Genomic DNA, 57,671 nt, shown 5'->3' with positions numbered 1-57,671 from the left:
CGCCGGTGCAGGTCTGGCACGGCCTCGGATGCGAGTATATGGAGGGGTTCGAAGCAACCGACGAGGCGTGCTCCTCCTACCTCACAAGGTGGGAGGTGTCTGCCCCCGTGGCCCGGCCCGCCGCCGGTGTGACGGCCTGTGAGCCGCCTGCGGCGCAAACCGCGTGGACCGAGCTGGCCCAGGCGGACGGGTTCGTCAATGTGCACGACCGCTATCCCGAAGCCGATGGCGTCGTTTATCTCCGAACCCGCGTGCGGGCCGGGAAGACGGCGGCGTGGAATCTCCTGCTTGGCCACGATGGCGGAGTGCGGCTCTTCCTCGACGGCCGGCCCATCCATGCGGATCCCGAGCAGAAAAACCCGGCCATCCCGACACGCTCCCGGATCCCGGTGCAGCTTGCGGCGGGCGAGCACGAACTCATGGCAGCCTTCGACCTCAACAGCGGCCGGGGGTGGGGGATCTACCTGCGCTTCGCAGCGCCGGCGGGAACGACCAAGCCCGGTGAAGTTCCGCAATTTCCCATCTGGTGAGACCGGACAGGACTCTTCCATGACGCGTTTACAGCAACTTTCACAGCCGGTGGCCATCGCGATGTGGGATTTCAGCTGGCTGCTGCGCCATCATCGCACGGGTGAATTCGAGGATTGGGATCGGGTGCTGGCCGGCCTCTGCGAACGCGGCTACAACGCCGTCCGGATCGATGCCTTCCCGCATCTTACGGCGGAACCGGTTGTCGGCACGCCAGCGCCGGAGGAGTATCTCTGCCGCAAGGAATTCCGGGGCGCCGATACCTGGGGAAACCGCTACTCAACGCGCATCCACCCGCGCGCGGCGCTGCTCGAGTTCCTAGGTCGCTGCCGCGCCCACGGCGTCGCTGTGGGACTGTCAACATGGTGGCTGGGGCACGGCATCGAGCGGCAGGATCCCCTGGCCGGGCCGGATGATTTCGTGCGCGCCTGGGACGAGTCGCTGCAGGTGATCGAGCGCCACGGCCTGATGGATGTGCTGCTTTATGTGGACATCCTCAACGAGTATCCCCGCTGGCATGGCTGGAACTGGTTTCATGAGCAGGTCCGGCAACGGGATCAGGCGGCGCAGAAGCCGGCCGATCCCGATCAGGCGCACATCTGGCAGGCGACCCAGACGACCGACAGTTCGGCGCGGCGGTTCTACCGCGACTTCGCCTCGGAGGTTCTGGAGCGGCTGAACGCCCGCTGGCCCGGCCTCGGGTTCTTCGCGTCGCTGAGCTACGACACGCAGCCCGAGGCGGAGCTCGATCTCGCGAAGTTCGGTGCGCTCGACTACCACGTCTGGATGACACACTGTCCCGGCTTCGGCGAAACCACCGGCTATTTCGACAGGATTCACCCGTTGGCCGAAGATTCGCATTTCGAGGAGTTCGTCGCCCGGCGCAACGCCTACTGGGCGGAGCACCGGGACGAGATGATCCGCTGGATGGACGGCCAGATCGGCGCCATCGCCGAGGCCGGGCGCCGGCATGGCATCCCCTGCGGGAATACCGAAGGCTGGGGGGAGATCAACCTGATCGACCACCCGTTCCTGGACTGGGACTGGGTCAAGGAATGCGGCAGCATCTGCGTGGACCTGGCCCTCAAGCACGGATACCGCTTCATCTGCACTTCGAACTTCACGCACCCGCAGTTCCCCGGTGTCTGGAATGATGTTGCGTGGCACCGCGAACTGACCAACCGCATTCGTGACGAGAGAGTGAACATCCAATGAACATCCATCCTCGTCTGCTGCCCCAGCCCCGATCCCTGACATCACGCGACGGCATCTTCCCTCTGCCCGCCGCCGGCGTGATCGGCATCGGTGACGCGAGCCTTTATCCGATCGCGACGGAACTGCAGTCCCTGTTCCCGGGGTTCGCCGTAAATGTGAGTTACCCGGGCAGTCACGACACCGTCTCCGTGGCCCTGCGCGATGGTCTGCATCGCGATGGCTACCGGCTCGGCATCACCCCTGCCGGCATCCGCATCGAGGCCGGCGCGGTCAGCGGCGCGTTTTACGCTGTCCAGACCCTGCGCCAGCTCGTGGAACAGGCGGTGGAGGGCGCGCTGCCCTGCTTGGAGATCGAGGACTGGCCGGACTTCGAGGACCGCGGCGTTTACTATGATGTGACCCGTGGCCGCGTGCCGAAACCGGACCAGCTTCTGCAACTGGCCGACCAGCTCAGCCGCTGCAAGATCAACCAGCTCCAGCTCTATATCGAGCACACCTTCGCGTTCCGGGGCCACCCGGAGATCGGCAAGGAGGCCTCGCCGCTGACGGCCGGGGATATCCTGAAACTCGACGCCCATTGCCGGGCGCGGCACATCGAGTTGGTGCCGTCGCTGGCCTCCTTCGGCCATCTCGCCACCGTGCTGCGGCACCCGCAATACCACCACATCGCCGAGGACCTGGGCGTGGGCAAATACATCGATCCGGACGCGTCGCCGGGCTTCGCGCTGCACGCCTGGACGCTTTCGCCGGCCAACCCGGAGAGCTATGCTTTTCTGGACAGTCTCTTTGCCGAGTTCCTGCCGCTCTTCACCAGCCAACGCTTCAACGCCTGCTGCGATGAAGTCTACGACCTCGGCTGGGGCCAGTCCTATGAACTCTGCAAACAGCGCGGCAAGGGGCGGGTCTATCTCGACCACATCGCGAAGGTCGCCGAGTTGGCTCGGAAATACGGCAAGCGGATGATGTTCTGGGGCGACATCATCCGGCATCACCCGGAGCTGGTTCCCGACATCCCCAAGGACCTGACCGTGCTCGATTGGGCCTACGGTCACAACCACAAGTTCGAGACCATCGCCGACTTCCAACGCGCCGGGCTGGAGTTCTACGCCTGCCCGGGCACCAACTCCTGGAACGCGCTCTTCCCCCGGCTTCCCGAGGCCTGCGCCAACATCGCCGGGTTCGCGGCCGCCGGCAGGAAGCATGGCGCCCGTGGGCTGCTCAACACCGACTGGGGCGACGGCGGCCATTACAACTTCATGGAATACTCCTGGCATGGCTATTTGTTCGGCGCCGAGCAGGCGTGGAACACCGGCGCCGATCAGGAGAGCTTCACCCGCCGCTTCGTGTCGCGGTTCATCGGCCGGGACGACGCCGACCTTGCATCGGCGCTGGACGAACTGGGCGAGATCTCATTCCGCTCCCTCGCCCATGGCAACAACAGCATCTGGCAGACGATATTCTTCGCCCTGCCGGACGATCCGGCCTTTTCCGAGGCCCAATCGACGGGCGGTATCATGGTCCGCGACGGCAAGATCGTCACGGGGTCCTTCCGGATCGATGCCGAAATGGGGCGTTCGGTCCTGCCCCGCGTGGAACACATCCGGGCCGTCTTTGCCGACCGCTGTGGCGCCCCCGGCGTTGACCCGCTCGGTGTGCTTCCTTACTGGCTCTTCGCCGCCGACACCATGGTTCTGGCGGCGCGCAAACTCGCCGCCTTCGGGCTGGGCGGGCAGGCCGACAAGGCGGAGCGCACCGCCATCACCAAGGCGATGCGCGATCTGCGCCGTCGCTTCGAGCGCCTGTGGCGGGCTCGCAACCGCCCCTCGGAAATCGGCGTCACCCTGGCGCGCTACGACCATGCCATCCGCGGCGTTTCCGTGCGCGCGGCCCTGATCGAGACGGGGCCGAACCGGGTGCGCCTCACGGTCACCAATTCCGGGGCGCGCCCGGCCTCGGGAGCCGTCACGCTGCGCGTCACCCCGGCGGAGTCCGTCCGGATAACCGGTGGCGCGGAGTTGAATTTTGCCCGTTTGCGGCCGGGATCCTCGCGGAGCGCGGAGTTCACCCTCGAGGTCAGCGGCCAACCGGCCATGGTCACGGTGAAGGCCTCCGGCTCCGGGGACGAGATCCACGGCGCTTCACTGACCCTCTACAGCGATCGTGACTGGACGATTCCCGCGCTGTCCGCCTGCCCGCCCGATCTTGCGGCGCTGCCCGCCATGCTGGCCGGTGCCGGGCCCCGCACGGCCCGGCTGGCCGACGGGCCGGTGGCGGAAGCGCGCGTGGCGCCGGCCGGCGACAAGCTGGCGGTGGTCGTCACCGTCCACGATGTCTCCGTGCGGCGGGGTGATCCGGTCTGGCGCGGTTCCTGTTTTGAGCTTTTCGGTTGTGCCGGAGCCGGCAAGGCGATCGGCCAGGTCTTCCTGGCGCCGCCGACCGCGGAAGCGCCCGCCGCCGCCTTCAAGCTGATGGATGGAGCGATCGTGCCGGCCCCGGAGATTGCCGTGGCGGGAGTCGCCACCGGGCCGGAAGGCTACACGCTGGCCGCCCTCGTGCCGCTGGCGCTCCTGGAGATTCCCATTGGGGCGAAGGAATTCCGGTTGGAAGGGGTGGCCACGGCGCAAACGGCGGGCCGGAGCGAGCATCGCCGCGCATCGCTCTTTTACGCCACGGACAACGCCTGCAGCGACAGCGCGGGATTCGGGATCATTCATGTCAGACCCTCCGGATCAGGAAGTATTTTATGAAGAGTAATCATCCGCATTTCACGCCGCCCTCGGCAGCCATTGAGCAACGGATCACCGGCATTCTCGCCAAGTTGACGCTGGAGGAGAAGATCGACCTACTGGGCGGCAAGGTGTGCGCCGCCCAAGAAGGCGGGACCCATGGCAACGAGAGGGCCGGAATCCCTGCGTTGCGCTTTGCCGACGCCTCGGTCGGAATTCACTGGTGGACCGACCGTTCGACGACCTATCCGGCCACCATCGCCCTGGCGGCGACCTGGGATCGCGACCTGGCCTACCGGGCCGGGGCGGCGCTCGGCCGCGACGCGCGGGCCCGCGGCGTCCATGTCGTGCTCGGACCCGGCGTGAACATTTACCGGTCGGCCCTCTGCGGCCGCAACTTTGAATACCTGGGAGAGGATCCCTGCCTGGCTTCAGCCGGCGGATGCGCCTTCATCCGGGGTCTGCAGGACCAGGGGGTGGCGGCCACGGTGAAGCATCTCGCCGTCAATTTCCAAGAGTATGACCGGCATCACACCAGCTCCGATGTGGACGAGCGCACGCTGCGCGAGGTCTATCTGCCCGCCTTTCAGGCGGCCGTCGAGGACGCAGGATCGGCCACGGTGATGGCCTCCTATAACCTCATCAACGGAGTCCATGCCTCGGAGCATGACTGGCTGATCCGGCAACTGCTCAAGGGTGAATGGGGTTTCGATGGGTTGTTGATGAGCGACTGGATCTCCACCTACAGCGCCGTCAATTCCGCCAATGCCGGGCTGGACCTGGAGATGCCGACGGCGCTCTGGCTGACGCGCGAACACCTCCTCCCCGCTGTGAGCAACGGGCTGGTGGATGTCCCGGTCATTGATGACAAGATCCGCCGGTTGTTGCGCCTGATGATCTGTTTCGGCTGGATGGATCACCCTCAGCAGGACGACTCGATTCCGCTGGAAGATCCGGCGACGGCGGCGGTCTCTTTGGAAATCGCAAGGCGCGGCTGTGTGCTGCTGAAAAACGAGGGCGGCCACCTTCCGCTCGAACCGGGCAAGGCGGGCAAGATCCTGCTGGTCGGCCCCCACGCCGCCCTCACGCCCGTCGGCGGCGGGGGCTCCGCCCTCAACAACTCCTGGCGCCGGATCAGCATCCTCGACGGCATGCGCCAAATCTACGGCGAGGAGAATGTCGCCCATGTCACGGGGATTCAGCCCGACGACAGCGCCGCGGCTTTCAAATCCTCGCGCTTCCTGACCCCGGAAGGCGAACCCGGCCTGAAGGCCGAGTATTTCAACGGCTTGAGCTGGCTGGGAGAGCCTGTGCTCACCCGGATCGAACCGCGGTTGGAGCAGCGCTGGGGCACCGGGCCGATAGCCGATGATATCGATGCCGGCGCCTTCACGGTGCGCTGGACAGGGATCGTCCGTCCGGAGCGGACCGGGCCGCATGTCTTCTACCAGTGGTTCGACGGTTTCTTCCGGGTCAGCGTCGACGGGCAGGCGCTCTTCGACATCATGGACGGGGCAAACATCAATCCGGCCAAGGTCATCCTCCACCTCGAGGCGGGACGCGATTATCCGATCGAAGTCCTCTACCGCCGGATGCGGCAGGGCAACGGTGCGGCGGTGGGCTGGGCGTTCCACTCGGGCGAGGTCTTCCGTGCGGAGGCGCTGAGTCTGGCGCGCGAGGCCGGGCATGTCATTTTCTGCGGCGGCTTTTCCGAGATCACCGAGGGGGAAAGCTTCGACCGGCCGTTTGCCATGCCGGAGGATCATGAATCGCTCCTGCTGGACCTGGTGGACCTGCGGAAGGATGTGACCGTCGTGCTGACGGCGGGTGGCAATGTGGATATGCGGCGCTGGATCGAGCGGGTTCCGGCGATCCTGCATGCCTGGTATCCGGGGCAGGAAGGCGGCACCGCCGTGGCGGAGATCCTGGCCGGACTGGTGAACCCCTCCGGGCGGCTTCCCGCCACCTTCGAGCGGGTGCCCGAGGATCGCTCCTCCTTCGGCTGTTACCACGATGCGGACGGCGACAAGCGCGTCTTGCTGAGCGATGGCGTCTTTACCGGTTACCGCCACCATGATCGCACGGGCGTGGCGCCGCTTTTCCCGTTCGGCTTCGGGCTCAGTTACACCACCTTTGCCTACGAAAACCTGGTGCTCCCGGAGCAGGTGACCGACGGCCAACCCTTGACCGTGCGCTTCGATGTGGTGAACACCGGGGGGCGCGCCGGCATCGAGACCGCGCAGCTTTATCTCGGCGATGTGGCGGCCTCCGTGCCCCGGCCGCTGAAGGAGTTGAAGGGGTTTGCAACCGTGTCCCTGGAACCGGGCGAACGCCGGACGCTGGAGATCGTCCTGACCAAGCGCGATCTTCAATTTTTCTGCCCCAGTCGCCGCACCTGGGTGGCCGAACCGGGCGAGTTCACCGTCCAGGTCGGGGCCTCGGCCGCGGATATTCGGCTGACGGGACGGTTTCAATACCTGGAACTAGAAAGAGGAACCAAGTAGAACGAAGAAACCGAACATGCGACCCAATTTCGTCATCATCATGTGTGACCAGCAGCTCCGGTATCTCGACCGCGTCCAGGATTCCCTCCGCGGCGATTGCTGGGCGGGGCGCCCTTGGCGGACCAACCCGCCGATCCACTTCACCATCGCTTGAACACGCCGAAACACAGCCGGACCTGCCGATCATGACACAGGGAGCAGTCATGGAGAAAGCCATCCGGCGCGGTCCGGCCGGGACCCCGGCGGCAAGGCCGTTTCACATCATGACGAAGCCGATCGGGCCGATCTGCAATCTCGATTGCGAATACTGCTTCTACCTCGAGAAGGAAAAACTTTTCCCCTCCAACGAGAATTTCAAGATGGGGGACGATGTCCTGGAGGCTTACATCTCCGGGTATATCGCCTCGCAGAACACGCCGGAGGTGACCTTCGCCTGGCAGGGCGGGGAGCCGACGCTGCTCGGGCTCGATTATTTCCGCCGCATCGTGGGGCTGCAAAAAAAGCACGGGGGCGGAAGGGTCATCCGCAACGCGATCCAGACCAACGGAACCCTTCTCGACGACGACTGGTGCGCCTTTCTGAAGACCGAGGGTTTTCTGGTCGGCCTGAGCGTGGACGGCCCGGCGCACCTGCACGATGTCTACCGTGTGGACAAGAAAAAGCGGCCCACATTCAAGCTCGTCATGAACGGCCTGCGCCTTTTGAAAAAACACGGTGTGGAATTCAACACGCTCACCGTGGTCAACGCCAGCAACTCGAAGCATCCGCTGGAGGTGTACCGTTTCCTCAAGGAGATCGGCAGCGGGTTCATCCAGTTCATCCCGCTGGTCGAGCGGAAGGCGGATGCGCTGGCGTCCGAGGCGGGACTCGATCTGGGCGCGCCGACGGACGGCGCCGTGGCCGGGTCGCCGGTCACTTCGTGGAGCGTTCCATCCCGCCGTTACGGCGAGTTCCTCTGCGCGATCTTCGACGAATGGGTGCGCCGCGATGTGGGAAAGGTCTTCGTGCAGATCTTCGATGTGACGCTCGGGAACTGGGTCGGGGCGGGATCGGGCCTGTGCGTTTTTTCCGAGAAATGCGGATCCGCGCTCGCCTTGGAGCACAACGGCGACCTCTACTCGTGCGACCATTATGTTTACCCGCAATACAGGCTCGGCAACCTGCTCAACCGCTCCCTCGGGGAGATGGTGAATTCGCCGCAGCAGATCAAATTCGGCAACGACAAATCCGACACCCTTCCGCGCTATTGCCGCGAGTGCGAAGTGCGCTTCGCGTGTCACGGCGAGTGTCCGAAACACCGCTTCATCAGCACCCCGGACGGCGAGCCCGGGCTCAACTACCTCTGCGCCTCCTATAAACTGTTCTTCAACCATGTCGCCCCGCACATGAACACCATGGGGGAGTTGCTCCGGAGGCGCCGACCACCGGCCCAAATCATGGAAATCCTCGCACGATACGACTCGTCAAAGGCCGCCGATCGCGCGTAAATGAACCTTCAACCTGAACTCGGAAAGCACACCATGAACACAAAACCCCTGAAACTGAAATCCCGCCTGCTTGGGCTTGCCTTGACCCTGCTGGCGGGGGTCGCAACGCTGGGCGCGGCGGAACCGGCCGCCAAGCCGTCGGCACCCGATGTGAAGATCGATTTCACCGACAAGGGGGAACTCTCCATCACACTCGATGGCCAGGTGATCAGCCAGCCCACCAAGACGCTCGAACCTACCGTTCGCTTCCGCGATCCGGAAGCCAAGCTGTCGATCTGGGGGGCTGATGACAAGACCTACCCGGTGGACAAGGCCGATCTCAAACCGCAGAGCACCTCGTATGACGCGGCCAAGCGTCAATTGACCCAGACATTCGCCTGGGGTGAGGTCGTCCGGACCTATCAAGTGGTTCCCGAAGGGGTGAATATCGAGGTGACGGTGCGGAACAACTCGTCCAAGACACTCGCCCAATTCGATCAACGGCTCTTCACCCTGAAGATGCCGGGAAACACCGGTCCGGCGACCACCACCGAAGCGCTCTATTTCGGGCAGGCTGCACCCGCTGCAAAAGGTGACACGCTGAGCGGCCCGGTCGCACTTCCTCTGGTGGGGGAGGCGGGTTACTCCGATGGTCGCGGCAAGGACTCGCGGGCCGTTGTGGCGACGACTCCCGAGACCAAGAAGCATCTGAAGCTCAACTGGGAGACCGACACATGGGTCGAACCGTGGAACCGAAAGGAAAGGGCCAAAAAGAAACTTACCGGCTACGCGGTGAATGATCCGGTGGCCATGGACCTGGCGCTCCGCCAACTGGAAGAGGAGCGCGCCGAAAAGGGTGAGACCTGGTGGCTGACCCTGAGCGTCGGCGGCGACCGCCAGCTCTATCACGACCGCTACGCCTCGCGCCCGATCGCCCCCGGCGGCAGCGACACCTACACGGTCTGGCTGCGCTTCGGCAATGCCAGCGATCCGATGGCCCCGGCCAAGGAGGCGCTCCAAGGCTATGCCAAGGCGCACCCGATGCTCTTCAAGTGGGATGACCGCCGCCCGATCATTCCGACGATGATCGGGGACAAATTCCCGTACCATGAACCGGAGGGGCCGGAGTTGAAGAAGCCGGCGGTCGGCCCCCGCGCGGAAGAGGTGCGCAAACTGATGCTTGATCATGCCGACCAGTTGATCGCCCAGATGAAGAAGGTCAACGCCCAGGGCGTGATCGTCTGGAACATCGAGGGGAACGGACCTTCTTACCTTCAGTATGTCGGCGATCCGCACATGGTCGAATACATGTGCCCCGAGGCGGACGCGGTCGCGGACGAGTTTTTCAAAAAGATCCGCGATGCCGGGTTCAAGGTGGGCGTCTGCCTGCGGCCCTCGGTGATCGCGGTGAAGGAGCAAAAGAACGCTGAGTTTGCTGACAAGCACGATCTCAAGAACCCATTTGTGTTTTTCCACGATTACCCGCATCCCAAGCGACCCCCGGCGGACATCCTGGCCGAGAAAGTGGAATACGCGAAGAAGCGTTGGGGTTGCACCCTGTTCTATGTGGATACCAACGACGGGGCGGGATTCTGGCCCAATACCGACGAGGAAAAGGCCGCCTGGCCGAAGGAAAAAGATGGCAAGCTGAAGTGGTATCACGAACTGCTCAACGAGGATGTCTGGGCCGAGGTGCTCAGGCGGCATCCCGATGTGCTCTTCACCATCGAGCATACGCCGCTCATCCAATACACGGTCAGTGCCCCGTATGATGAATGGCAAACTCCCCGTGACGGCACTCCGCCGGTGGTCCGTGCCACCTGGCCGGATGCCTTCAAGTGTCTGGTCATCAAGGAGCCGAAAGACCACTGGAAAGTGGCGGCGAGGGTCGAGAAGGGCGATGTGCTCGCAGGCCAGGGTGAATCTTTGGAACTCCTGAGCATGCTGGGCGACCTCCTGAAAGCCGGGCCGCCCAAGGAACTCGCCGGCATGACGCCAGAGCAGGTGCTTGCGGTCGCCACCGATCCCGCGGCTGCGGAACCGATGCGTTTCTTCGCCGCGAAGCAGTTGTGCGCGGGCGAACCGGACGCCGCCGTCATCGAGAAGCTGCTGAAAGGCAAAGACCCTCTCGTGCAACTGCTCGCCATGGAGTCGCTCAAGACCCGCGATCAGATCAAGGCGCAACTTCCCATTCTGACAAAGCTTAAGGGCGGCCAGTATGGATTCTTCGGCGGACCGCTCCGTGATGCGGTCAAGCGGGGCGGCCCGGAGGTTCTTGGCGATCTGGTCGACTTCGCCCGCAGCACCCCGGCGTCTTTTACAGGCATTATGGAAATGTTATCCGTGACGCCCGGCAACGCCGCCACTCAGCAGTTGGTGACCCTGATGACCGACACCACCCTCCCGGATCCTCAGCGTCTCAAAGCCGCAGGGGTCTTGGGCTGGCGCAAGGATGCGACCAAGGAGCAAAAGGACGCGGCCCTGGCGTATCTCCTGCCAAAGCTCAACGAAGCGAAAGGCCGCTCCGGCGTGGCTGAGATCATTCAACAGCGTTATTCCTACCCGCATGGACTCTGGCACAATGATCCGCGCGTCCTCGAGGCAGCCAAGGCCGCGCTTGCCGCCGAGCAGGCTCAGCCGGAGCCTGACAAGGCACTCATCGCCGTGCTCGAAAAGATCATCAAAGGCCAGCATTAGGCCGCCGATCGGGTGTAAATGATCCTTCAGCCTGAACTCGGAAAGCACACCATGGACACAAAACCCCTGAAACTGAAATCCCGCCTGCTTGGGCTTGCCCTGACCCTGCTGGCGGGGGTCGCAACGCTGGTCGCGGCGGAACCGGCCGCCAAGCCGACGGCACCCGATGTGAAGATCGATTTCACCGACAAGGGGGAACTCTCCATCACACTCGACGGCCAGGTGATCAGCCAGCCCACCAAGTCGCTCGACCCTACCGTTCGCTTCCGCGATCCGGAAGCCAAGCTGTCGATCTGGGGGGCTGATGACAAGACCTACCCGGTGGACAAGGCCGATCTCAAACTGCAGAGCACCTCGTATGATGCGGCCAAGCGGCAATTGACCCAGACATTCGCCTGGGGTGAGGTCGTCCGGACCTATCAAGTGGTTCCCGAAGGGGTGAATATCGAGGTGACGGTGCGGAATACCTCACCCAAGACACTCGCCCAATTCGATCAACGGCTCTTCACCCTGAAGATGCCGGGCAACACCGGTCCGGCGACCACCACCGAAGCGGTCTTTTTTGGTCAGGCTGCACCCGCTGCAAAAGGCGACACGCTGAGCGGCCCGGTCGCCCTGCCACTGGTGGGGCAGGCAGGTTACTCCGATGGTCGCGGCAAGGACTCGCGGGCCGTTGTGGCGACGACTCCCGAGACCAAGCGGCAACTGAAACTGAGCTGGGAGACCGACACATGGGTCGAGCCTTGGAACCGCAAGGATGCGGCCAAAAAGAAACTTACCGGCTACGCGGTGAATGATCCGGTGGCCATGGATCTGGCGCTCCGCCAACTCGAAGAGGAGCGCGCCGAAAAGGGTGAGACCTGGTGGCTGACCCTGAGCGTCGGCGGCGACCGCCTGCTCTATCACGACCGCTATGCCTCGCGCCCGATCGCTCCAGGCGGAAGCGACACCTACACGGTCTGGCTGCGCTTCGGCAATGCCAGCGATCCGCTCGCCCCGGCCAAGGAGGCGCTCCAAGGCTACGCCAAGGCTCACCCGATGCTCTTCAAGTGGGATGATCGGCGGCCGATCGTCGCCACCATGATTGGAGACAAATTCCCGTTCCATGAACCGGAGGGTCTGGAGTTGAAGAAGCCAGCGGTCGGCCCACGCGCCGAGGAGATTCGCAAACTGATGCTTGATCACGCCGACCGGTTGATCGCCCAGATGAAGAAGATCAACGCCCAGGGGATGATCGTCTGGAACATCGAGGGTGATGTGCCGCCTTACCTCAAGTATGCGGGCGACCCGCACATGGTCGAATCCATGTGCCCCGAGGCGGATGCTGTCGCGGACGAGTTTTTCAAGAAATTTCGCGACGCCGGGTTCAAGGTGGGCGTCTGCCTGCGGCCCTCGGTGATCGCGGTCAAGGAGGAAAAGGACGCCGCTTTTTCCGATCAGCAGAATCTGAAGAGCAAATTTTCGTATTTCCACGATTACCCGCATCCCAAGCGACCCCCGGCGGACATCCTCAGCGAGAAGGTGGAATACGCGAAGAAACGGTGGGGTTGCAACCTGTTCTATGTGGACACCAACGACGGGGCGGGGTTCTGGCCCAAGACCGATGAGGAGAAGGCCGCCTGGCCGAAGAATGCCGACGGCACTCCGAAGTGGTATCACGCGCTGCTCAACGAGGATGTGTGGGCCGAGGTGCTCAGGCGGCATCCCGATGTGCTGTTCACGATCGAACACACGCCGCTGATCCAATACACGGTCAACGCTCCCTTCGACGGTCTGAGCGGACCGCTTGACGGCACACCACCGGTGGTCAAGGCGACCTGGCCCGATGCCTTCAAATGCCTCACCACGATTGGCGGCGGAGCGCTCAAGGATTTCTGGCGCTGGGTGGAACAGGCAAGGAATGGCGACATCATACTATGCGGGGGCGGGGAGGAGTTCATTGAAAGGGCTGTCGCCGTGAGCACGATGCTGCAAGCCGGGCCGCCGAAGGAACTCGACGGCATGACGCCGGAGCAGTTGCTTGCGGTCGCCCTCGATCCCGCAGCCGCGGAACCGATGCGCTTCTTCGCCGCCAAACAGGTGTGCGAGGGCAAGCCTGATGCCGCCTCGATCGACAAGCTGTTGGCGGCCAAGGGCAATCTTGTGCCGATGCTCGCTCTCGACTCCCTGACCACGCCGGAGAGTGTCGCGGCGCATGTGGGTCAGTTCACCCGCCTGCCGAAGTATGTTCCACAATATGGCCCATGGACGGCTCCTGTGAGCGGTGCCATGCGCCGTGGCGGTCCGGCCGCCGTGAGCGCGCTGGTCGAGCATATCAAGAAGACTCCTGCCGACGCCCGTGTGGGAATCGACATCCTGTTCGACACTCCGGGAAAAAATGCCGACGAGGCGCTGCTTGCGATCATGAACGACGCAACACTTCCGGATGAGCAACGCTTCCAGGCCGCCGGTCTTCTCGGGTGGCGCACAAATGCCGGGGTGCCGGCCAAGGATGCGGTGCTGGCGTATCTCCTCCCGTTGCTGAACGATGCCAAGATGCGCCGGGGTGCGGCAACCGCTCTTCACCCGAGATATGTCTACCAGCACGGCCTCTGGTGGAAGGAGCCGCGCGTCCTTGAGGCCGCCAAGGCCGCGCTGGCCGCCGAGCAGGCGCAGCCGGAGCCTGACAAGGCATTCATTGCCGTGCTCGAAAAGATCGTCAAAGGCCAGCCATAGGGCTTGGCTAAAACTTCAATCAGGATGCGAAAGAAAAACACCAGTGTTCAGAAACCGCAAGCGGCAGGCCGGTCGGTACCGGACACGCTGCCGGCCGATTTTCTGGTTCTGGCCTGGATCGGGCCGGGCGGCGACCAGATCACGCCGAAGACCATGGGGGATCTGGCCGCAGGCGGTTTCAACGCCTCGCTCTCGGAACTTTCGCCCGGCAGGATGCTCGGGCAACTCGACATCGCGCAGGCCGCCGGAGTGCGGATCATCATGGGCTGCCCCGGCATGCGGGTCGGGGAGGGCGAGGTCACCGACGATTGGAAGGCGCGGATGAAGGCGGTCATCGAAGAGGTGCGGCACCATCCCGCGCTGCTGGGCTATTACATCTCGGACGAACCGAAGATCAACCTGATGGAGGATATCGCCAAGGCCTTCGCTTTTTTCCGCGAGCATGATCCGGAACATCTCTGCTACTGCAACCACTGGACCACCAACATGAGCTGGTCCGGTTACTGCAGTTACGAGGAGATGTGGGATCACTTCGGGGAGACCTGCGCCCCGGAATTCGTCAGCTCGGATTACTACCCCTTCAGCATTGTCTCCGAGGAGGAGTGGTTGGCCAACCGCGACAGCAATCCCTACTACTATCCCCGCCACAAGGCCCGCCTTGCGGTTCAGTTCTTCGAGATGCTCGATGTGCTGCGCCAGTATTCCCGAAGCTGGCAGGTGCCTCTCTGGATGTGCAACTACGGCACTTACCAGTATTCGCGGGAGACACGCGACGGCGAAATGCTCTTTCAGGTGATGGTGAACCTGGCTTACGGCGCGCGCGGCATCCAATACTTCACCTACTCCTACAACAACATGATGATCGATCCGCCGGATTGGACGCCCAATGAGAATTGGCAGGCCGCCCGCCGGATCAACCGCGTGTTGCAGGCCTGGGGGCCTACCTTGATGACGCTGCGCAGCATCGGGGTCTACCACTATCCGCCCAACCTCACCGGCACACGGTCGCTTGACCAGTGCATCCTCGGCAATCCCAGCGATCTCTTTGCCCGTGGCGACGCCGTCGTGGTGGGTCAGTTTGTGGACGACAGCGGTTGGGAATACGCCCTCATCGTCAACCGCACCCCTTTCGAGCCCTCGCACACCGCATTCCACTTCGGCACGGACAGTGCGGTGGAGGAGTTGAGTCCTGACTCGGGGCAGTGGGTCAATCCCAATCCCTACGGCCGATTCGATCCGCGAAAGATGCCCCTGGACTTCCAGCCCGGCCAGGGCCGCCTCTTCCGCTACAAACGCGAAATCCGTATCACCTGAAAACAGGAAGTTATCGACACGAAATAATCATCACTGCAAGATCCGTAGCCGTTGCCGACGCGCGGCATCGATTGTCTCACGGAATCCGAATCCAAAACCCAAAAAATCACAGCATAAAACATGAAAGCCGTCGTTGTTCAAAAAGCCGGGGAAATTGCCGTTCTCGATCTGCCCGAACCCCCGATGGGTGATTACGAAGCCCGCTGCGAGATCCTTTGCGGATCAGTCTGCGCGGGCACGGACACCCATCTCGTCCAGGGTCATCCCCCTTTCTGTTATTGGTTGAGCATGCCTTTCATCCTGGGACACGAGAGTGTCGGACGCGTCGTGGAAACGGGAGCCAAGGTTCGCCATCTCAAGGCGGGGGATGTGATCACCCGCGTCGGATGCCCGGCAACCGGCGGGGTGACAAACGGGTGGGGTGGTTTTGCCGAGATGGGAATTGCCACGGATTGGCGCGCCATGAAGGAGGACGGACTGGACGGATGGCAGGATAAAACGGTCCAGCAAGTCCTTCCGGAGGATGTGTCCCCGGCGGTCGGGACGCTTTTCATCACATGGCGCGAGACGCTGAGCTATCTGACACGCATGGGAGTTCGCAAGGAGAGCTCCGTTCTCATCCTCGGATCCGGCGGGAACGGACTCGCGTTCGCCTCGCACGCCATCAATCTCGGCGCCACACGGGTCGCCATGCTTGGGGCCGCCAACCGTGAATCCGATGCCAAACTCGCCGGTGTCACCCACTATGTCGACTACCGCGCGGAAAACCCCTGGGCGCAGGTCATGGAGGCATCGCCCGAAGGCTTCGATTTCGTCATCGATGCCCTTGGCAAGGCCGATCTGGTCTCTTCCGGTCAGGGTTGTCTCAAGGAGGGAGGCACCATCGGGATCTACGGCTTGGATGAGGCCGGTAAAATCCATCTCACTCCCGGCAAGACATTCACCTTCTACGGGGGTGGATACGATGAGGCGGAAGCCCATGAGGCCGTGCTCGCCCATTTCCGCGCCGGGCGCCTGAAACCCGAAGTCTGGACCGATGCCAGCAAGACATTTTCATTGGATAACATCGCCGAGGCCTTCACCGCGCTGGCCAACCGCGAACTCATCAAGCCACTCGTCAAGATCGCCAAAGCCTAGCGCAGGGTGGGGGGCTTTCGCGACGAGAGCCTCCAATCCATCCGGTAATCGGGCACGATTCTCGATTCATGAGCCGATCCAAACCGAACATCCTCTTCATCCTTTCCGACCAGCACCGGCGGGATGCCGCCGGCTGTTACGGGCATCCCGTCGTGAAGACTCCGAACCTCGACCGGCTTGCGGCCTCGGGGACGCGGTTCACGCGCACCTACGCCGAGGCGCCTATCTGCGGGCCCTCCCGGTCGGCGCTCATCACCGGCCGGCATGTGCACAACTGCGGGGCATACACCCACAGGCACATGGGCGAGGACATGGGGCTGCCGACCATGGCGAGCATCTTCCGCGAGGCAGGCTATGTCACCGGCGCCTTCGGCAAGGTCCATGCCGCCGGCGAATCCGATACCAACGACATCGGCTTCGACGAGCGTGCCCTAGAGATCTACACGCCGATGCAGAGCGACTACCAGCGCACCGTCGGGCTGGAGAAGTTTTGGGAGTATTGCAGCTACCTACCGCATTATAAGCCGCACCCCGATGCCAAGGAGCGGAATGGTTACAATCCGAAAAATGAACCGATCCAGCTGGAGGAGGAGTTCATTCTCGACCGGCTTACCGCCGAGCGCTCGATCGAGTTTTTGAAGCAGCACAGGGAAGAGCCCTTTTTTCTTTGGGTCGGATTGGAAAAACCGCACAACGAGATGTATGCGCCCAAGCGCTTCCACGACATGTATGATCCGGCCCGCATCGAGTTGCCCGGCAATCTCTACAACAGCCGCGACCGCCTGCCGGACACCATCTACGACAATCCGATCTTCCCGATCAACACGCCGGGCACCTACACCGACGACGAGATCCGCAATTGCATGGCAGCCTACTTTGCCAATGTGAGCTACATGGACGAGCAGCTCGGCCGCATTCTGGACGCGCTGAAGGAGCAGGGACTCGACGAAAACACCATCGTCGTCTATGCCAGCGACCACGGCGAGAACCTCTTCAGTCACCAAATGGTGCAGAAGCAGTGCTTCTTTGAAACCGCTGTGGGAGTGCCCATGATCTGCCGCATTACCGGCGTCACGGAACCCGGAAGCATTCGCCATCAACTCACCACCCTCCTCGATCTCCTGCCAACATTCTGCGACGCCTGCGGCATTGAGGCACCGGCCGGGCTGGACGGCAAATCCCTTCTTCCCGTCCTTCGTGCCAATTCACCGCTACGCGATGCGGTTTTCAGCGAGTTTTACGAATTTGGCACCGCCGAGCGCATGGTGCGTTGCGACCGATGGAAATATGTTCACAGTGAGGGCGATCTCCATCAGCTCTACGATCTGGAAAATGACCCCGACGAAAATGTCAACCTCATCGACCATCCGGACTATCAGGCCATCTGCGCGGAACTCGACGCGCTGGTGTGCCGCGACTGGGCCAAGCCCGATATGACCGGTATTCCGAAGCCGCGCGGCGACACACGCATCGGCCAAAAATCCCATCGACCCCCCGAGGTTCGCTGATAAAATAAAAAACAACTGAAAAATGAACAAAATCCACAGAACATCGACACTCCTCGCCAGCCTTGCGGCGGTTGTTTTCACGGCAAACTTTGCCCACGCGCAAGATGCGCCCTTGCCGGACTTCGTCAAAAAAGTGCAATTCCAAAACTGCGGTGGGCTCGAGCCCAACCAGGATGGCAAGGGCGTGCGCCTCTACCGCGTCCCGAAATCCGTAAGGGATCACCTCACAGAGGGCAAAAATCCTGACGGCGAAGGGCAGACCGGTGCCGATCTCATGATGAAAGCCCGGCACTGCGAAATCCGCTTTGTCGTGAAAGATGGGGAAAAAAAAGAAAATGTGAAGTTGTATTTCCAATCCCCGAAGCCAGTGGCTGTCACCATCTACTGGGGGGATATTTTCTCCTCCGGTGGGATGGATACCGGCACTGGAAAGCCGCTTGGGCTGTCGGGCCATGGTCTGCTCTATCAGCACATGGGAGACATTCCGAGACTTCGCTTTGCCAATAATGTCTGCCGGGTGATCGTGGATGGAGCAGATGTGAACCTCCTCGGGATTGACGGGGATGTGCGCCCCCCGACGCCGGAGGAACTGGCCCCCGTGATGATGACCTATGGAACCTCGATCACATCGGGTAAAGTGGCAACCCGGGCGGATTTGCAGTGGAATTCCCTCACCGCAAGAGCCTTGGGGTATGATCTGGTGAACCTGGGATCGAGTGGCACGGCCTTTTGCGAAAAAGAAATGGCCGATTACATCGCGGCGCAACCCTGGGATCTCTGCACGCTGGAAATCTCGGTGAATATGGTTGCCGGTTTCACGGTGGAGGAGTTTCGCAAGCGCGCTACCTACATGATCGACACTCTGGCCAAGAGCCATCCGAAGGCCCCCATCTTTTGCATCAGCATCTTTCCCTGGAGCGCAGGGGATTTATCGAAAAGCGGAAAGCAGGCCGAGAACACCAAAGCGTTCCGCGAGGCTCTCAAGGAAATCTGCGAGTCCAGTGGTCACAAAAATGTCCACTATGTCCACGGGCCCGACCTGCTGAGCTTCACAGGACTTGCTAACGACCTGCTGCATCCTTCAGACCAAGGCATGATCGAAATCTCTCAAAAGCTCACTCCCAAGATCCAGGAGGTCCTGAAGTCCTCACCAAGCCCCGCCAAGTAATGCCATGAAAGGAACAAAGATCTCAGCGTTCATGCAATTGTTCCCGGTAGCGGAATCTGCGGCCGGAATACAGACAATGAACACGGGAGGAGGGGATCTCTGATGTCAATGAACATTCAAAAGAGCCCCTTCCGCACCATCGAGCACCGCGTCGATCTCTGTGTCGTCGGCGGCGGGATGACCGGCCTGTGCGCCGCCGTGGCGGCGGCGCGCCGAGGGGCGTCGGTTGTCCTTATGCAGGATCGGCCCGCGCTCGGCGGGAATGCCTCCAGCGAGATCGGTGTCCACATTATCGGCGCGGACCGCATCGGGAGTGTGCCGTATGCACGAGAGACCGGGATCCTGGAGGAGCTGCGCCTGAAAAACCTGGTGCGCAATCCGCAGGCCAATCTCTCGATGTGGGATCTGGTCGTGTATGACACCGTGCGGCACACACCGGGTCTCGAGTTGCTGCTGAATTGCTCGTGTCTCGACGCGACGATGGACGGACCGGTCCTGCGGACGGTGACCGGTTGGCAACTCTCCACGCAGACCTGGCATGTGGTGCATGCGAAGATTTTTGCGGATTGCTCCGGCGACGCGATCCTGGCGCCGCTGACGGGAGCGGAACATCGCATGGGCCGCGAGGCCGCCGCCGAGTATGACGAGTCCTTCGCCCCGGATGCGTCGGACCCGCGCACCATGGGCATGAGCTACATTTTTTACACGCGCGAACACGACAAGCCGATGCCCTTCGTTCCGTTCGACTGGGCACGGAAGTTCAAGAGCTGCGACGACCTGCCCTGGGGGCAGGGGGATCACGCCCGCTGGGCGGTCAGCCCCTGGTGGGCCGAGATGGGCGGGGAGCACCACGCCATTCACGACAGCGAACTGCTCCGTGACGAATTGTTCAAGTTCAACCTGGGTCTCTGGGATCACATCAAGAATGGCAGCTGCGTTCACCGCGAGCGCGCCCAAAACTGGGCGATTGAGAAAGTCCAGTTCGTGCCCGGTCGCCGCGAAAGCCGCCGTTATGTCGGTGCGCATGTGCTCAGCCAGCGCGAAGTCGAGGCCGGCGGCCTGTTTCCGGATGTCGTTTGCCACGGCGGCTGGACGCTGGATGACCACCACCCGGCGGGTGCGGATTCGTTTTCCAAGCACCAACAGCCGCCGACGATCCACCATCCGGCGCCCTCCCCGTACGGCATCCCTTACCGCGCGCTCTATTCAAAGAACATCGAGAACCTCATGTTTGCCGGACGCGTTGCCAGTTGCACGCATGTGGCGATGAGCAGCACGCGTGTCATGGGCACCTGCAGCGTCATGGGCCAGGCTCTCGGCACCGCGGCGGCCCTCGCCTGTCGCCACGGCCTGATGCCGCACGGCGTCTCGGATCGCATCGGCGAGTTGCAGCAGCAGTTGCTGGCCGACGATGTCTACCTGCCCGGGGTCATGCTTGATGTGGGCGAGACAACCCGGCGCGCCCGTCTGGAAGCCAGCCAGGGCGACCCGGAACCGATACGCGACGGCTTCCAACGCCCCGTCTCCTCCGACCCGTTCATCTGGATGCACAAGCCGGCTTTCAGCAAGGTAGACGATGCCGAACTCGCCGCGTATGATCCGCACAGTTGGCGCGCCGCCCCCGGCGACCATGCGGCATACCACTTCGACAAGCCCGCACTCGTGGAGCAGGTCACGTTGATTCTCGACAGCAATCTGGAACGCAGCGTCGCGCTCAAAGCGCCCGGCGTTCAGGAGGCGTTCCCGGAAAATCTCCCGAAACAGTTCCGCGTCGAGGTTCGACAGGGATCCGCTTGGGAGCCGGTCGCCGTCATCACCGGCAACACGCAGCGCCAGGTGCGCGTGCCGGTCAATCAAACAACCGACGGAGTCCGGTTTGTGCTCGAAGAGACGCACGGCGGCGACTCCAGCCAAATCTACGGAATCATTCCCCGCTAGTTCACATCATCAAAATAACCCCATGAAAAAAACAAAATGCATCTTCATCGCAGCGCTCATGGCGTTCGCCCCGTTGGTCCTGGCACAGGAATCCGATAAGGAACCTGCCGCTGAAACCTCCACGGAACCCGCTGCTGAAACTTCGGCTGAACCCGCCGCCAAATCCGCTGGTGAACCTGCCAAGAAACCCGCTGCGGGATTCGCCAGCGAAACCGCCGCGGAATCCAAGCAGGTCTCAAGCGATCCGGTGGAGTTGAAAACCATCGATCCCACCAAGTCGGGCTTCACTTCCATCGGCAGCATGAAAACCCGTTCCTCCTCCGAAATCGGCTCCTCCATGTGGTCGATCGGCGGGGAGACCCTGGATCGGGATTTTGCCGTTTACGACAACTACAAATCCTATTTGGGAAAGCTGGGAGCGAAGGGGATTCGCTTGCAGGGTGGTTGGGCAAAATGCGAAACACAACCCGGAGTCTACTCTTGGGAGTGGCTGGATAAAGTCGTGGATGACTCCTTGAAACAGGGCGTCCAGCCTTGGATTGAAACATCCTACGGCAATCCCATCTACCCCGGAGGCGGAACCACGGGGCTTGGCGGCTCCTTGCCAACCAGTCCGGAGGCTCTCGCGGCTTGGGACAACTGGGTCCGTGCGCTCGCTCAGCGTTACAAAGACCGCGTTAAGGAGTGGGAGATCTGGAACGAGCCGGACCTGAATGCCCTGCATCCGACCATCGGCTCGCCCGTCACGGCCGAGGACTATGCCAAATTGTTCATACGCACGGCGGAAATCATCAGGCAGGAGCAACCGGGGGCCAAAATCTACGGGCTCGCCATGGCGGGGGAAGACACTTTTGCCACGGAGTTTTTGATCTGGCTCAAGGTCTTGGGAAAAACCGATCTGCTAGATGCCGTGACCGTGCATGGATACCCCGCGAATCCAGACGATTTCAACATCGGGAGGATCCAGAAATTGCTGAAAACGCACGCTCCCAAAGTCGCTGTCCGTCAGGGCGAGACGGGGGCGCCCAGTTCGAAGACCATTGCGGCTTTGAGCCAGTATCAGTGGAATGAAAACAAGCAGGCCAAATGGGATCTCCGCCGGATGCTTCAGCACAATGGACGAAATATTCCGTTCAATCTTTTCACCATCGTTGACTTGAAATACGCCCAGTCCGACCTGAAAGGAATGAATCGAAAGGGCCTGCTTTTCGCGAATGAGGATATGACGGTTGCGCGCCCCAAGCTCTCCTACCTTGCGGCACAGAATGTCTTTTCGCTTTTTGACGATTCGTTCAAACCAGCCAAAAGTGTGAAAACTCCTTCGCCCGAGGTGAGTCTCTTCTCCTATCAAAAAAAGGATTCCAATAACGCGGTTGTCACGGCTTGGATAAGCAACGCCGCTCCCACCGACTCGGCTGAACCGACTCCCAAGGACATCACTGTTCCCGGAGTTGTCTTCACCGATCCCGTCTATGTGGATTTGATTTCCGGAAAGGTTTACCGCTTCCCCAAAGATCAGTGGAGTTCGGACAAGAAGAACACCACTTTTACAAAACTGCCTTTGTGGGATTGCCCGATCGCAATTGCCGAGGCGTCCCTGATTCCATTGAAATAAAAACGACAAAAAAAACATGAGCATACCGTACCGACAAATCCACCTCGACTTTCACACTTCCGAAGCCATTCCGGGCATAGGGACCGCGTGGGACAAAAAACACTGGCAGGAGACGCTCAAGCGCGGCCATGTGAACAGCATCAATATCTTCGCCGTCTGCCACCATGGCTGGAGCTATTACGACACCAAGATCGGCAAGCGCCATCCCCACCTGGCGGACGGCTTCGACCTCACCCGCGCCCAACTCGATGCCTGCACCGAGGTGGGCATAAAAACCCAGGTCTATCTCACGGTCGGCGTCAACAACCGCGTGGCGCGCGAGCATTCCAACTGGCGGGCGATCAATTCGAGCGGCACCTATTTCGGTTGGAGCCAACGGCCCGCAGATGCCGGGTTTCATCAACTCTGCTTCAACACGCCCTATCTGGACTTTGTCTGCGATCAGGTGCGTGAAATCGCCCGATTGTTTCCTGAAACCGACGGGCTCTGGCTGGACATCATCCACAAACTGCCCTGTTACTGCCCCTACTGCATGGAGAGCATGGTGAAGCACGGGCTGGACCCGCTCGTGGAGGCGGATGCCAACAAGCACGCCGATATCGTCCTGCAGAACTACTACACGCGCACGCTCGCCGCGCTGCGCGAGGTGAGCCCGACAATGCTCATGACCCAGAACAGCGGCAATGTGACCCGTGGCGACCGCCGTTTTCTCAAACATGTCACGCACCTGGAATTGGAAAGCCTGCCGACATGGGGCTGGGGCTACGACCATTTCCCGATGGGTGCCAAATACGCCCAGGCCACCGGCATGGAATTCCTCGGAATGTCCGGAAAGTTCCATACGACCTGGGGGGAGTTCGGCGGCTTCAAGCATCCGAACGCCCTGCGCTACGAGTGCGCCGCGATGATGGCTTACGGTGCCAAATGCTCCATCGGCGACCAACTTCACCCCGACGGTCTGCTCGATGAGTCCACCTACGACCTCATTGGCGCGGCCTATGCCGAGGTCGAGGTCAAGGAACCCTGGTGCGAGGGGGCCCGCAATGTGGCGGATGTGGCCGTGCTCTCATCCCAGGCGCTCGACCCTCTCCACCAGATAGGCGAAGACTCCGATGTCGGCGTCACCCGCCTCCTGCTCGAGGGGCATGTCCTCTTCGACATGATCGACGCCGAGATGGATTTCTCCCCCTACAAGGTGATCATGGTCGCGGACGAAGGCCGGATCGATGCGGCTCTCAAGGCGAAGCTCGACGCCTATCTCGCCAAGGGCGGCAAACTCCTCATCGTCGGCCGCGGCGCTCTCGGTGAGGACGGAAAGCCGTTGTTCGATGTCGGTGCGACGGTCGCCGGGGAAAGCGAATTCACGCTCGACTACATCCTGCCGATTCCCGAACTCCGTCCCTCCTTTGTGGAATCCCCGATGGTCATGTATTGCAAGTATCCGCGCCTGAAGGTGACCACCGGAACGGCCTTGGGGGAAGTGGTGGAGCCGTATTTCGAGCGGGCCTGGAACCACTTCTGCTCCCACCAGCACGCGCCGCAGAAGCGCCAGGGCACCGGTCTGGCCTGCGGGGTGCAAAACGGAAACATCATGTGGCTGCCGATGGATCTCTGCCTCGCCTACCGCAAGGTGGGACAGGTGGCGACCAAGCATTTCTTCCTCGCCTGCCTGCGCCGCCTCCTCGGCGACACGATCGGCCTGCGCTCGAACCTCCCGAGCACGGCCCGCGTCACGCTCACCGAGCAATCCGCGCAGAACCGCCATGTGCTCCACCTGCTCCACGCCAACCTCGTCCAGCGCGGCACCCTGCAGACCACCCACATGGGACAGATGATGATGGAAGTCATCGAAGACCTGACTCCTTGCTGCGATGTCAAGGTGTCGCTGCTGATGAAAAAGCCGGTGAGCCGCGTGACTCTGGAGCCGCAGGGCCGGGAGATCCCGTTCAAGATCGCCGGTGACAGGCTGGAGTTCGAATTGGACCGGTTCACCTGCCACCAGATGGTTGTCCTGACACCCTGACGGCAACCTTGCCTCATGCGAACCCAGGGAAACGCTGATTAAAGATTTAATCAGTGAATCCCTGGGCGTCTGCAAACTGCGGTTTTCCCCTTCCTATGGCTGCCTACTTGGAATGCCCTTGGATCCCCCTTCGTGGTGAATAATCTGATCCCCGCCTTTGCTTGAATCGCTCCCGCGATGTGGTGAACATCCCTTTCATCCCCCTCATCCCTGTAAATACTTCCATTCATCCACCCACTGGAAACAGCGAGGAACCAAATTTGTGATCGCCGTTCCGCAATCAGCCCCGCCGCAGGCTGACCACGCAGGCGCGGAATTCACCGGGGAGGTCGAGTTTCAGGGATTTTCCTTTGAGGGTTGCCGGGAGCCCTTGTTTTTTGGGCCAGGCTTCTTCGATTTTCCAGCTGCTTTCCGTGAGCGGGATTTGCACGGATTTCGGGAATGCTTTGCTGAAGGTGTGGGCGATGAGCAGGGCGCGCTTGCCGTTTTTTGAAGTACGCAGGACGGCTTGCCAGCCTTGCGGGTGACGCCAGCTTTTGCCGGTCTCGCCGTGGAAGGTGGAGTGCCCGTCGCGGATGATCGGATAGACGCGGCGGTAGAGCTCCATGGCGGAGACGGTGAGTTTCCACTGCGCGGGGGAAAGGTCGTGGATATCGCCGGAAAGGCACATGCGGCCGAGGAAGGTGGCGGCGAGCGAGTAGGCGAGGCGTTGCGCGGTGTCGTTCTTGCGCAGCACGGCCCAGATCTGCGACTGGCGCGGGAGGATGAGGCGCTGGACATTCGCGGCGATGATCGGGATTTCCCGGCTTTCGTGCGCATCGGAAAACGATCCCATCGCGCTGAGGCCCATCATCGAGGGTTCGAGGCGGTGACCTCCGGAGGAACAATTCTCGATGACGAGATCGGGAAGTTCCTCTCGCAGTTTGCGGAAGAATTTCCGGACACCCTCCAGATGCCGCCGCAGTCCCTCTCCGGGCGACTCGGCCCCATCGACACCGAAGCCGATGTTGTCGTTGTAATCGACCTTGAGGTAACCGAGACCGTTGTCGCGAAGGAGATGGATCACTCTTTTTGCGAGGTAATCGAAGGTGAAAGGGTCTCGGAAATCCCAGTAGCGGCGGCTGCCGACCTGAAGCACCCGACCATCCCGGTGGAGATGGTGATCGGTGAGATCGAATGCCTTTGATCCCGGATTGCAGACCTCGAACTCGAACCAGATGCCGGGGATGAGATCGTGCTCGCGGATTGCCCGGCAGGCTGCGGCGAGGCCCTCGGGAAAGGATTTGCGGTTGATGATCCAGTCGCCGTTCTGCTGGATGCCTCCGCCGGGCCGCTCGGCCCAGCCATCGTCGATGACGAGGTACTTTGCAGGCGTTCCTTGGAGACGCTTGGCCAATGCCAGCAGGTTTTCCTGGGTCGGATTGCCCCAGCTCGTGCACCACTCGTTCACCACGATGGGCAGGTCGTTCTCGATCTTGGGCAAATCCGCCAGCGCCCCTTCCTGCGCGGAACTGAGCCGCTGCGCGAGTTGATCGATGTCACCCTTGATGCAGCCGAGCGTGGCGACGGGGGTGTCGTAGGTTTCGCCCGATTTCAGCGTTTTGAACCAATGCCCGAACTCGCGGTCGGCCTGGCCTCCCGAGAGCGCGACGAAATCATCCTTGCGGAAGACTTCCATCTGCCACGAGCCGGGAGAGGCGAGTTGCGCGCCCCAGAGCACGCCGGCCTCGCGATCCTCGAGCGCGACGAAGGGAAAAAAACCGCGAACCGGCATGGAGCCGACCTGGCCGAAGCGCTCGCAGGCGATGCCATTGCCGGCCCATGATCGCTCAAGTTGCAGGTCCTCGATGCCCTGCGTGTCGGGGCGGCCTTCGGCACTCCAGGTGGAGCGGTAGCGATGCACGAACAACCGGTTCGGCGCGTCGTCGTGAGCATAAGGTGTCATGCCGCCGAGCGAGAAACTACTGAGCATTTCCAGGGTCACTGGTTTTTTGCCGGAGTTGCGCACGCTGACGCTGCTGGAAAATACCGGCACAATTCCCTGCCAGGAGAGCTGATGCTCGCAGAGCAGCCCCGAAGGATGCTTGAGCGTGGTGACCACGGCGGTGTCGCCGTTTTTCCTGTGAACCTTCTGACCGATGAATTCGAGAACGGCCGTCGAGTGTCCTGAGCGCATCGTGCGGCCTTGGGAAAAGCCTCCACCATAAATGTCCTCCATGCATTTGAGCTGAACGAGCGCATCGAGCGACCATGCGCCAATCGACTGCCACATTGACGGCAGGCCCGCGATCTCGACATCCCGCGGCAGGAGTTCGCGGTGCTTCACCGGTGCGAGCCCCTTCGGATGAAGCGAGAGTTGCGGTGCGCCCTTGCCATCTGAGGGGGCATCGAAGCGGACGACCGTGTCGCCGACAGTGAACTTGGAGAGAAGCTTGGTCATGGGAAAATATGGCGATAGATTATCTATTCCGTGGGAGTTTCACCCATGTGGTCGAAGGGTAAAGGCGAAACAAACCCCTCTTTTCCTCAGCTGTCGCAGGGATGGTATTCGAACCAGTCGAAATCGGCCGGTGCCTGGCAAGTGTCACCGTTGCCCGTGGCGTAGAGGGCCAGCATCATGCCGGTGAAGGTGCAGGCGGCATCGGAGGATATGGGGGCGATGGCCGCCGTGCCGAGGATTCTCAGCGGGGAGCTGCCGGCGCGATAGCCGAAGGTGTAGGTCTCGGGTGTGGCGGTGCAGACCAACTCGACCGGACCGGGCGGGAGTTCCTCCTCGGCCACCACGGTCTGCAGATCGTGAATCCGGCGACGCAGGAAAACAACGCGCACTCCCCGCCGCAGGCCGACGGCGACCTCGTAGTGGTGGCTCTCCCGCATGTGGGTCGCCAACCCCGCCTCGTCACCTTCGCGCGCGGGTTCGAAATCGAGTTTTGCCGAGGCCTTGCAGGTCATTTCCGTCTGCCGGCGGCCCAGAAAGGCGGGGCTTGTGCCTTCATCGTCCAGGCACGACGCATGGCCATGCAGGCGCAGCCACCCCGGGCGCTCGTGGAGTGACCAAGTCCCCTCTGGCGGCTGGCGCAGGGTGATCCAGTCGAGGCCAAGCGTCGGGGAATCAAAGTCATCCCGCACGGGTGGTTCCGGACATTGCACAGGCGGAGGCAAAGGCGCCTCCATGAGCAATCCCACGGGACGACCGCCATTGACGACCGGCCAGCCGTTTTCCCAGGTCACCGGGGCGAGGAAGGTCTCGCGGCCCAGGTGTTGAAGTGCGCTCCAGCCGTTCGGCGGGCGAACCCCGAGAAAGACCATCCACCAGTTGCCGGCATGATCCTGAAAAAGGTCGGCGTGGCCGAGGCACTGGATGGGATGCGGCCTGACATCGCGATGGCTGAGAATGGGGTTGAGCGGTGAGGATTCATATGGCCCCCACAGGCTTCGGCTTCTGGCAACCGTCACCATATGGCCGTAGCCCGTGCCCCCTTCGGCAGCCAGGAGATAATACCAGTCGCCAATGTGGTAAAGGTGCGGTCCTTCCGGTTCGTAGCCGCCGGTCCCTTTCCAGAGTTCCTTCATTTCCCCCAGGACCGTTCCGGTGCTCAAATCGATCTCACCCATCACCAGCCGTCGCGGGCCGGGTTCATCGGAGGTATTGCGGAGGAAGTAGGTGCGGCCGTCTTCGTCCTGGAAAAGATCGGGATCGATGCCGGGTTGATCGATCCAGACGGCATCGGACCACTCCCCGGCGGGATCCCCGGTGGAGACATAGAGATGGCGGCACCCAAGTTGCGGATGTCCCATGAGCGTGGTGATCATGTAAAAACGCCCGTTGATGTGCCGCAAGGATGGCGCATACATGCCGCGGGGGATCGCCACGCCGTCGAGTGGAAGTTGCCCGCGCCGCGTCATCGCATGGCCGATCTGCCGCCAATGGACAAGGTCGCGGCTGTGAAAAATCGGCGCGGCCGGGAAATACGCAAAGGTGCTGGTGCAGAGGTAATAGTCGCCGCCCACCCGGCAAATGCTCGGATCCGGATGGGTCCCACGGAGGATCGGGTTGTGGTAAGGGCGTTCCGTCATCACTGAGCCTCCTCAAGGAAGGGCACGCATCGAAGGGGGCTGGAAGTTCGGCTGTCGGGACATAGGGAAAGGATTCAAGAGATTCAATCTTTAAGACCGTTTTGCAAAGCATTTTGGGTGATCGGTGATGGCGCACCGAAGAGAGCTTGCCCCCGTTGGAGCGAAAGTTCCATCAGACCCTCGACCCTCGACCCTGCTTGCCCGGCCTTCATTTTTTCAAATTCCCCCTTTTATTGTCTGCCCCGGACGTGCAACTCTCTTCGCTTTCCCCCAACCAGAATACCATGAAACTGAAGATGATGAAGCTATCGCCCTGCAAAACCCTGTTTGCTGCAGCCCTCCTGACCGGGTTGTCCGTTGCAGGGGCTAATCCGTTGCCTGATGGCAAAAATGCGGAATTCGCTGTGCCCAGGATTTCCAAGCCACCCACGATCGACGGAAAAATCGATGCCGAGGAATGGCGGGAGGCCGTGGCGATCGGGGGTCTCGCTACCCAGAACCCCGGCGGCAACCTGCTCATCATGCGACCGACAACCTATTTCTTGGCGTGGGACGCGGAGAATATCTATCTCGCCTGCCGCACCTGGATCATGCCGGACTACAAGCCGCGCGTGAAGGGTCGGACCCCGGGGAGCGTCGATGCCCATGACGACGGGATGGAGTTGAGCCTCCAGCCGATGGGCGCGAATCTGCCGGAAGGCACTCTCGGCAATTCCTACAAGTTCTTCATTAGCTGCTTCGGTTCGGACGGCGATTTCGGACGTGTATCGGTGGGACAGATTTTCCGCAACTGGCGTCCGACATTCCGGACGGCGGTGCGCCAGACCGAGCCCGGCACGGCGCCTTGGGGAGGTTCGTGGTGGGAGGGTGAGGTGGTCCTCCCGGCCAAGGACTTTGAACTGACCGGTCCTAACCGCACCGGGGATGTCTGGAAAATGCTTCTGGCCTTCAACCACATTCCAGGATTCACGCAGAATGCCGTGCCCATGGGCAGCAGCTATTTCGACGCCTCCGGCTGGCCCAAGATGACGCTGGTCGAGAACACGCCCGCCGTGCAGGTGACGATGGACGAGCTGCCCGGCCTCAAGGACGGCATGGCGGCGGCGAAGATCACGGTTTACAATCCGACTTCGGCACCGGCGACGGTGAATATCCTGGCCCAGCTCGAGGAGTGGAAGGATGCAAAGACCGCCGAGGATTTACTGAAGAAAGAGGAGACCCTCACCATCGCGCCTGGTCAGACCGGCGAGTTCAGGCTCTCCGAGGCATTGCCGCGCGACATCGGCAAGAACAAGGGCGGATTGTATTTCCGCGTCACGCAAGGCGACAAGGAGCTCTACCGCTACTACGCTTATTTCGCACCCGGCTATGATGCGAATTGGGTGAAGTTCACGCCTCCCAAAGCGGCCTATCCGGTGAGCGTCAAGTTCAATGCATTGCGTGGCAAGCTCCAGCTCGATGCCGACGCCCACTACACCGCCAGTCCGGAATCAGCCAAGACCCTCCACTACAAGATCCTTCTTGAGGGCGCGGAGAATCCGGTGCTCTCCGGTGAAATCACCGAAAAAAAATACGACCTTTTTGAAAGCATGCTTGAAATGCCGGATCTCAAGCCCGGGAAATACACGCTTGAGACCACGATGGAACTGGCCGACGGCACCATGTTGGGCCCCGTGAAAAAAGGTTTCCAAAAGCTCGACGAACCCAAGGTGTTCGCCGATTGGTGGAAGAACAACATCGGCGACACGGAGCGGGTGATCGCGCCCTTCACGGAAATGACCGTGAAAAAGGAGACCGTGGGAGTCTGGGGCCGGTCCTATCGACTCGATGCCCTCGGCCTGCCCGAGGCGATGAATTCCCAGGAGAATCCCGTTCTCGCCGCGCCGGCCCGCATCGTGGTGGTCGTCGGTGGCAAGGAGCAAACCATCGATCTCGGCGGGAAGCTCCGGATCACGGAGAAAAAGCCGTGGAGGGTCTCCTTCCAAGGCGAGGTCACCGGAGCGGGGCTGAAGTTCAGCACCACCGGTTGCGTGGAGCAGGACGGTCTCGCCCAGATCAAGCTCACCTACGAGCCTGTCGGCAAGGATCCGGTCCAGATCGACTCGCTGCGCCTGGAGTTTCCCCTTTCCGACAAGGAGGGGCAGGCCATCAACTCGATGGGGCCGGGGGGCAACTTCGCCACCCTCTGCGCGGACCTGGTGCCGCGGGATAAAAAAGGCCTCCTCTGGAGCACGCTCCAGATGGGAAAAGGGGGCTGCGGCATGACCGTCGGATCATTCTACCCGGGGGTCTGGATCGGCAACGAGGAGAGGGGCTTCTACTGGTGGGCCGACAGCGACGAGGGCTGGGTGCCGGATGACACGATTGCGGCCCATGAGTTGGTCCGTGAGGAGCGTGACGGCAAGTCCACCCTCACCCTGCGCAACAATATCATCGGCAAGCCCTACACGCTCACCGCCCCGCGCACGCTGGCCTTCAACTACAACGCCACTCCCTTCAAGCCCTTGCCGAAGGGCTGGCGCGCCACCATCAATGCGGAGGACGGCACCTTCACCGCTCCCCACAAGCAATATACCGATGCCGCCGGGAAGAGATGGGACGGCACGCAATGGCTTGCCGCGCCGGCCGCGCCCGCCGACTGGGCCAAGGTCTGGGGCGAGTTCAAGGTGAATGCCGACAAGAAGGTCCGCGAGCTCCAGCCATTCGATCCGCTGGCCGCCCGCCGCACGGCTTGGGTGCACAATTCCCTGGCCATCACGGGCTATGGACCGCGCTCAAGCGATGAAGTTCTCGAAAATTACTTCCGTCCCGAGTGGGGGGAGAACAACATCTGCGATTCCCAGATGGATTACGACCTCTGGCTGGCCAAGCGGGCGTTCACCGAGGGGGGATTGCGCTCCATTTACTGGGACATCTTCTTCATCAAAGCCTGGAAGGAAGAGATCAACGGCATGGCCTACAGACTGCCCGACGGTCGTCTCCAGCCGACATTCAACGGCATGAAACTCCGCCGTTACATGATGCGTCTGGCCTCCCTGATGGATCAGCTGGGCCTCTCTCCCGGAGGGGTGACCGTCCACTCGACGAACTGCTTCCCGTTCGTGGCGTATCCCTGGGTCGGGGCCGGCCTTGACGGGGAGCATAACTTCCTCACCGATGCCACCACGCGCGACTGGGTGGACTTCTACTCGCCGGAGAGGATGCGCGCGCTCAACACGCCCCAGAATTACGGCGTCCCCCTCACCTGGATGAGCGTCAACCAAATGACGGATGCCGTGAAGCGTGGCAAAGTCTGGCGCGGGTTCTACGACTGGACCCGGTTCCACGACTGCAACTGGTACGGATGGGATGGCTACAAGCCCGGCGACAAGCTTACCGACTTCGGGCTCAATGACGAGCGCCTGAAGTATGTCCCGCACTGGCGGAACACCGCGATCATCAGCAACGATCCGAAGGTGCTGGTCGCCTACTGGCAAATGCCGGAGCGCGTCATCGTCATGGCCTTCAATCACGACGGAACAGAGGTGAAGAATCCCGTGCTGAAGGTGGACTTCGCTAAGCTCGGTTTGACGGGCGGCACGGTTGTCCTTTCGGAGCTGCGCGGCATCGACCCGCACAACGGCCAGTCGAATGAAGCGGATCCCGAGCCGGTGCTGGATGCCCCGGCTCAAACGGTGACGGTGAGCGGTCTTCTGCCGCACACGGCCCGATACATCGGTCTTCGGGTGGAAAAGCCCGCCGATGTCGAACGCCTGAAGAAGGAACTCGCCTCGGTGGGCGAGGGGGTCGAACTCACCGCCCGGATGCTCGACTGGGGCCTGGACGGCAAGGGAGTGAAGTTCCTCCCGGCCGGTCAGTCGAAAACCGTCAGCTCCACCGATCCTGCGGCCCAGGTCTCCGTGTGGGAGCTGCCCGACCGCGTGCTGCTGGCGGTGAAGAACACCGGTGCCAAGCCCCTGCCCGTCACGCTCGACATCGATCTCGACAAACTCGGCCTCGTTCCGAAGCTGCCGTGGCAGGAGTTCGTCAGGGTGCGCGACTTCAACGGCAAAGGATCGAAACTTGAATTCTACGATCGCAAGCTCGTGCTCACCGCCATCAAGCCGGGTGAGGTTCGACTCGTCGGCGTGCGCCGGTATTAAGGATCCTGAAGCCCTAAAAAACAGACTCAATAACTCACGGAGGCGCCGGAGAAACATCCGGTGCCTCCGTTTATTTATTCCAAAATCCGCGTTTCAACAATGACCGCACATCTTCCCGAAAAGCAGACGGGATACCCCTTTACCGGGAAAAGCCGCAACCTGGTGCGCTTCTGCCGCCACTTGCCGCAGGACCAGTTGCACGAGTCCTTCGCCGCCGATTTCGGCTTCCGCTCGGAGCATAGCCGGTTTTCGTTTCTGAAGAACCACGGCACGCTGCCAGGCCCCGATGAGGCGTTCTCGCATCTCCAGCAGGATGCAAGGCCGCTCTTTGAGAAGTTGCTCGGGCTGGAGATCGACTATCCGGGAGCGCCAAGGACCCTGCAACCCTACTCCTCGATGAACTTCTACCGATCGCACATCGAGGAGTTTTTCCATCACACCGGACCGCAGCATTCCCCCTTTCCTCCGGTGCAGGGGCGGTGCGTGATGTTTTTCGAGGCAACCGATGTGTTGCGGGTGGAGTTTGAACTGTGGAACAAGTCGGCGGCCGATGTCGCGATGCGCCTGCGCTGGTTCTCCATCCCCTCGGCCGGCCTGCGCCACTCCCTGGAGCTTTTGCCCGAAGGTTTCCGCCATGCCTGCGTGCAGAAGGTGTCACGGGAATACGAGGCCTCGGCCACTCTCACGGGCTGCGCCTTCCGGCAGGCGGGCCGGCGTTTGGAAAGCGATTGGGAGGAGATCTCCCTGGGGGCGAAGGGAACCTTGGTCCGGAGCTTTGAGATCCGTTTTCAGGATGCCGTCCCCGCAGGCAAGCCGCTGGATCTCGACGGCGCGATCGAGGCCGTCGAGGCCCGCTACGCGTCGCTGCCTCCTCTCCCGGAGCGTTTGCGCCGATTCGAGCCTCTGGCACTGCGAGCCGCCGGCATCGTGCTGAGCAGCCGCTTCCTCGAGACCGATCTGCAAGGCAACCGTGTCCCCGTGCTTCACGGTGGCAAATGCGGCGTCGAGGCCTCCTGGTTCTGGGATTCCGCCACCTCGCTGCTTGGGTGCGGCCTCATGCAGGATGCCGCCACGGGGTGGGGAAGCTACAGGCTGCTCTGCGATGGCATTGCCGAGGACGGTAAGCCCTTCGTGCGCTACTGTGACGGCGCATACAGCCCCGGAGCGCAGAACCCAATCCTCGCCTGGGGCGTTTGGAATTTTCACTGCCTCTGTCCCGACCGGGATCAACTGGCGCGCAACTACCCCGCGCTCAAGCGCTATGTTGAGTGGTGGATGCGCACATGCGATGCCACGGGAAGCGGCCTCTATGTCTGGCCGGAAGGCATGGGCTGCAGCGGTCTGGATGATGCGCTGCAATGGTGCGAGCATTTCCCGATCACCCTTCAGCCCGGCGAATCCTGGACAACCAAGGATTGGGGGCATCCGGCGCTCCACCGCTTCGAGAGTGTGGACATCAACTGCCAGTTGTATCTCGAAATGAAGGCGCTCGCCCTCATTGCCCGCACGCTGGAGCATTCTGCCGATGCGGAGAAATGGGAAGCCCGGGCCGCAAAGCTGGGCGAGTGCATTCACTCGCGCCTCTTCAATCCCGAGGCCGGAATTTATCAGGCGCGCAGCATCGTGGACGGGAGGTTCAACGGCATGACATCCCTCGAGAGCTTTTTGCCCATCTACGCCGGCATCACGTCGCAGCCCCTCGCGCAGCGGATCTGCCGGGATATCCTGCTTGATCCCGAGCGCTTCTACACCACGCTTCCCTTTTCGACGCAGGACAGGAGCCACGAGGCGTTCCGCAGCAGCGGCTCCCTCTACGAGCCCCCGGCATATCCCGGCGCCTTGGTGCAGCAGGCTTACTGGATCGGCCGGACCTGGCTGAATTACAGCTACTGGATGGTCGGCGCCCTGCACCAAGCCGGGCTCGCCGGGGAGGCGGACGCGGCGGCGGAGAAAATCCTCGACGCCGTCAGCCGCAATGAAAGCATCTACGAATGCTATGACCCGCTGACCGCCACCGGCACGGGCCACGCGGAGTTCCCTTGGGGGGCCGCCTCGACCTTGGCGCTCCTCTTCGGCCTGTATCGGAACGGCCCCCTCCCGGCACATCCCTGAACTGCATTTCCATGAATCAGCAAAAAAACAACCAACCCATGAAAACCAATACCACCTTTGCAGAAAACGGCCTGAGCTTCATTGCGGAGGATCACAGCGGAATCAAAAATTTCGGCCTGCGCCTCGTCGTCGAAGGCAAGCCGCATGTCACCGCCTACGGCGCCTCTACCCCGCACCAAGGAGGTTTCATCGCCGAGGCCAAGGCGGGCGATGATCTTACCGTCCGCAGCAGCGTGGAGCCCGTTCCCGGTCTCGATGCCGTCGTGCTCCGGCACTCGATCCGCAACGGCGCCAAGCGTCCCGTCTTTGTCAACGAAGCGGTGACCGGCCAGGTCTCGCCCTCGGCGGCCGTGCTGCACGGCAGGGGAAGCTGGCTCGGGTGGGATCTCCGCTTCGCGCACACCGACAATGTCCGCACCGAGCACTACCCGCACTGCCAGATGGAGTATCCCTATGTGCGCATGCTGCCGACGGAGACGGTGCGCCTCGGACGCGGACAGGATCAGGCCTTCCCCGGACTCTGGATCCTCGACGGCCGGAGCAATTTCTCCATCGTGTTCGCCGCCGCCTCCCAGGCCATCAACTACACGACCTTCGAGATGCGCAAGGGGGCCATGGTCAACGAGGGCATTTTCGAGGAGTTCCTCATCCGCCATGATCCCGGTCAGAACGCGGGCTTTGTCATCCCGGCAGGAGGCGAAGTGGTGCTCGACGGAGTCTTCATCCAGATCCGTAGCGGTGTGGTCGCGGAGGACGCCTTCGCCGATTACATCGATTTCCTGGCGCCACGGTTTGATTTTCGCGGGCCAAAGACGCCGATCCTCCACGAGGCGTTCCACTGTACATGGAACTACGGTGTCTTCGGCGACCAGTCCGAGGCCTCCTTGCTCCCGACGGCGCGTTTCATTTCCCAAAATTTTCCAAAACTCAAGTGGTTCCTGATGGACGCCGGCTATCTGGCCGGGGATATCGACACGACCTTCCTCGACCGCTTCTATCCTGATCCGAACCAGTTCATCACCTCGGAAAAATGGCCCCGTGGCATCCGGGGCTACACCGATGAACTCCGAAGCCTCGGCCTTCGTCCCGGTCTCTGGTGGTCGCCGACCGTGCGCGTCCCCTCCCGCCTGCACGACGAGCATCCCGACTGGTTCCTGCGGAATGAGGACGGTTCGCTCTACCTCATCGGCGGCAACAATGGCTTCCTCGATTACACCCATCCCGGGGCGCTCGACTACCTCGACCGCACGCTGGCGGTGATTCTGCGAGAATGGGGCATGGATGCGTGCAAGATGGACTTCTGGAGCCAGAACTTCGAGGACCGCGGCGCCCGCCTGCACGACCCGTCGGTGACGGCGGTTCAACTGCGCGCCCGCTTCTTCGATACCATCCGCAAAAACCTCCCGCCGGACGGCATCTTCATGACCTGCGTGGCCACCGGGATGGGCAATCCTTTTATCGGCCAATGGGCGGATACCTACCGCAACACGATCGATATCGGCGTGGGCGTGTGGCACGAGCAGGTCAACAACTGCATCTGGTCGCTGCCGACGCTCGGCTTCGAGGGCAGGAAAACCTTCCTGCTCAACAATGACAGCGTCGGCGTCAACGTTGCCCTCCCGGACAACGAGAACGAGTTCCGCTTCACCTGGATGTTCATGAACATGGGCCTGCTGGAAACCGGCGGCCGCATGGAGACCTGGCCCGAGAAGTGGGTCAAGGCGATGCGCAGGCTCACCGACCGCTGCGATCGCGGCTACCGCGTGCATTGCCCCGATGACCGCGCCTTCACCGGCCTGCCACTCCCGGAGGTGCTGTCTGTGGACTTCCCGGCGGAGAGCCCCACCGCCAAGGCGGGCGTCCGCCAATCCGTCGCCCTCTTCAACTGGAGCGACGAGGCCCGCGTCATCTCCGTTCCCCGCGCACGGCTTGGCCAGAGCGGCCCGGTGGTGGCGGAGAACTTCTGGACCGGCGAGCGCGAGACTCTCGACGGGGAATTCATCACAAAGAGGCTCGAAGGCCGCAGTGCCATCCTTTGGGATATCCCGTCATGAACACCGTTTCCCCCCCCGGATCGGCCGAAAAGACATACACCTGCGGGTCGCTTATCTACAGCAGGCGCGGGCTGATCGCGATGTTCGCGTGGATGCTCTGGGGTGACTTCTGCTTCACGCTGATGGAAGCGGTGGTGCCGAGCATCATCCCCCTGAAATTTCACAGTCTTAATACCTCCGACACGACGATCAGCCTGCTCATGACCAGTCTGCCGGCCATCTTCAACTTCACGGTCACTCCCAGCATCAGCATCTGGAGCGACCGGCTGCGGACCCGCTGGGGCCGGCGCATGCCGTTCATCATCGGCACGCTGCCCTTCCTCGCCCTCTCCCTGGTGATGATCGGACTGAATAGCGAAATCGCCTCCTGGATCCACAGGCACTTTTTCTCCGAATCCGGGTACGACCAGGCCAAGGTGGCGATCATTGTTCTGGCCTGCTGCCTGGGGCTCTTCGACCTGTTCAACATGTTCATCAACACGGTCTACTGGTATCTTTTCAACGATATCGTTCCCCAGGAGATGCTGGGTCGATTCATGTCCCAGTTCCGCATTGTCGGCACCCTGGCGAGCATGCTGTATAACTTTTTCATCTTCCAGTTCGCCGAGAGCCACATGCGGGAGATCTACCTCGGGGCGGCGCTCCTCTATTTTGTGGGATTTGGTGTCGTCTGCCTGCGGGTGAGGGAGGGGACTTATCCGCCGCCCGAGGAGAATACCAAGGGGCTGGGATTTTTCGCGGGCCTCATGGCAGTGCTCAAGAGTTTTGGGCGCGAGTGTTTCACATCCCGCTACTACTGGTATTTCATGCTGGAGCCTGTTGTGGTGAGCCTTGCCGCTTTCGCCCCGTTCGGCGTCTTCCTCAACAAGAGCATGGGGCTGACCTTGGGTAACATCGGGTTCATCGGAGGCATCAGCTCGGGTACCATGATCATCGGATTATACTTTGGCGGCAAACTGGTGGACCGCTGGCATCCGATCCGCGCATCCGCCTATCTGTCGGCTTTTTCGGCCTTTACCGGTTTCGGTGGCTGGGTTTGGTTATTTGTAAACAAGCCCAACCCGACACTCTACCTCTGGATTGCGGCCCTGCATGGGGCCCTGTTTATGCCGCTCTTCCAAGGAGTCTTCCAAGTTGGGGGAATGACGCGGTTCATGCGTCTGGTGCCCAAGGATAAGCTGGGGCAGTTCTCGGCGGCCATGTGCCTGATGCGGGCGGCGGTCATTTTTGCATCCGGCTTTCTTTCGGGAGCTTTCCTCGACATGGTCAAGCACTTGCACCCGGCGACTCCAGACGACCCGGAGGGGCTCTTCCGCTACCGCTATATGTTCCTTTACACTGGGGTGACAACCCTGGTTGCGTTTGTGTTCCAATACAAAGTCTTCCGCGGCTGGAAACGCCTCGGGGGCGAAGTCTCCTACGTGGCGCCCTCCGCCGATGTGGATGTTTACAAATTGCCTCCGCGAGCCGGAGATACGGGACGCGTGCCCAAGGGACTGGTCCTCGTGGCCTTATCGGCCGGGATCGGGGGATTGTTGGGTAACCTGGCCTGGATCGGCTACTATTCGTGGTGGGAGCGAAACATGCATTACGTGACGGTCTTCTCCATCGCGGCCATCTCGACCGCTGCAATCCTCGTTTTCTACGTGCGGTTCGTCAAATTCATGGAACGACCGTAGGGAAATCTTTTCGATCTCTCCCTGCCTTTGCCCGCGCCTGGGCAACAGCTCGACAATTTTCAGCCCAGTAGCCCAATCCGTCCGTCTCCTCTGTGGTGAAGCACCATGTTCCTCTCTCTTTCCTGAAACAACGGCCAGGCAAGCAATTCCTGAGTTTCAGATTTTTCCCTGCATCTCGGCCTTACCTCCACACCCACTCCAAACAGCGAGGAGCCCTTTTAACTCTTTAAGGAAGCGCTGATTTAATCCCATGCAGGCCGCTGAAAAGCATTTGCTGATTTTTGAAGGCGCGAGCGCTGGGCAACACGTAGCTGCGGGAGCTGCTTGGGTAGATTTGCCGGAGGCAAACCCGTCAGGGCGAGCCGAGCGGGAGCGAGCGAGTCAATACCCGCAGCGGTCTCGCCCGAGCGAGCAACGCGGCAAAAATCGACAAATGGTTTCAGCCCTGCGGGTTGCGAAGATAACAGGCCGGGGGCTGTGTTGGCTTGGCAATTACAGCCCGCTGCGGGGATGCTCGTGCCAAGCCGCCTTGCCCGCGGCCCATGGCTTGCCCGGTCGTTGCTTCGCATCCGCTACGGCTTCCCGCAACGGCCTCTATGCGATTAAATCAGCGTTTCCTTAACGCCGCCTCCCATGATCTCAGGAATTCCCAATGCAAATTACGGTTGAATGATTCCGCGCAAGTGGAAGAGGATTACCGTTTCTCAACGCCTCCGACCGACCGCTTTTAAATAAATGAACAAGATAATTTCCCTGAATGGTGAGTGGCAGATCCGATGGAACGATGGTGAGCGGGGCGAGCGAATCGCCCGTGTGCTTGCGGGAGACGTCAAGTGGAACCGCGCCTGGCCCGCGAATGTCCCCGGCAGCGTGCATGAATCGCTGATTGCGGCCGGAGTCATTCCCGAGCCGAACCTCGGCACCAATGTGCTGGCATGCCGCTGGGTGGAGGAAACTATCTGGTATTATCGCAGGACTTTTGAGGCTCCCGAGCTGGCGGCCGGTGAGCGGGCCTGGGTGTTTTTTGAGTCGCTGGATCTGGCGGCCTCGGTCTACCTCAACGGGAAATCCCTCGGCTCGCATGCCAATGCCTTTCATCCGCTGAGAGTGGAGGCCACCGATGCACTCCGTGCCGGAACCAATGAGATCGTGGTGCAGGTGGAGGCGGGGCTCTTTCATACGATGGACCGCGCCGCCGATGGCTACGGATTGCGCCTGAACCATCGCCTCGCAAAGACGCCTTGGTTGCGCAAGACCCAAAGCCAGCAGGGTTGGGACTGGTCGCCGCGGCTCATGAATGTCGGCATCCCTGGCGATGTGCGCCTGGAGATCGCTTCCGGTGTCCGGTGGGAAAACCTGAGCGTCACCACCGACCTTTCCTTGGAGACCAAACGCGGTCAGGTGAAGGCCCGTCTCTTTGCCGAAAATCTCGGCCAAGCCGAACTCTCCGCCGAGATCCTCCTTCGCATCGATGAAACGGGACAGACCGAACGCCGTCAAGTGACGCTCGCTCCGGGAATGAACACCCTGGAGGCCAGCCTCTCGATGGAAAATCCCGGGTTGTGGTGGCCGGTGGGGCATGGTTCCCAGACGCGCTACACGGTGCGGGTGGAACTCCACAACGCCTCGGGCCAATTTGGCGGCGATACCCGCCGGGTAGGTTTTCGCGAGGTGCGGATCAATCAGCTTCCGCATCCCGTCGAGGGGCGTTTCTTCACCGTTGAGGTGAATGGAAAGCCGATATTTTGCAAGGGGGGGAACTATGTTCCCGTGGATCTCATCTTGAGCCGGATCAATCGCAGTCGCCATGAAGTGCTCATAGATCTTGCGCTTGAGGCCAACTGCAATTTCCTGCGGGTCTGGGGCGGCGGCGTCTATGAAGGCGCGGATTTTTACGACCTGTGCGACGAGCGCGGCATTCTGGTCTGGCAGGATTTTATTTTCGCCTGCTTCAAATACCCCGCCACCGATGAGCATTTCCTCGCCGATGTCTGCGTCGAGGCCACGCACCAAGTGCGTCGTTTGGCCCACCATCCGAGCCTCATCATCTGGTGCGGAAACAACGAGATCGAATGGGGTTCATGGGAGTGGGAATATGAAAAAGGCGTCGCCTACCCCGACTATGCGCTTTACCACCTGGTCTTGCCGCGAATTCTTCGCGCGGAGGATCCCGGCCGCTACTACCAGCCGAGTTCGCCCTTTTCGCCGGATGGTGAAACGGCAAACCACAACCTCTGGGGGGATCAACATCCTTGGCAGGTCGGTTTTGGCGACAATGATTTTCGCAAGTATCGCGAGATGCCATGCCGGTTCCCGAACGAAGGCGGTATTTTGGGGCCAAACAGTTTGCCAGCCGTGCGTGCGGCGCTGGCAGGCGGGGAGGAAAAACCCGGTTCATTCGCCTGGGAACTTCACGACAACAGCCTCACCGCCTGGGACAACATCCCGGCCTACTCACCAGACCTCATGCTCGAGCAATGGCTCGGCAAGAAAGTCGAGGATCTGACAATCGAGGATTATGTGTATTGGGCGGGGGTGGTTCAGGGCTCCGGACTGGCCGAGTATATCAAAAATTTCCGCCGCCGGATGTTCGACAGCTCTGCGGCCGTCTTCTGGATGCTTAATGATATCTGGCCCTGCTCGCGAAGCTGGACGATCATCGATGCCCTTGCCAACCGGACACCGGCTTTCTGGCCCGTTCGCCGCGCCTTCCAGCGGGAGTCGGTGGTGGTCGTTCGGGAGAACGACACGGTTCGCATCTTCGGCGTGAACGATGGACCCGAAATCGAGGCGGAACTGCACTTTGGCCTGCTTGAGTTGAAGGGAACCTATCCCTTCGAGCGCACCATCCCTGTGAAGCTCCCGGGCAACGCCAGCACGGTCCTTGCGGAGTTTTCTGCCACCGAATGGGACACTCTCGGGATTACCAAGCATGTCGCCTTCGCGCGGTTGGTGCACAAGGGGTCGGAGGTGGCGCGCGACGCCTTGGTTCTACCCTTCTTCCGGGAAATGGAATGGCCGCAGGCTAATGTCGGCGTAGAAGTCGCCAACGGCTTTGCCACTTTCACCAGCAACAGCTTCGCATGGCGGATTTGCCTCGACCTGGATGGCGACCGGCCGTTGCCTGATAACTTTTTTGATGTCTATCCCGGCATCCCCACCGTTCTGCCTTGGCCGGAGAGCCTCGGGGAACCGAAGATTCTCCGCTGGGGCAACCCTTGAGAAATCCCCGATTTTACGACGGAGGGGATTCTGACAGGATAAACTTTTTGTTTGGAAAAAGATAAGACGACGCAAGGAATTATAGGAATTATGAAGCGTGGAAGATCACTCCGGCCCGGCCAGCTTTTGGATCTTCGATTCCCGGAGCTTCCCAATACGCTGTGCGGCGTGTTCCGCGGCAAAGAAATCCAGCCGCGACTTCTTGCGTCATTGCCCCGAAACTACACTCCGGACGCTCGATTTCCTCTGCTGGTCTATTTGACGGGAGGTGAGGGCGGCGAGGTCACCGAGAGCGAAATCAGTTATGTCCGTCGGCTAACGGAGGATCAGGATTTTATTGCAGTGACCATGCCGCTCTTCAAAAAGGGTCTGGATTCTTCCGAGATATTCAACGGCTTGTTGATCAGTGCATACGACGACTATCCCCTGATCGCTCGCTGTTATCAAACAATGCTCAAAGCTCTCTTCAAAGCGGTCCCCAATCTCGATCCGCAGCGAAGTCTGATGGGAGGTTTTTCCAACGGGGCTCACACGACGGCCCTGCTCCTTTCCTGCGTCGACTCATTCGTGCTGAAACACTTTGCAGGCTTCTTTCTTCTGGATGGCGGATGGCATATTGCCAGCCATCACAAGCTGGCCATCCAGCGCAAAAGGATCGTCTATTTCATTGGCGGCAGCCGCAGACGAAAACACCGGCGGTGCCTCTTGGATCGCCTGGATGCCACGCATGCCATGGGAAAAACCCCGCATGAGGGAATGGATGCTGAGTGCGTAGCCAAGCGAACAAGGTAAAGCGCGCCGCTGCTTTGCGTCGCCCGACTGAGTAATACCATCTCCACTCTTATTCCGGTGAAATCAGCTGGTTCTTTCGGCGATGGGCGTTGTTGTCATCCCTCGGGTTATCTTCAGATAGCCCTCGGTCTTCCGCCTAGCCCATCACCAAAATCCCTTCGCTAATTCCACCAGACTAATCATGGAAATGGTATAAAAACAGAGGCCGCCTTACTGGGCGAGTTTCAGAACGGACCAGCCCGTGCTTTCCGTGAACTCCCGGGCGGCAAAGCACCAGATCACGACCTTTTTGCCGGAGAGATAGCCCGGCTCGGATTTGATGTGGCGCAGAAGGTTGATGCGTGCGGGGGTGGCTCCCGAGCCCCTCACTCCGATCACATCAACGGGAATCCCAAGGTCCAGTGCCAGTTGGTCGGCCAGTCCTGCCCCGGTGCCGTGCAGATCGTTGCCGGCATTGAAAACCATGGTGTGACTGTCCCCCAGGAGAAGGACCGGACTGGATTTGTCGATCGTTGACTTTCCGGCAGGCGCCGAGACCACGCGCGCCTTCAGTTCCTCCGAGCCTTTCCCGTCGGTTTGGTCCCCGGTAATCACGCGGGCTTCCTGACGGCTGGAAAACGCGGAGGCATCTGATTTGAGCCATGCCGGTGAGCCGATTTGTTCTTTGACGGCTTTTGCGGCGAGTTCGCAGGCGTAGGGGGACCAGTGTGTGTCGGTCTTGCAGTAGAGAAGCGGTCCCTCTGTTTTTTTCCCGAGAAAAAGGTCGGTCAAATCAACCACCTTCACGCCCTTTTCACGCAGCAGGGCATAAAACGCACGATGAGCGTCATCGAGGCGATCCTTGGCGGCGGGATCAACCTGATCGGCGTAGATCACCGCCTTGCAGGGCACCGGAAGGAGGATGAGCTCCACGCCGGCGGCCTTCAACTGGTCGTTGAAGTCCACGATCGCCGGAAGGGGGTCCGCCTTGTCGGGCGACGAGGCCTTGGAAACTTTGGCCGCCGCTTCTCCCCAGAACGTGCCGACCCCGAGATGCCGTAGTTCCGCTCTCAGGAAGTTCCAGCCCTTGTCGGTGGCGATGGACTGGGTGTCCCCCGAGGCCGCCTGCTTGGCGCAGGTTTCCTGAAAGGCTGTTGCGGTGGTGGCGGAGACAGGTTGCACGGCTCCGAGAGCGGCGAGGGAGGCGAGACCTGCTAGCAGGGTGGTTTTTTTGAACATAAGGATGGAATGGTAAGGTTTACTTGAGAGGCTCGCCCCAGTTCGGTTCGGCGAGCAGGAGTGTTTCGTCCTCGAGTTCGCTGCGGTTGATCGCCTCGTATTTCGCCGTCACGTCGGCCCACCGACGCAGACTCAGTTTCACCGTGTCGCCTGAGCGCAGGCGCGCGGCGGGTGTGGGATTGTTGTCCTGCATGCTCCAGACAAAGACGACGGCTTCCCTGCCGGCGGCTGCCGGGTCATCCGGCGATTCGAGGTTCGCCAGATGGAGCATGACGATATGGTCCTTGTAGGGCACGGATCCCGGCCGTGGGGCGGTGGACGCCGCACGCACAACGCCGCGGACTTCGACTGTCTTGCCGGCAGCAGGAATATACATGCCGGTCTCGCGTTTCCCGCCGAGCTTCAAGGGAATCATTTTCCAGTTCCCGACCCCGAGTTCGCGCATGGCGAATTCCCAAACCACGATCTTTTTGCCGGCCAGCCTGTCCTTCCCTTGCGCAAGTTCCTTTGCCAGCAATTCCCTAGTCGCGAAAGCGGCCGCATCGTTTCTAAGAATCGCATCCACCGGTCGGCCCAGGTGATGGGCCAGTTGCTCGACGAAACCCGCGGAAGCGCCCCAGCCCATGGCTTCCAACGAGTAGATGTTCGAGAAGCTGTCGCCCAGCACGAGGATCTGGGCGGCGGGATCGGGTTGGAACGGCGCATTGCCGTTCCAAACGGGTTGCACGATCACCGACTGCTTGGGGTAGAGATGCGAGTCGGCGGGCAGCTTCAGCATGGCGGCGATGTCCCCCGTGTTGCTCACAGGCTGGTTGGATCGCGTCAGTGTCAGCCCGGGACCGTCCAGAAGACCGAGCCCCCGGGCATGTTCGGCCAACAAGCCCGCCGCCATGTCCATGGCCCCGGGGGTCCAATGCGTGTCGGTTGTCAGGAATTGGGGTTCACCCGACGCCAGTTTGGCCTGCGCGAGGGCGGGAGAGACATCCAGCATATCCACGCCAGCGGCCTTGAGCTGCCTGAGGAACTCCCCGTAGGAGGCATTCTGCAGCGGAATCGGCAAGGGTTCGTGATAGCGCTTTGACAACCGCTCGGGTTCGATCATTGGCTTCACCGGCGCGGGCATCATGATGAGGTGGATGCCCTGGTCGCGCAGCTGGGCGTTGAAATCCACGATGGCCTTCACCGGGTTCGGCTGCACCAATGCCTCTCCCGCGTGACCGGTGCGGCTGCGGCTCCGGAGCACATTGGTGTTGAGGAAACCCTCGCCCGTGAGATAGCCCACCTCGGGTTGATAGAAGAGCCAGCCGTCGCGTCCGAGGTAGACCTGCTCGTTTCCCAGACCGAGGAACTCCGCCGTCATCGCCTGGGTGGGGGGGAGCGATGCGCGGGCGACGAAGGAGTCTTCCTCCAGCGCTTTTTCGTAAGCCTTCACGCCCCGCATGAAACTGGAATTCGCCGCTTGGAATCTGTCCCAGAATCCATGGTGTGCCGGATCATCGAAGGCCTTCACCGCATTGCCGGGAATGCGAAGCGCGTCATAGGCCTTCGGCCACACCCAATGGCCTTTCTCCGCAAAACCGGTGCGGACCTCGATCCAATGCTGGGTGACCGGCACCGAGAGGATCGTCGCCAAAAAAGCGCCGAGCAACGCATACGCCATCGTTCGGCTGATCGACGTTTTGCCAACCTGTTCCTCCGCGATCTCCTCGCGGGTCATCCTGGTGTACTGGGAGTCGGACATGGATTAGAAAATGAAGTAGATGAACGGATTGTACGACTGCGTGGCCATGACGACCAGCGCCAGCCAGAAGAGCAGCACGATGACCGCGGCCTTTGCGGGCGTGATCTGCCTCGTCCAATCCCAGGTCTGGACCCCGAACCAGGCGATGAAGCCGGCGAGCAGGAAACTGAGCAAATAGTAGGGTTGATACACGACTCCGGCGATGAGGCCTTCGCTTGCCTGCGGTGTCTTGAGTCCCAGCATGCTGCCGCAATAGGAGAGAGCGGTCGGCAGATCCCGCGCGCGGAAAAACACCCACGCGAAGACGACGATGACGAAGGTCAGCGCCACCTGGACCGGGCGGGGCAACCGCGTGAAGAAACCGTGCTTTCCGTGCGCGCGCTCGACGGCGAGCATCGAGCCGTGAATGCCGCCCCAGATCACGAAGTTCCAGGAAGCGCCGTGCCACAGGCCGCCCAGGAGCATGACGAGAAACAGGTTGATGTAGGTCCTGACTTCGCCTTTGCGGTTTCCGCCGAGCGGGATGTAAAGGTAATCGCGCAGCCATGAGGAGAGCGAGATGTGCCAGCGGCGCCAGAATTCCGTGATCGATGCCGATTTGTAGGGTGAGTCGAAGTTCTTCGCGAAGATGAAACCGAACATCAGTCCCAGACCGATCGCCATGTCGGAATACGCGCTGAAGTCGAAATAGATCTGGAATGCGTAGGCCACCGCGCCATACCAGGAATCCAGAAAGCCGACGGATCCCGCATTGAAGTTCAGGTCCGCGATCTTGCCGCAGGGATTGGCCAGGAGGATCTTCTTGGTCAGCCCCATTGCGAAGAAGGCGGCCCCGCGGGCGAATTTTTCCGTCGTCAGGGTGCGGCTTTCCAATTGATCGGCGAGATAGGAGAACTTCAGGATCGGGCCCGCAACAAGGTGCGGGAACATGGAAACGAAGCAGGAAAAATCCACAAAGTTCCGCATCGCCTTCGCCTCGCCGCGATACACATCGATCGTGTAACTCATCGCCTGGAACGTGTAGAAGCTGATGCCGAGCGGGAGGACCACCCGGAAGAAAGTGTCCCATTGCCAGGATTCCATGCCCAGCGAAGCGGCGAGGGCGTTGTAGCTGTCCACGCCGAAGTTGAAATACTTGAAGAAGCCCAGAACGACGAGATTCGCCGTCATGGAGACGGTGATCGCTCGTTTTTGCAGTTTGCTGCGCGGACCTCCCTCCGTCAGGCGGACCACCGGTTGATGCCAGACCTGCCAGACCTTCCAGTTGTCGTGGGCGATGGCCAGGCTCACGAACCAGTCCACCAGGGTCGTCGTGAACATCAACGGGATGAACTGCGGCTCGGCCCAGCCGTAGAAAGCGTAACCGAAGAGGATCAGGATGACATTCTGCCAGCGTTGTTGCGCGCGGTGGAGCGCGTAATACGCACCCAGGGCAAGCGGCAGGAAGTAGAAGAGAAAAATGTGGGAACTGAAAACCATGTCTTCGCTAGGCCGGATTGTTTCCGCGGCAACTCATCCGGTCATTTACCGGCGGCGCTTTCGAAGTCCTTGACCCATACCATGGGCAGGTTGGGATTGAACTCCGTCTCGTCGATGCGCTGCAGGGATTCCAGCTTGGGATCGGCCTTGATGGCATCATCCCAGCTCTGAAGCGACAGCTTCAACTCCTGCCCTTGCTTCAGGTTCGCGGCCTTCATCAGTGTCGTGTTCTGCATCACCTGCTGGATGGCAAAGAAATCCGAACCTTTCGGCAATATCGGATTCTGCGACTCGACCACCGTGAAGACTGCCGTGGTCAACGCATCCTTGTAAACCGTCTTGCCGGGATCCGGCACGGCACTCAGGAACTTGACCCGCGCAGTGACCGGTGCCGACCAAGCAGCGCCTTTGGGCGCAGCGCCCTCCACGGGATCAAAGAAGAATCCTCCGACCTGCGGCCCTCCACCGCTGCTCTCCCTGTTGAGGATAAAGCGCACTTGGCCGCGGACATTGTACACCGCGTAGGCTCCGCTACGCTGGACATCAAAGACCCGCTTGGGATCGAGCACCTTGCCCGATTCCTGTTCAGTCACCTCCACGCCGATCACATTTTTGTGGCCTCCGATGTCGGAAAGATAGAGGGCGACTTGATGCTCCTCGGCATCCTGGAATTTCAGATCAATCGCCATGCGGTTGCCCATGTGATTGATCCAGACCTTCCCACTCAGATCTTTTCCCTCCACCGGCTCAGGCAAGCGTAGGTAAACTGGAAGCATTGCTTGCGAAGGCTTGGCATTTTTAAAAACATCCATCACCTGCATTTTAAAACCGCTTTCGGCGTATTTATAAAACATGTCATTCGTAAGAGGAAGAATCTGGGGAGCGCCGTGGAAGCAGACATAGGCCGGGGGCGCTGACTTGGCACCGACGATGAAGAAGCCGTCCTTGCCATATTTGCCCTTCCAATCGCCCAGCGTGGTGCTATCCGACCTCACGAAGGATGCCGATGGCGCAACCTTGCTGTCATTGGCTGAGGGGAATTTGATGACCTGCCAGTCTTTCGTCATGGCTGCGCGGGTCAAGGCGATGATGACAACCCGGGGCTGCGGGCTTTGTTTGACGAAGCGATCGCCATAGCGGCGGGGAACAAGATTTCCGCCATTGGCTTCATCTCTCCGGGCCACGGGAATCCCCAAGGTCCTGGAAAGATGCTCCGGGAATCCCGCTCCAAAGACATCGTTCTTCACTGTTCTGGACAAGTGCATGACATTGCTGTCTCCCATGACAAGCACGGGATCGATGCGCTCGCTCTTGGAGCTTTGCGTGACGCTGTCGAAAACGGCGCCATCCAGCATGACCTGCTGAACCTTGATCGTGGCTGGCAGTCCATATTTCTCAGGGTTGGTGGCATTATCACCGTATTCCTTCTTAGGGATGATATCGTTGTGGGAGAAGATCTGGAAAGGCGTCGGGAAATCAACCTCCTTGGTTGTAAAACGGGACTTCTGATCGGCAGCCTCATTGGCGAAGCCGTAGCGCTGGAGTCGCTCGCCAAGGATCTTGCAAGCTTCCAGGATGCCCGCCGTGGACCAATGGTGGTCATACTTGTTGAAGCAGTCCACCCCTTCGGATTGGAGTTTGTCGGCAAACGGATCGGCAAGATCGATGACCTCGACATTCGCCTTCATCAACGCAAGCAGGCCATCGTTGTAAGCCGGCCAGATATCGTCTTTCGGGCCGATTTGTCCCGGCACGAGCTTGTGCGCATGCAGGGTGACCGCGTTTTCCACCGGGATCACGATGAGATCCGTGTTCTGTTCCGCCAATTGCTGGCTGAAGGCAATCAAGGAGTCGATCGCCGAGGGCTTTCCCGTCATCCCTTCATTTTTGGCAACAAGCTCGACCACGGCATTCTGAAAGAGCGCGCCGTTCGCATCGTTGTAGCCTTTATTCTTGATGATCTCATCAAACCTGGCGTTCAGCTTCTGCCTCACCTCGGGCGAGAGAGGGCGCTTCTTACGCGCCTCAAGAGTTGCTATGTCGCGATCGATCGCCGCTTTCCTTGCTTCCAATTCCTTGGCCCGTTCCTGCGCCGTGGGGCCAGCCTGCGAATCCGCTCCATGGATGGCAAGCGGGGTCAGGAAAGCCCCCAGCACAAGGAACCCCAGAGCGCGTCCGAGAAACGCAGAGCGTGAGTGGCGGGCACGAAGCGGGGTGGGGGAGTTGTTCGGCATGGAGGTAAACCGAAAATCTAATCAGGAAGGTGGAATGGTGGAAAGGTGGAAAGGTGGAAAGGTGGACCCGCCGCCGCCCCCAACGGGTTCACCCCGTTGGAGCGCAAGTTCTGATCGGGAGGCCGGGCCGCCGCCCCCAACGGGTTCACCCCGTTGGAGCGAAAGTTCCCCCTTGCATCGAACACACTCGATGCAACCTTACCTTCCTATGAAAGTGCGACCTCGCAGGATGCCACTCGTCCACAGATTGCTCTACACATGGGACGGGTGGCCCTCCGGATCCGGCGCCTCTCTTCCCGACCAGCCCGACCTCTCCGGAATCGACCCCCTCTGGCTCGCGGACGGGTTCCGTCGACTTGGATGCCGATGGTCACGTGACTTCGTTCAGATGAGCTTCGAAGTCGAGCCCGCTGTCTCGCCGGCATTCTTCGCCATGCGGGTCAAGGGGAGGCTTGACCACGCCATGCGACAGTCGGGCGCTCCCGTGCAATGGTCCCGCAAAGTCGGTATGCGCTCCCTGGGAGAGAATACCGACAGCGTGGTGGAGCGCTACCTCACCTTGCAGCAGAAGCGCGGCGACTTTGCCGATCCCCATTACGCCCGGACACTGGCGGAGTTCAGCAGGGAATTTCCCTCCGTCCGTTTGGAAGACCCTGCCGAGTCCGCACGCGGCCGATATTGGTACAACCTCCATCTCGTGGCAGTGACCGGTAGCCGGTGGAGGATCGGCAGGGAGGATTTCCTTCCGAAACTTGCTTCCGCCATCCCCGAGTGGGCGGACGAGGAGGAGATTGCCCTCAAGTCGATGTCGTTCATGCCCGATCACGTGCATCTGGCGTTCCGAGGGAATCCCCTCCGGTCGCCCGCCGAGATTGCAGAGGGGTGCTGGCGGGCATTGAACAGAGCGTCTGGTTTGAGGCTCTTCTCGGATCGGGTTTACGTGGGAAGTTTCTCCTCCTATTCCCGTCAGTCGATCCAGGTCTAGTCCCGGATCAGAACTCTCCTTCCCATGGGACAAGCCCACGGGGGAGGGGATCCGCAGTCCGCCCCCAACGGGCTCGCCCCGTTGGAGCGCAAGTTCCGATCGGTTCGACCCTCGACCCTCGCCTTTCGCCTTTCGCCTTTCGCCTTTCGCCTTCAGCCTCCGATCATGCTTGATATCATGGGAATGTATGGCAAAATGTGCGTCATGAGAACCGCCACGATAAGGGACGCCCAGCATCACTTTTCAGCCTTGATTCGCTTGGTTCAGAGGGGCGAAGAGATTGAGGTGCTGAGTCGCAGGGTTCCCGTGGCCAGAATCGTTCCCGCGAGGCCTTTGGATTTCAAATCCAGGGCGGTGGATTGGTCGGATCACGGGGAGAAACTCAAGAAGTTGTGGAAGGGGAAAAAGATCAAGGGTACTTCAACCAGTCAACTTCTGGACGAGCTGCGCGGCGAACGATGAGTGGGCCCTATTTGGACACGGGGTTGGTAATGAAACTGGTCATCGATGAGCCGTTAAGCGCAATGGTTGCGGGATGGTTGGCTCAAAGGCGAGCACCAGTACCTTATACCCGCTTGGTCGAAGTCGAACTTGAGAACACACTTCATGCGAAGCTTTTCAGAAAGGAAATCACCGTCAGGCAGCTCAAAGATGCCCAGAGTTTTGTCAGGAACCTCCTGATGGAGGGAAATTTTTTCCGCCCGGATCTTTCCTTGGAAGCCGTGGTTCTGGAGGCCTTGGAAGCCATGCCCAAAACCACGATCATCACAGGATGCAGAACCCTTGATCTCCTCCATGTGATGAGCGGAAAGATCCTGGGGTGCTCGGAATTCCTGACCTCTGACAAGCGCCAGGCGGAAACGGCCCGGACCTATGGGCTAAAGGTGGAATTTTTCACGGAGTAATGGAAGAGCTGATGGGCCGCCCCCAACGGGTTCATCCCGTTGGAGCGCAAACAAATCGACCCTCGACCTCTGGTTGCTAGTTGCTAGTTGCTGAAGGCTGATGGGCCGCCCCCAACGGGTTCATCCCGTTGGAGCGCAAGTTCCGATCGGTTCAACCCTCGACCCTCGACCCTCGACTTCCCTGACCTCTGATTGCTGACACGTGCCGAGCACAAGTTCTGAAACTACCCCCGTCCTTCAGCCTATTAGCCCCGCATTGACAGCAGTGCTAGCAATGATGATAATCTAAGCATGAGCACGACACTCACAATCCGAAATCTAGCGGCGCCGGTGAAGCAACGACTGAGGGTTTTTGCCGCAAGTCATGGCCGATCGATGGAGGCGGAGGCGAGGGAGATTCTGACCATGGCCCTGGAGGATGCCCAGATGGCCCCCCCTGAGTTAGTGAGTGAGATGCGGAAGCGACTTACGGCGGTTCGCGGAACTTGGAAGAAGCATTCCGGAGGGAGCTCCACAGGGGCAATCATGCGGGAATTAAGAGGCGATGAATGAATTTGTTGTTGTCGATACGAATGTCCTGCTGGACGTCTTGAATTCCGATCCGGAATGGGCCGACTGGTCCGAGGAGCAGATGAGCCGGTTCCCGAAACGTCTGATTATTAATCCCATCATCTATACGGAACTATGTTATACGGCCGCCGCCATCGAGGAGGTTGAGTCGGCGGTCGAATTGCTTGGCCTCATCTACAGGGACATGCCCAAGGAGGCTCTCTTTCTCGCATCACAAGCCTTTCGGGTTTATCGGGAGCGTGGTGGAACAAAGACGGCTCCCCTGGCCGACTTCTTCATTGGTGCCCATGCACAGGCCTCGAGTTATCGGATACTGACACGGGATGTGGAGAGGTATCGTACTTATTTTCCCGGCGTGCAACTAATCGCCCCCGTTGGGAGTTGAAGGATCCCGCAGGTTCTTGGTTCGTTGCCCCCCAACGGGTTCACCCCGTTGGAGCGAAAGTTCTGATCGGGAGGCCGGGCAGCCCGCCCCTCATCCCTCATAATTCATCCTTCATAAATTTTTTCCCTCCCCTCCACAAAAAAACACTTGACCACAGAGGTTTATTAGGGATGCTAAGTGTAATAACTACTCCAAATAGTCAAAAGCGCTAGAAAGCACCCACTGCACCCCCCCCATAGCAAAGCGAAATCACCTAGCCACGATGCACAGCATGCCCACCCACGCCCTCATCCCATCAAGCTTCGCTCGTTCCGCTCGGCCCGCCGCTTCGCTCTTTGGCTCAGCCTTCAGTCTCCTCCGTTTTAGCCTTCAGCCTTTAGCCTTTAGCCTTTCCATCCTCCTCCTCCTCCTCCTTCCCGGTGTGGCCAAGGCGCAGACCACGACCGACTGGAAGAGCAATGCAGGTTCGACAAATTGGGCCACCGGCGGAAACTGGTCCACGGGATCTGCCCCCGGTAGCACCGGCATCGCGCGTTTTAACCAGACAAGCTATGCATTCCAGCCGACCGCTGGAACAACCACGATCGGCGGCCTGGTCTTCGGTGACGGTACCACCGCCACGGCGGCCACGACCATCACCATCACCCAGCTCACCTTGGGAACAAGCGGAATCAATATCTTTGCCAACGCTGGGGCAGCCACCTTGACAAACGGTTTTATCTTCCTCAACGGAAGCCAGACATGGGCCAATAACTCCTCGAGCCTGCTCACCGTCTCATCGGGAGTCAGGACAGCCAATAACTTGAGTTCCACGCTCACCGTGACTGGCTCTGGGAACACCACGATTTCCGGAGTTATTGCAAACCAAGGCACCGGAATCACCACCCTCGTAAAAGACGGCAACGGCAACCTGACCCTATCGGGTGCCAATACCTTCTCCGGCACCACGACCCTCTCCGCAGGCCAACTGACACTTTCTAATAGTGCCGCCCTCGCCAGCTCTACCTTCCTCGGCGGTTCCGGCATCCTCAGCTTCGGAAGCCTCACCGGCGCCACCTTCGGCGGGCTGGGAGCATCGTCGGCTCTCGCCCTCAACAATGATACCGGAAGCGCCGTCACCCTCACCGTTGGCGGCAATAACGCCTCCACCACCCAATCCGGAGCCATCTCTGGATCTGGCGGCCTCACCAAGACCGGCACCTTGTCCACATTGACCCTATCCGCTGTCAACACCTACACCGGCGGCACCATTGTCAGCACCGGCACCTTGGCCTTTGGAATTGACAACGCGCTCGACAACACAGGTGCAGTGAGCGTCAACGGCGGCACCCTCGACATCGGTTCATTCAGCGACACGGTTGGTGCAGTCACCATCGGCAATGGTGCTACGATCACCGGCACTACCGGCGTCCTCACCGGTTCCAGTTACAACGCCACCAACGGCTCAACTGGGGCGACCATCAGCGCCATCCTTGGCGGTAATGGAGTTTCCCTCACAAAGACCGGAGGAGCCGACTTGATCCTCACCCGTGCCAATACCTATTCCGGCACCACCACCGTCAGCGCCGGCACTCTCCAGATCGGGAATAACAACGCCCTCGGAACCGGAACTCTCGTGATCAATGGCGGCAACCTCAGCTCCGACAGCACCAACGCCCGCACCCTGGCCAACAACTTCGCCTTCACGGCCAACTCCTCAATTGGCAGCAGCAGCAGTCTCAATAACGGCGCCCTCACCTTCAGCGGTACCGGCGATCTCGGCACCATCTCCCGCACCCTAACGATCAACAGTGCCGTGACCTTCGCCGGGACTCTCACCAACACCGGCGGCTTTACCAAGACCGGTACCGGCACCCTGACATTGAGCGGTAACAATACTTTCCAAGGAGGTGTAGCCGTACAGGATGGTACCCTCTCCATTGCCTCGATTAACAATGGAGGAGCAATCGGCGTTCTTGGTACGGGTAATGCAGTTGTTCTAGGTACCACTGGAAAGACCGGAACTATCTCCTACACTGGCGCGACGGCCAGCTCGACCAAGAATTTTTCAATGAATAACTCTGGAGCTAGCGGCGCCTTCGAAGTGACAAGATCTGATACCGCCCTGACCCTCTCCGGAACTATAAATGGAGGAAACATCAATACCACACAAACCAAATTAGGCGCAGGCACACTGATCCTCAGCGGTATGAACCAATTCGGAGGCGCCCTCTTCGTGAATGAAGGAACTCTCTCCATCAACACAATCAATAACGAGAGTGTAACTGGCACCCTAGGCAGCAGCACCAATGCAGTCACCCTCGGAAGCAGTGGAAAGACCGGAACCCTCTCCTTCACGGGCGCAACGGCCAGCTCCTCCAAGAAGTTCACCATGGCATCGGGAACCACAGGCATCTTCGAAGTGACCGGATCCACCACAGCCCTGACCCTCAGCGGAGCGATCGGCGGTTCTGGTGCCCTTTCCAAGAGTGGCTCTGGAACACTGACCCTCTCAGCAGCCAACACCTACAGCGGAAACACCACCGTCAACGGTGGCACCCTCCTCCTCTCCGGTGCCAACACGGCACTCGGCGACACCAACGGCACCCTCACGATCAATGGCGGCACACTCAATCTCGGAACCTTCAGCCGTACCAACAGCACCTTCACGATCGCGGGCGGATCGATCACCAACGGCACCCTGACTGCGGCCTCCTACGCCCTCAATGGCGGCACGATCTTCAGCATCCTGGGTAACGGTGCAGTGAGCGTGGGAGGCAACGCGACCCTCGGCTCCGCGGGACGTCTCAACAGTGGCTCCTCTGTCAATATCTCCAGTGGCGGCCTCACCCTCGGCGGCAATGAGACGGTGGCCAGCTTCACCAACTCGGGTACCCTGGGCGGCACCGGCACCCTCACGGCTACCACTTACGCCCTCAATGGCGGCACGATCAACGCGAACCTCGGAGCGGGAGCCATCACGGTCTCGACCGGCACGACGACCCTCGGCTCTGCGGGACGCTTCAGCAATAGCTCCACGCTCAATATCGCAAGCGGTGGCCTGACCCTCGCCGGAGCAGAAACCATCAGCTCCTTCACCAACTCTGGTGGAACTCTTGCTGGTACTGGTCTGACCCTGACAGCAGGAACCTACCAACTCAATGGTGGTACGGTGAGTGCAAATCTTGGTGGAGGAACCCTTTTTGTGGGAGGTACGGCAACTCTGAGTGGCAACGCGGGAGCCTCCGTGGTGAATGCAACCAACGGAACCTTGATCCTCAATGGTCAGCTGACCAGCAGCTCTGCTGCCTTGACTATCAGTAACAATGCAACGGTGACGCTTGGAACCAATCAAAACATTGGATCGCTGACGCTGACCAATGGTACTCTTGGAGGAACAGGCACCCTGACTGCGGCCACCTACGCCCTTAATGATGGCACGATCAATGCGAACCTGGGCGGCGGCACGATCAACGTCGGCGGAAATACTCTCTTCAACGGCGCGGCCGCAGCCACGGCCGTCAACGTGAACAGCGGCACCCTTACTTCAGGCAGCGCAGACCGCCTGAGCAGCAGCGCCACCGTAGCAGTCTCCAATGGTGCCACCCTGAACCTTGGCGGATTCAACCAAACACTGGCTGGGCTGACCGGAAGCGGCAGTGTGACCAACAGCGGCGGCACTCTGACCCTGTCCAATAGTAGCGGCACCAACACCTTCGACGGATCGATCGCTGGAGCTGGCGCCCTCACCAAGAGCGGAAACGGAGCGGTCACGCTCGCTGGGAATAACACCTTCTCTGGCGGCATCTCGCTGAATAGTGGCACCCTCAACTTCAGTTCCAGCTCCTCACTGGGTACTGGTTCCATAGGTATGCAAGGCGGCAGCACGCTTGCCTACAAGGGCATCCCGGCGACATCCTTTGGCAATGCCATCTCGGTCTCCGGTGGAGGAACAAGTATCATCGACGGTAATGCTACTAATGCCACTCTCACCGGGACGATCAGCCTCGCCAACTCATCAACCCTTCAACTCCAGAATGGTGACTTCCTAGTGAATACAAACATCACTGGTCAGGGAGCATTGAACCTCTCAGGTTCGTCTGCAACCCTCAGTGCTAACAACAACTACTCGGGTGGCACTCTGCTCAACTCAGGAGTGTTGAACATCAATAACAACTCCGCGCTTGGAACCGGAACATTGACGATCACTAGCGGCACTACCCTCAACAATACCTCGGGAGGTGATGTCAGCATCAACAATGCAATTAACCTGAACAGCTTCACCTTCCTCGGTTCAGGGAATCTATCTCAGAACACGGGTGCGATCTCCCTTCAGGGCAACTCCACAATTAACGTGGCGGCCAAGACCCTACTCCTCGGTGGAAATATTAGCGGATCCGAGCTTGGGTTGAGCAAGACTGGTACAGGAACGTTGAGTCTCAGCGGTAACAATAGCTACACAGGCACCACCACTGTCAATAACGGGCCACTTAGCCTCGGCACAACTGGTAGACTCTCCGGGACAACCAATGTGACGGTGAATGCCGGATCCACCCTCCTGCTAGGCTCCACGACGGCTAACAGCATCAACACAAACGCTGTGCTTAACCTCAATGGTGGTACTCTCTCCATGGGAGCCGCAGGCACGGGCGGAGCCCGCGCCTCTAGCCAGACCTTCAAGAGCCTGACGCTCACAGCCAACAGCACGATCGACTTCTCGGCTCTCTCGGGTACTTCCTCGCTGACCTTCGGAAGCATCAATAACGGATCAAACACTCTGTTCGTCTACAACTACGTTGCTGGCTCTACTCGCCTTTACGATAAGTTGGGTGATACTGATTCAGGGTTGACTCTTGCTAATATTCACTTCTACAGCGGCGGCATCGGATCATCGACCTTCCTTGGTATCGGTGGGTTCACCGCAGCAGGAGGTCTTACTGAGATCGTCCCTGTTCCTGAACCGAGTGTGATCGTCGCGGCAATCCTGCTGCTCGGTTGGATGCTCTTTGCTAACCGCGGAGTCCTAAGTGGCTACCTAAGCAGCCTGATCAGTCGGAGCCGCAGAGCTTAACTCTCAGCTACCCCCAACCCCCCCATGAAACAAGCGCGCAAAATTGTTACAGTTTTCTTCCAGGCGTTCTTCGTCTGGAGATAAGGGATCGTCCCTCCACAGATAATCCCTTAGGGTTTATCTGTGCAAACTGACACCTCCCACGGGACGAGCCCGTGGGGGAGTGACCCAAGTCTTTGTCTTTTCCTCCGCGCCTCTGCGCCTCTGCGCGAGTTTTTTGCAGTAAGACAGAAATGTTTCACGCGGAGGCGCGGAGAACGCGGTGGATAGAGATGAAATCATTACGTCTGATTTCAGTGAATGAGTGGGGGCTAATCATCACTATCCAATTTCATTAGAAAAAACTCTGCGTTCTCCGCGCCTCCGCGTGAACCTTTGTATTTTCAACGACTCTGATTAATTTGCCGGGAATGACAATTTAACTAGATAATGCTCTAGGACCAGTCGCTCTGGGGGATGTGCCCCTAGTTGA

At 60.5% G+C, this 57,671-nt stretch carries 32 protein-coding genes and 1 pseudogene (1 of these 33 cut by a window edge); 27 read left to right on the top strand and 6 right to left on the bottom strand.

The window, feature by feature from the left end:
- The 15 genes from K8R57_04635 to K8R57_04565 form a co-directional block, all read left to right on the top strand.
- A protein-coding gene (locus K8R57_04635; GenBank protein ID MCE9587582.1) for an alpha-L-fucosidase crosses the window boundary here: on the top strand, positions 1-530 show its end. The gene continues 1,216 nt to the left of window position 1, outside the view; the window shows 530 of its 1,746 coding nt (coding positions 1,217-1,746); the start codon falls outside the window, past its left edge; the stop codon is at positions 528-530.
- Between the two features lie 19 nt (positions 531-549).
- Positions 550-1,743: a hypothetical protein gene (locus K8R57_04630; protein MCE9587581.1), complete on the top strand. Its 1,194-nt coding sequence runs from the start codon at positions 550-552 to the stop codon at positions 1,741-1,743.
- Complete coding sequence (locus tag K8R57_04625) at positions 1,740-4,490, top strand: family 20 glycosylhydrolase (protein ID MCE9587580.1); 2,751 nt, start codon at positions 1,740-1,742, stop codon at positions 4,488-4,490. Before K8R57_04630 ends, K8R57_04625 begins: the two co-directional genes overlap by 4 nt.
- Complete coding sequence (locus tag K8R57_04620) at positions 4,487-6,973, top strand: glycoside hydrolase family 3 C-terminal domain-containing protein (GenBank protein ID MCE9587579.1); 2,487 nt, start codon at positions 4,487-4,489, stop codon at positions 6,971-6,973. Before K8R57_04625 ends, K8R57_04620 begins: the two co-directional genes overlap by 4 nt.
- Before the next feature lie 16 nt (positions 6,974-6,989).
- A complete protein-coding gene (locus K8R57_04615) occupies positions 6,990-7,127 on the top strand; it encodes a hypothetical protein (GenBank protein MCE9587578.1) in 138 nt (45 codons plus the stop codon).
- 49 nt (positions 7,128-7,176) lie between these two features.
- The gene (locus tag K8R57_04610; protein MCE9587577.1) at positions 7,177-8,460 is read left to right on the top strand and encodes an anaerobic sulfatase-maturation protein; all 1,284 of its coding nucleotides are present in this window, start codon (positions 7,177-7,179) and stop codon (positions 8,458-8,460) included.
- 33 nt (positions 8,461-8,493) lie between these two features.
- On the top strand, positions 8,494-11,136 hold the full coding sequence (locus tag K8R57_04605) for a hypothetical protein (GenBank protein MCE9587576.1): 2,643 nt from the start codon (positions 8,494-8,496) through the stop codon (positions 11,134-11,136).
- 51 nt (positions 11,137-11,187) lie between these two features.
- Positions 11,188-13,851, top strand: a complete 2,664-nt coding sequence (locus K8R57_04600) for a hypothetical protein (GenBank protein ID MCE9587575.1) — start codon at positions 11,188-11,190, stop codon at positions 13,849-13,851.
- A gap of 24 nt (positions 13,852-13,875) precedes the next feature.
- The gene (locus K8R57_04595; GenBank protein ID MCE9587574.1) at positions 13,876-15,165 is read left to right on the top strand and encodes a hypothetical protein; all 1,290 of its coding nucleotides are present in this window, start codon (positions 13,876-13,878) and stop codon (positions 15,163-15,165) included.
- Positions 15,166-15,285: 120 nt separating this feature from the next.
- The gene (locus K8R57_04590; GenBank protein ID MCE9587573.1) at positions 15,286-16,302 is read left to right on the top strand and encodes a zinc-binding dehydrogenase; all 1,017 of its coding nucleotides are present in this window, start codon (positions 15,286-15,288) and stop codon (positions 16,300-16,302) included.
- A gap of 68 nt (positions 16,303-16,370) precedes the next feature.
- Complete coding sequence (locus K8R57_04585; GenBank protein ID MCE9587572.1) at positions 16,371-17,810, top strand: sulfatase-like hydrolase/transferase; 1,440 nt, start codon at positions 16,371-16,373, stop codon at positions 17,808-17,810.
- 22 nt (positions 17,811-17,832) lie between these two features.
- Positions 17,833-18,978, top strand: coding sequence for a hypothetical protein (locus tag K8R57_04580; protein ID MCE9587571.1), 1,146 nt, complete (start codon positions 17,833-17,835; stop codon positions 18,976-18,978).
- Between the two features lie 108 nt (positions 18,979-19,086).
- Positions 19,087-20,916 carry an FAD-dependent oxidoreductase gene (locus K8R57_04575; GenBank protein MCE9587570.1) on the top strand — a complete coding sequence of 610 codons (1,830 nt, stop codon included), beginning with the start codon at positions 19,087-19,089 and terminating at the stop codon, positions 20,914-20,916.
- Positions 20,917-20,938: 22 nt separating this feature from the next.
- Positions 20,939-22,531, top strand: coding sequence for a hypothetical protein (locus tag K8R57_04570; GenBank protein MCE9587569.1), 1,593 nt, complete (start codon positions 20,939-20,941; stop codon positions 22,529-22,531).
- A 16-nt stretch (positions 22,532-22,547) separates the two neighbouring features.
- Positions 22,548-24,554, top strand: coding sequence for a beta-galactosidase (locus K8R57_04565; GenBank protein ID MCE9587568.1), 2,007 nt, complete (start codon positions 22,548-22,550; stop codon positions 24,552-24,554).
- 280 nt (positions 24,555-24,834) lie between these two features.
- Here K8R57_04565 and K8R57_04560 read toward each other — a convergent pair whose 3' ends face one another.
- Complete coding sequence (locus tag K8R57_04560) at positions 24,835-26,994, bottom strand: alpha-galactosidase (GenBank protein ID MCE9587567.1); 2,160 nt, start codon at positions 26,992-26,994, stop codon at positions 24,835-24,837.
- Positions 26,995-27,080: 86 nt separating this feature from the next.
- Positions 27,081-28,631, bottom strand: coding sequence for a glycoside hydrolase family 43 protein (locus K8R57_04555; protein ID MCE9587566.1), 1,551 nt, complete (start codon positions 28,629-28,631; stop codon positions 27,081-27,083).
- A gap of 284 nt (positions 28,632-28,915) precedes the next feature.
- On the opposite strand from K8R57_04555, the gene K8R57_04550 reads away from it, so the two are divergent.
- From K8R57_04550 to K8R57_04525, 6 genes are all read left to right on the top strand, one after another.
- A complete protein-coding gene (locus K8R57_04550; GenBank protein MCE9587565.1) occupies positions 28,916-32,773 on the top strand; it encodes a DUF6067 family protein in 3,858 nt (1,285 codons plus the stop codon).
- Between the two features lie 60 nt (positions 32,774-32,833).
- A complete protein-coding gene (locus tag K8R57_04545) occupies positions 32,834-34,885 on the top strand; it encodes a hypothetical protein (protein ID MCE9587564.1) in 2,052 nt (683 codons plus the stop codon).
- Positions 34,886-34,923: 38 nt separating this feature from the next.
- Positions 34,924-36,939, top strand: coding sequence for an alpha-galactosidase (locus tag K8R57_04540; protein ID MCE9587563.1), 2,016 nt, complete (start codon positions 34,924-34,926; stop codon positions 36,937-36,939).
- Positions 36,936-38,618 carry an MFS transporter gene (locus K8R57_04535; GenBank protein ID MCE9587562.1) on the top strand — a complete coding sequence of 561 codons (1,683 nt, stop codon included), beginning with the start codon at positions 36,936-36,938 and terminating at the stop codon, positions 38,616-38,618. The genes K8R57_04540 and K8R57_04535 overlap by 4 nt, the downstream gene beginning before the upstream one ends.
- Before the next feature lie 735 nt (positions 38,619-39,353).
- Positions 39,354-41,840 (top strand): hypothetical protein, encoded by a 2,487-nt coding sequence (locus K8R57_04530; protein MCE9587561.1) that lies wholly within the window; start codon positions 39,354-39,356, stop codon positions 41,838-41,840.
- Positions 41,841-41,930: 90 nt separating this feature from the next.
- Positions 41,931-42,632, top strand: a complete 702-nt coding sequence (locus K8R57_04525; GenBank protein MCE9587560.1) for a hypothetical protein — start codon at positions 41,931-41,933, stop codon at positions 42,630-42,632.
- 210 nt (positions 42,633-42,842) lie between these two features.
- On the opposite strand, the gene K8R57_04520 is transcribed toward K8R57_04525, so the two are convergent.
- From K8R57_04520 to K8R57_04505, 4 genes are read right to left on the bottom strand one after another with little or no spacing between them, the layout of a single operon-like run.
- On the bottom strand, positions 42,843-43,850 hold the full coding sequence (locus K8R57_04520) for a hypothetical protein (protein MCE9587559.1): 1,008 nt from the start codon (positions 43,848-43,850) through the stop codon (positions 42,843-42,845).
- A gap of 19 nt (positions 43,851-43,869) precedes the next feature.
- Positions 43,870-45,591, bottom strand: coding sequence for a hypothetical protein (locus tag K8R57_04515; protein ID MCE9587558.1), 1,722 nt, complete (start codon positions 45,589-45,591; stop codon positions 43,870-43,872).
- 3 nt (positions 45,592-45,594) lie between these two features.
- Complete coding sequence (locus K8R57_04510; protein MCE9587557.1) at positions 45,595-47,070, bottom strand: MBOAT family protein; 1,476 nt, start codon at positions 47,068-47,070, stop codon at positions 45,595-45,597.
- A gap of 41 nt (positions 47,071-47,111) precedes the next feature.
- Complete coding sequence (locus K8R57_04505) at positions 47,112-49,304, bottom strand: hypothetical protein (protein ID MCE9587556.1); 2,193 nt, start codon at positions 49,302-49,304, stop codon at positions 47,112-47,114.
- A gap of 229 nt (positions 49,305-49,533) precedes the next feature.
- On the opposite strand from K8R57_04505, the gene K8R57_04500 reads away from it, so the two are divergent.
- From K8R57_04500 to K8R57_04475, 6 genes and pseudogenes are all read left to right on the top strand, one after another.
- Positions 49,534-50,289, top strand: a complete 756-nt coding sequence (locus K8R57_04500; GenBank protein MCE9587555.1) for a transposase — start codon at positions 49,534-49,536, stop codon at positions 50,287-50,289.
- Between the two features lie 24 nt (positions 50,290-50,313).
- Entirely contained in the window at positions 50,314-50,751 is a 438-nt protein-coding gene (locus K8R57_04495) for a type II toxin-antitoxin system prevent-host-death family antitoxin (GenBank protein ID MCE9587554.1), read from the top strand.
- Between the two features lie 29 nt (positions 50,752-50,780).
- On the top strand, positions 50,781-51,194 hold the full coding sequence (locus K8R57_04490) for a type II toxin-antitoxin system VapC family toxin (protein MCE9587553.1): 414 nt from the start codon (positions 50,781-50,783) through the stop codon (positions 51,192-51,194).
- Between the two features lie 291 nt (positions 51,195-51,485).
- A pseudogene (locus K8R57_04485) lies at positions 51,486-51,608 on the top strand (plasmid stabilization protein).
- A 130-nt stretch (positions 51,609-51,738) separates the two neighbouring features.
- On the top strand, positions 51,739-52,149 hold the full coding sequence (locus tag K8R57_04480) for a type II toxin-antitoxin system VapC family toxin (protein ID MCE9587552.1): 411 nt from the start codon (positions 51,739-51,741) through the stop codon (positions 52,147-52,149).
- A 271-nt stretch (positions 52,150-52,420) separates the two neighbouring features.
- Positions 52,421-57,199, top strand: a complete 4,779-nt coding sequence (locus K8R57_04475; protein ID MCE9587551.1) for an autotransporter-associated beta strand repeat-containing protein — start codon at positions 52,421-52,423, stop codon at positions 57,197-57,199.
- Positions 57,200-57,671 lie beyond the last annotated feature (472 nt).

The organism is Verrucomicrobiota bacterium (genome assembly GCA_021413925.1).
Taxonomy (GTDB): domain Bacteria; phylum Verrucomicrobiota; class Verrucomicrobiia; order Chthoniobacterales; family UBA6821; genus UBA6821.
The sequence above is the reverse complement of the archived record's forward strand: the minus strand, read 5'-3'. Positions and strand labels throughout refer to the sequence as shown.

What these genes read in the sequence shown, in the direction of transcription:
- K8R57_04630 (MCE9587581.1), top strand. Translation starts at nt 550, where the DNA reads ATGACGCGTTTACAGCAACTTTCACAGCCGGTGGCCATCGCGATGTGG.
- K8R57_04625 (MCE9587580.1), top strand. Translation starts at nt 1,740, where the DNA reads ATGAACATCCATCCTCGTCTGCTGCCCCAGCCCCGATCCCTGACATCA.
- K8R57_04620 (MCE9587579.1), top strand. Translation starts at nt 4,487, where the DNA reads ATGAAGAGTAATCATCCGCATTTCACGCCGCCCTCGGCAGCCATTGAG.
- K8R57_04615 (MCE9587578.1), top strand. Translation starts at nt 6,990, where the DNA reads ATGCGACCCAATTTCGTCATCATCATGTGTGACCAGCAGCTCCGGTAT.
- K8R57_04610 (MCE9587577.1), top strand. Translation starts at nt 7,177, where the DNA reads ATGGAGAAAGCCATCCGGCGCGGTCCGGCCGGGACCCCGGCGGCAAGG.
- K8R57_04605 (MCE9587576.1), top strand. Translation starts at nt 8,494, where the DNA reads ATGAACACAAAACCCCTGAAACTGAAATCCCGCCTGCTTGGGCTTGCC.
- K8R57_04600 (MCE9587575.1), top strand. Translation starts at nt 11,188, where the DNA reads ATGGACACAAAACCCCTGAAACTGAAATCCCGCCTGCTTGGGCTTGCC.
- K8R57_04595 (MCE9587574.1), top strand. Translation starts at nt 13,876, where the DNA reads ATGCGAAAGAAAAACACCAGTGTTCAGAAACCGCAAGCGGCAGGCCGG.
- K8R57_04590 (MCE9587573.1), top strand. Translation starts at nt 15,286, where the DNA reads ATGAAAGCCGTCGTTGTTCAAAAAGCCGGGGAAATTGCCGTTCTCGAT.
- K8R57_04585 (MCE9587572.1), top strand. Translation starts at nt 16,371, where the DNA reads ATGAGCCGATCCAAACCGAACATCCTCTTCATCCTTTCCGACCAGCAC.
- K8R57_04580 (MCE9587571.1), top strand. Translation starts at nt 17,833, where the DNA reads ATGAACAAAATCCACAGAACATCGACACTCCTCGCCAGCCTTGCGGCG.
- K8R57_04575 (MCE9587570.1), top strand. Translation starts at nt 19,087, where the DNA reads ATGAACATTCAAAAGAGCCCCTTCCGCACCATCGAGCACCGCGTCGAT.
- K8R57_04570 (MCE9587569.1), top strand. Translation starts at nt 20,939, where the DNA reads ATGAAAAAAACAAAATGCATCTTCATCGCAGCGCTCATGGCGTTCGCC.
- K8R57_04565 (MCE9587568.1), top strand. Translation starts at nt 22,548, where the DNA reads ATGAGCATACCGTACCGACAAATCCACCTCGACTTTCACACTTCCGAA.
- K8R57_04560 (MCE9587567.1), bottom strand. Translation starts at nt 26,994, where the DNA reads ATGACCAAGCTTCTCTCCAAGTTCACTGTCGGCGACACGGTCGTCCGC.
- K8R57_04555 (MCE9587566.1), bottom strand. Translation starts at nt 28,631, where the DNA reads ATGACGGAACGCCCTTACCACAACCCGATCCTCCGTGGGACCCATCCG.
- K8R57_04550 (MCE9587565.1), top strand. Translation starts at nt 28,916, where the DNA reads ATGAAACTGAAGATGATGAAGCTATCGCCCTGCAAAACCCTGTTTGCT.
- K8R57_04540 (MCE9587563.1), top strand. Translation starts at nt 34,924, where the DNA reads ATGAAAACCAATACCACCTTTGCAGAAAACGGCCTGAGCTTCATTGCG.
- K8R57_04535 (MCE9587562.1), top strand. Translation starts at nt 36,936, where the DNA reads ATGAACACCGTTTCCCCCCCCGGATCGGCCGAAAAGACATACACCTGC.
- K8R57_04530 (MCE9587561.1), top strand. Translation starts at nt 39,354, where the DNA reads ATGAACAAGATAATTTCCCTGAATGGTGAGTGGCAGATCCGATGGAAC.
- K8R57_04525 (MCE9587560.1), top strand. Translation starts at nt 41,931, where the DNA reads ATGAAGCGTGGAAGATCACTCCGGCCCGGCCAGCTTTTGGATCTTCGA.
- K8R57_04520 (MCE9587559.1), bottom strand. Translation starts at nt 43,850, where the DNA reads ATGTTCAAAAAAACCACCCTGCTAGCAGGTCTCGCCTCCCTCGCCGCT.
- K8R57_04515 (MCE9587558.1), bottom strand. Translation starts at nt 45,591, where the DNA reads ATGTCCGACTCCCAGTACACCAGGATGACCCGCGAGGAGATCGCGGAG.
- K8R57_04510 (MCE9587557.1), bottom strand. Translation starts at nt 47,070, where the DNA reads ATGGTTTTCAGTTCCCACATTTTTCTCTTCTACTTCCTGCCGCTTGCC.
- K8R57_04505 (MCE9587556.1), bottom strand. Translation starts at nt 49,304, where the DNA reads ATGCCGAACAACTCCCCCACCCCGCTTCGTGCCCGCCACTCACGCTCT.
- K8R57_04500 (MCE9587555.1), top strand. Translation starts at nt 49,534, where the DNA reads ATGCCACTCGTCCACAGATTGCTCTACACATGGGACGGGTGGCCCTCC.
- K8R57_04495 (MCE9587554.1), top strand. Translation starts at nt 50,314, where the DNA reads ATGGGACAAGCCCACGGGGGAGGGGATCCGCAGTCCGCCCCCAACGGG.
- K8R57_04490 (MCE9587553.1), top strand. Translation starts at nt 50,781, where the DNA reads ATGAAACTGGTCATCGATGAGCCGTTAAGCGCAATGGTTGCGGGATGG.
- K8R57_04480 (MCE9587552.1), top strand. Translation starts at nt 51,739, where the DNA reads ATGAATGAATTTGTTGTTGTCGATACGAATGTCCTGCTGGACGTCTTG.
- K8R57_04475 (MCE9587551.1), top strand. Translation starts at nt 52,421, where the DNA reads ATGCCCACCCACGCCCTCATCCCATCAAGCTTCGCTCGTTCCGCTCGG.